We start from the raw sequence: 57,671 nt of genomic DNA on the forward strand, positions 1-57,671 counted from the left end.
GTTAAACTATGTAAATGATAACGGCTAAGGGGCCGTCTGAAAAGACGTTTTATATTCAGACGGCCATAAAAAACGGAACACTGTCAAAAGGTTCCGTTATTATTAAAAGATACTGGGGTTCTAAATAATTTATTTGTAAGGGTTTTCGAGATTTTCAATCAGCCGGCAGAGGTAATTGCGCAATTGGGATTCATTACAGCCCATTAGGAGCGCATCTTCAAACGCATCTTGTGCGGTTTGGTAGAGTTCACTCATATTTTCCTGCATGACTTTGATTTTTTCGGTGCATGAAACGATTTGGCCGTTATCGTCATACCATTTCGGCATTTCGGGCATATTCATATTCACTCCTTATTGCAAAAAACGGGAAGGGTCGTTTTTCTTCACGCGTCGGGCCGTCACATAGCGGGCATTCCAGTATTTGTTGCTCATGCTGGTGATTTCGATACTTTTGCCCGTTCGCGGGGCGTGGATAAAGCGGTTGTTGCCGATATAAAGTCCTACATGTGAGATACGCCCGCCTACCGTGCTGAAAAAAACCATATCGCCCGGCTGTAAATCGCTACGGCTTACGGCTACGCCCATGCGTGCCTGTTCGGCGGAGGTGCGGGGCAGGTTGATTTGCATACTGCGGCGGAAAATGTGCTGCATAAAACCGCTACAGTCAAAACCCGTACTGGCCGAGGTGCCGCCGTAACGGTAGGCTACGCCTAATAACCCCATGGCGCTGCTGATCAGCTGGTCGGCATCGCTGCGGTTGCTACTTTGGGTATCGGTGGAGGCGGCCATTTGGCGGTTAATCAGATTTTCCAAGTCATCGGCATGGGCAGACGGTATGCCCGATATCAGCAGACAAACCACGGTTGAGAGAGTGGCCAAAAAATATTTCCAAAAATTCATGCATCAGTATTCCGTAATTTTCCGGCTGGCAGGAGCCGGCATCTGAAAATTCAGACGGCAGGTTTCGGGTATTTTGAAATATACGGTATTGTAGGCTAAGGTTTTGATATGAAAGCCATACCGATATTGTATATTTCAACAGACGGCAGATTTTCCCGTTGCGCCGTTTGGCGGTCTGCTTTGTGTTATGCTTAGGTTTTTATATTATTAGGCGCAACAATACAGCAAAAACCATGATGATTCCAACATTACTTGCTATGCGAGATTTTGCGCGTATGCGTGAAATTATCACCATACTCTCCAAACGCGGCTTGGGTGAGTTTGTGCAGCGCATCAAACTTTCCCATAAAGCCTTGGATGGAGAAGGCGAGGCTGCACCCGAAAGCCGTTATATGAGTACGCCGCGCCGTTTCCGTTTGGCTTTTGAAGAGCTGGGGCCGACATTTGTCAAACTCGGTCAGGTACTCTCTACCCGGGTAGACATTTTTGATGCCGAGTGGATCGAAGAGTTCGAGCAGCTGCAAAGCAATGTTGCCCCTATCAATAGTGATGATATCCGCGTCTTGGTGGAAAGCTATTTAGAGCGTCCGGTTGGCGAAGTATTCCGCCATATCGAGGCCCATCCGATAGGGAGCGCTTCGATTGCTCAAGTACACCGTGCCGAATTGTTAAATGGTGAAACGGTAGCCGTAAAGCTGAAACGCCCCGATATCGAGCGCACTATTCAGGCCGACTTGCGTATTTTAACTCATTTGGCCGGCCTTATCGAATCGGAAATACCGGAAACGCGCCGCTACCAACCTGTACAGATGGTTCAGTATTTTGCCCGTAGTTTGGCCAAAGAGACTGATTTGTCGGTAGAGCTGCGCTATATGCAGCGGTTTGAAACCACTTTTACAGGGCATCCCTTTATTCATATTCCCAAGGTTTATCAGGAGTATTCCAACCGACATATTTTGGTTCAAGAGTATATCGGCGATACCTTGCTCAAAAGCATGCCGTCTGAAAGTCTATCAGATGGTATGCGCCGCAAACTCGCCAACGGCATTACCGATACGCTGTTTACCATGATTTTGAAACAGGGTTTTTTCCATGCTGATCCGCATCCGGGTAATATTTTTGTCAGTCCTAACGGGCGTATCACCTTGATTGATTTCGGTTTGGTCGGCCATTTGAGCAGTACGCGCCGGCGTGAGATTATCGATTTGATTACGGCATTGACCCGTCGTGACCAGTTCACCATGCAGTATGTGCTGAGTAATTGGGCTGAAGGTGAGCTGCCCGATGAGAACCTGTTGGGGGCGGACGTTCTGGAAATGCTGCTAAACTACGAGCATACCCCGATGCGCGATTTGCGTATCAGCCAAGTGATTAACGACATTACCCAAATTATGCGCCAACACGGACTGACTCTGCCCGGAGATTTGGTAATGCTGTTTAAAACGCTGATTACCCTTGAGGGCGTAGTGAAGCGTTTGGACGGCAGTGCAGAGCTGCTTGAACAGGCCAAACCGATTGTAGCTGAAGTGTTTAAAGAGCGTGTTTCGCCCGAACACATGGCGCGTAAAAGCAAAATGCACCTGCAAACTTTATGGCAGGCGGCAGACGAATTGCCGCAAAACCTATTGCGCTTGAGCCGTCGCATACAAAAAGGACAGTTGGGCGTGAGCATCGAGTTGAAACGCTCCGAGCAAATAATGCATCAAATTGATAAGGCCACCAACCGCCTGACTATGGGTATAGTGACGGCGGCATTGATTATCGGCTCTTCTATTGTGATGAGTATCGATACCGGTTCGAAATTTATCGGTTTTGTAGGTTATTTGCTGGCATTTACCAACAGTCTTTGGATTATTTGGTCGATTTGGCGTTCGGGCAAACATTAGAAAAATAATAATATTTTGCTTGTTTGCAGCGAAACTGATCAAGCCGGCGGGATAAGGGAAGCAACCGCCTGCCGCTTTTATGAATCTTTAATCAAAACCAGTTATACTGGAAAGCTTAATCGAAAATCTTTAGGAGATGGATATGTCTGAAAACAGCCGTCTGTTGTGCCGCGAACTCAGTTTGTTGGCCTTTAACCGCCGCGTATTGGCACAAGCTCAAGATGCGCGGGTACCCCTGCTCGAACGTTTGCGTTTTTTATGTATCGTATCCTCTAATTTGGACGAGTTTTTCGAAGTGCGGATGGCATGGCTCAAGCGGCAGCACAAGCTCAATCCCGCCATGCGTTTGGCCAACGGTAAAACGCCGTCTGAAACCATTGCTGCGGTATCGGCCGAAGCGCACGCTATCATCAGCGAGCAATACGCTTTATTTAACGAAGAATTACAGCCGGCATTAAGCCGCGAAGGCATTCACTTTTACCGCCGCCGCAATTGGACGCCAGAACAGCGCGCTTGGATCGAAGATTATTTCAACCGCGAACTGTTGCCGATTCTTACCCCTATCGGCTTGGATCCGTCACATCCTTTTCCCCGCCCGCTCAACAAATCGCTGAATTTTGCCGTTGAATTAGACGGTAAAGATGCTTTCGGGCGTGCCTCGGGTATGGCGATTGTGCAGGCGCCGCGGATTCTTCCGCGCGTTTTGCAGCTGCCCGAAGAAATCTGTAACGGCGATAACGGCTTTGTATTTTTGTCTTCTATTCTTCATGAATATGTTTACCGCCTGTTCCCCGGCATGACGGTTAAGGGCTGCCACCAGTTCCGCCTGACACGCGACAGTGATTTGACGGTTGACGAAGAGGATTTGAAAAACCTTCGTACCGCCATTCAAAGCGAGTTGCACGACCGCCAATACGGCGATGGCGTGCGGCTTGAAGTCGCTGAAACCTGCCCGGCCCATATTTACGAATTCCTACTCAGTCATTTCAAACTTACTCAGGCCGAGCTTTATCAAGTGAAAGGCCCGGTCAACTTGGTAAGGTTGATGTCGGTTCCGGATATGGTGAACCGGCCGGATTTGAAATTCAGCCCCCGACGTGGCAGCGTGCCGAAGCGTTTACGTAAAGGCGATTCGGTTATTGATGCCGCCGCCCGTGGCGATATTCTGTTTCATCATCCCTATCAGTCGTTTGAACCTGTGGTGCAGTTTATCCGAGATGCTGCCCGTGATCCCGATGTAGTCGCCTTGAAAATGACGATTTACCGCACAGGTACCAATTCCGAATTGGCGCAAGCTTTGATGACTGCCGCTTTGGCAGGCAAACAGGTTACCGTTGTGGTGGAATTGATGGCGCGTTTTGACGAAGCCAATAATGTGAATTGGGCGCAGCAGCTTGAAAATGCGGGTGCTCATGTGGTGTACGGCGTATTCGGTTATAAAGTCCATGCAAAAATGGCTTTGGTGGTGCGGCGGGAAGACGGTGTATTGAAACGTTACGCTCACCTCGGCACGGGTAATTACCATCAGGGTACATCGCGGATTTATACTGATTTCGGTTTGATTACCGCTGATGAAGATATTACTGCCGATGTGAATACGTTGTTTATGGAAATTACCGGACTCGGCCAGCCCAACCGTTTGCACAAACTGTATCAAAGCCCGTTTACTTTACATAAAATGCTGTTGGAGAGAATCGAACAGGAAGCTGCAAATGCTAAAAACGGTTTGCCGGCGCGAGTTATTGCTAAGATGAACTCACTGATTGAACCGAATATTATCGAAGCACTGTATGCGGCCAGTGCGGCAGGGGTGCAAATTGATTTGATTGTACGCGGTATGTGCGCATTGCGTCCGGGCGTAGAAGGATTATCGGAAAATATCCGTGTACGCTCGATTATCGGCCGCCAGCTTGAGCATTCCCGCGTATTCTATTTTTATAACGGTGGGGCGGAAAACACTTATATCTCTAGTGCCGATTGGATGGGCCGCAATTTCTACCGCCGTATCGAAACCTGTACCCCCATAGAAGCTCCAGAGTTGAAAGCACGGGTAATCCGTGAAGGTTTGACTTTGGCGTTGGAGGATAATCAGCAAGCATGGTTGATGCAGCCGGACGGCTCATATATCCGTGCACCTTTCGCTGAAGGGGATGTTGCGGTGAGCTTACAAAATGATTTGTGGGAGGAATACGGGCAGTAGCAGTTTGTAAAACAATTGGTATTTTTACTTTCCAAACAAAAAAGGCTGTCTGAATTTTCAGACGGCCTTTTTTGTGATCTTGATTGGTTGTTGTGTCGTTTTACGCACGGCAGATAGGCTTTGGTTAATCGTACGAAACAGAATTTCAGCTGAAAGTTTTATATGCGCAGGCATTAGTCTTATTGGTGAAATACAAAATATTTCTGATAGGGTGGGGAATATTTTTAAAACTTGAATACGGTATAGGTATGTGTCATCAGCAGATCAAGATATTTTGTCTGAAATTTAGTGTGAGTAAGAGCAGGCTGTCAGTATTTTTCAGTTTTTTTATAAATTAATTGCAAATAGAAACAATTTGCATTAATATATTTTTATTATGAGAAATGAAGTTGTTTTTAATATTTATATTGTTGGGGCAGTTATGTTGATACATGCTGTTTTGGCAATGTTGCTATGGCGTCAGCACAGCCCTGTCCGTATAGCTACGGGGCACAGTATTCAGTTTGTCGATCTCGGCGGCCTTGGAGTACCTGTGGGAGGAGGTGCGATACACAAAGATAAAGGGTCGAGTATTCAAACAAACAAGCCGGTTGAAAAAAGTATAGTGAAGAAAAGTAAGGCTGCCGCAGTACATTCCCCGCAGCCTAAACCGCAAGTGAAAGCTGTAATAACGGATAAACCGGCAACAGATATTTCTCCAACCAAGCAGCCGAAGGCAGTTGAAAAAATAACGGCCAAGCAGACGCATCGGCAGGTTGCCAAAGAAACTTCGGCTGAGTCCGTAACGGCGCGGCAAGAAGCAAATACTGTTTCTTCCGCAATAGTCGAAGGTTCTGCTGTTGTTGGTAATAAAAGCGGTAGTGGAAAGAGTACCGATGGCGAAGGGCATGGTATGGGAAATGGTAGTAAAGCGGGAAGCGGTGAAGGTATGGGAGCAGGATCGAGTGCTGCCAATCCATTAAAGGCAAAAGGTTCGATTCCAACTCCGCCTTATCCTGATCTGGCAAGGGAAAACGGTGAATACGGTACGGTTGTTTTGTCTGTTTTGGTTGCACCTGATGGTAAAGTATCTGATGTGAAGGTTGTGAAAAGCAGCAGATCTAGAATATTGGATAATGCCGCCCGCCGTGCAGCGCAAAAAGGTAGTTTTCAGCCTCGCGGATGGACGCTTTATACGATACCCGTATCTTTTAAGTTGGATTAAGGCTTGGCCGTGCTATATGTCTATGTTTGGTGTTCTACTGCTGTTGATTTACTAGTAGGTAAAACGGATCGGTTTAAGTTAAGTATGAAGGCCGTCTGAAAATGACTGGCGGTCTGCAAAAAATTAACATGGTAATGGAAGTAAACAATGAATTTAGGATTGGTATTTGCATCAGGTGATTTTGTTTTAATCGGTACGTTTTTGATTTTGGTGCTGATGAGTATAGTCAGCTGGTGTGTTTTGATTATTCGTGCAGTTAAGCTTTACCGTGCTAAAAAGGAAAATGCGGCTGTGCGGCAGTTGATTTGGGAAGCAGGTAGTTTGGATGAGGCATTGGCACGCGCGCGTGATCATGCCGGTGCTCCCATTAGTGAGCTGACTGCCGACTCAGTAGAGGCATATCGGAATTACAATCGTTGGCAACTTGCAAATATGGCAGCCGCACTTCCTTTAAATGAATATCTTGTACGCCATATCCGTAACTGTATGAGCCGGATTTTGCGCCGTTTCGACGGCGGGTTGACCGCATTGGCTTCGATTGGTGCTACCGCGCCGTTTGTCGGGCTATTTGGAACGGTATGGGGTATTTACCATGCTTTGATTAATATCAGTGAGAGCGGCCAGATGAGTATTGCTGCGGTAGCCGGGCCGATCGGCGAGGCTTTGGTAGCAACGGCGGCAGGGTTGTTTGTGGCCATTCCGGCTGTGTTGGGATACAACTTCCTTAACCGAGGTAATAAAACCTTGTGGCAGGATATGGATGTATTTGCCCATGATTTACATGTGCAATTGTTAAATGATAAGGATTAAATCATGGCATTCGGTTCGATGAATTCCGGTGATGATTCGCCAATGGCCGATATCAATATGACACCACTGGTTGATGTGATGTTGGTACTGTTAATTGTGTTTATGGTAACTATGCCGGTGCTGACGCATTCTATTCCTTTGCAACTGCCGGAAATATCAAAAAATACAGAGCAGGAGAACCCGCCTAAGGAGCCGCTGCGTTTAACGATTGATGAAAACGGTGCCTATTATTTGGGGGCAGAATCGGATAAAAAGCAGGATTTACAGGCATTGGAAGCCGAATTGAAAAAAGCGCATGCGGTTGATAAAGATACGGTATTGGCTATTGCCGCCGATAAAAAAGTACCGTATGACTTTGTCGCCAAGGCTTTGAATGCTGCGCGAGAGGCTGGTGTTGGTAAAATCGGTTTTGTTGCGGAGCAGGCCACAGAATAAAGAATTGTGATTAATACCGGTCATTTACTTTATGGTTATCGCCTGATGTATTTGAAAAGGCCGTCTGAAGTTTTTCAGACGGCCTTTTATCATTTGAAACGGTAAATGGGTTGGCGCATAGGACTATTGTTTTGTAAGTAGGGAAAAGCCGTCTGAAAAAGGTTTAACGCTGTTTACGGCTTAAATAACGGCAAAGTTAGAACAGTTTTTTGGAATCAAGCAGCAGTGTAACCGGGCCATCGTTGCACAGGTCTACCTGCATATGCGTTTGAAATTTTCCGGTTTCTACTGTTAGCCCGTGTCCGCGTAACATACTGGCAACCGTCTCGTATAAATGGAGGGCGGTTTCAGGACGGGCTGCTGCCGAAAAAGAAGGGCGGCGTCCGTTGCGCGCATCGGCATAAAGTGTAAATTGGGATACCAGCAATACTGAACCGCCGGTTTCTTTAAGCGATAAATTCAGTTTGCCGTTTTCATCTTCAAAAATCCGCAAGCCGACGATTTTATCGGCAATATAGCGGGCATCGGTTTCATTGTCATCGTGGGCGACGCCAAGAAGTACCATAAAGCCGTTTGAGATTTTACCCTTGCTTTGGCGGGCATCGGATTCGATAACATGAACTTCGGCTTGGGTAACTTTTTGGATAACGGCACGCATAATCAATAACCTTCAGAGTAACTGCCAGAGTGGAACAGGCCGTCTGAAATATAGTTTATAGGTTTGGAAACAGATGGCTAGGTATGGCCACACACACGGCAGGCAGGATTTTTTTGGAAAGAGAAACGTTGCCATTCGTTGGCAAGCACATCATAAGTAAGCAGCTCACTATGACTGTCGTGACCTATGCCCATTAGCAGTTTTAGGGCTTCGGCGGCCTGGGTCGTGCCGATAATGCCGACCAAGGGCGAGAAAACGCCGAAAAGCGCGCAAGCGCCGTCATTGGTGTGCTCTCCGTCGAACAGGCAGGCGTAGCAGGGCGTGTCGGGCAAGTCGGGGCGGTAAACCGCGATTTGCCCTTCGAAGCGTACGGCAGCTCCCGACACTAGCGGTGTCCGGGTAAGGATACATGCGCGGTTAACGGCTTGGCGGGTGGTAAAGTTGTCGCAGCAGTCGAGTACGAGGTCGGCTTCTGCAGCCAGTGTGACGAGACGGGACTCATCTAAGCGCTCGCATAGTGCGGTAATACGGGTACGGCTGTTCATGGCGTTCAGACGGCTCTTTAAAGCCAACGCTTTATTGCTGCCGATATCCGATTCGCTAAAAGCTGTTTGGCGTTGCAGATTGGTATCGTCTACGTTGTCGTTATCGGCAATGATAAGACGGCCGACACCGGCTGCAGCCAAATAAGGCAGGGCGGCTGTTCCCAAGCCGCCGCAGCCCACTACTAAAACAGTGGCATCCAGTAATTTTTGCTGGCCTTCAATGCCGATTTCGTCCAGTAGCAGGTGGCGGCTGTAGCGCAGTAAGTCGCGGTCGTCCATATCGGGGAGGATTTAGAATGAGATATTCTCGTAGCTGTTGTCGAAGAGGAAGTGTCCGCTTTTGCCGCCTGTTTTTTCTTCCAGATGGATATTGGTAAAGCTCATGTTTTTATCCACGGCTTTGAGCATATCGTAGATAGTCAGTAAGGCAATGTTGACGCCGGTTAGTGCTTCCATTTCTACCCCTGTTTTGCCATCGGTTTTAGCGGTAACCGTTGCTTTCACCATGCACAGTTCGACATCAACGTTGAAATCCACGCGGACATGGGTGAGGGCGACCGGATGGCATAAAGGGATCAGAAAGCCTGTTTGTTTGCAGCCTTGAATAGCGGCGACACGGGCAATACCCAATACATCGCCTTTTTTTGCACTTCCTTGGGTCAGGTGGGTAATTGCTTCATGGCTCATATGGATACGGCCGCTGGCGCGTGCAGTGCGGGTAGTGATATTTTTTTCGCCCACATCAACCATGTGGGCTTCGCTGTTTTCGTTAAAGTGGGTTAGTTCCATTTTGGTGTTTTCCTGTAATGCGGAAGTTGTGGCGGCCGGCCAAATTTCTTCCGACCGTTGCTGATTATCGGATATCAGGCTGTATTTTGCCATTTCGGTATTTTAAAAGATTTTTTTCCGGTAGGCCATTAATCAGAAGGCGTAGCGGATGAATTTTGCAAATAGTTAAATTATTTCTAAATTAATTATTTTATTAATTTTTGTTTTTAAATAAATTAATGCTATCCGCTTATCGTTTTGTTCTGCCGTTTGGTTATCTGTTGCATAAGCGTGTTAAGGAAATTATTAATATGAAACCTATTTGGAACCAGGTGGGTATTATTTGCCCGGTTTTATGTACGGAATATTCTAAAAAAATATTGCAGTTACACACATCTGCCGCTTCCCAACGGCATTACGGTAGTCATATCCGAGTCGGTTTTACGGTTCACTCACTTTGTAAAGATAGGTTGGAAACGGGCTTTACAGTTCGAATAAGCCTAATCCTCATAATTTTGAGTATAGATGCCCGTTATCGGGCCGTCTGAAAATATTTCTTACAAAACAATTTGGTTAGATAAACATGGGTACATTTTTGTATCGTTTGAAAACGGTACTCGCTTTGGCCGGGTTTGGTATGCCTGTTGTTGCCGCAGCGGCCGACATACAAAGTGAACGCGAGCATTGGGCAGCTTATGCGCGTACGGGCGAAGCCCAATTGGCGGAAGCTGTTTCCGCTTTGCAACGCCTTTATGAGCAGAGCAGTGATGCGCGCGTGCGTGCCGATTTGACAGCACTTTTACTGCGTCAGGGACGCCAGGGGGATGCTTTGGCGGTTTGTCCTTCGTGTACGCCTGCCGATTACCGTACGGACGAGTTGGAAAACTTGGCTAAGGCCGCACGCGACAGCCGTCAGTTTGAAAAGGCTTTGTCGTTATATCAAATACTCCAGCAGCGTGATCCGAAACAGAAAATCGGCTGGTTGGGTGGAGCCCTGACTTCTGTCGAGCTAGGTGATTATACCGCCGCCCAAAATCATATCGCCGCTTACCGCAAACGCTTCGGTAACGATCGCGATATCGGTGCGGCTGAAGATTATTTGAAGTTAGAAACACAATCATTGGCAGAACGTATGGGTGTTTTGCAAAGCCGGCTGAAGCAGTCTCCCGGTGATAAAAACACTGTGGTGGAGCTTTATCGCACTGCGACAGGTTTGCATGCTTATCCAATGTTGGAGCAGTTGCTGACAGATTATCCGCAATTTTTTAATCAAAAAGACCGTATGTGGCTGACTTACACCGAGTCGGTCAGTCATTTGCGTGCATCTAGAGAAGCAATGTCGCATCAAAACTCGTTGCAGGCTTTTCAGGCTTTGGGAGAGGTGGTTGAGCAAAGCGAGCCGGGTAGCGAGCTTTATTTGCGTGCCTTGCGGGATCGTGTAGTAGCGGGTGTGATGATCGGACGTTACCGTCAGGCACAAAAAGATTATCAGAAGCTGGAACGTTGGGGAGAGCAGCCCGATTTCGTACGCGATGCTTATGCCCAAGCATTGTCTGCCGAGGGCAGCCCTCACCGTGCCGCACGGATTTATCAGGAAATAGCAGCGCGGCAAGATGCAGCCGAAGGGCAAGTTACAACTGAAATAGTTGAAAAACAAGTACAAACTTCTGCTGATTTGGGGTTGTACAGCCGGGCGCAAGAAGAGCTGACACGTTTAAACCCCTCCGGCAAAAAGATGGTGCCCGACTTTACTCATACTTCAGAGGTAAAAAATCCTTATTTCGACAAGCAATATTTCTGGCAGGTACGTTTGGAAGCTTGGAACGGCAATATGAAAGCTGCTATCCGCATGATGGATAGATGGCTTGCCGAGCATCCGGCGGATCCGTGGGCCATGATATTGCGCGGTGAATTGGCGCAATGGAACGGCCGTAACGATGAGGCGGAGAAATGGTTCGCTGAAGCTATGCCTTGGATACCCCCGGATAGCCGGGTGTGGGTGCAAACCAACCGCGGCTCGATCCTTATGAATAACGGCAATTGGGCCGGCGTGAAAGAAATGGCTGCCGGCATTGACCGAAACGATCCCGATTATAAAGGTTTTTGGCAGCGTTACGATGAGGCGCGTGCCGCACGTTTGAGTATTTCAGGCGGCGTTAACAAAACGACTTCGCCAAGTGACAGTGGTAATGAGTGGTCGCAAAACGCAACTTTATACTCACCTCGTAGCGAAGGCGGGCATCGCGCATACATTACCCAACAAAGCGGTTTTGTTCCCAATCACGGTAATGAATTGCGTTACGGCAGAATAGGAGCGGGAGGAGAATTCAGCCTTTATCCGTTTACCGTGAATATAGAAAGCGGGCGCGGCACCCAATTGAACGATAAAGCCTATGTTTCGGCCGGAGTGGGTTACCGTCATAACCAGAATTGGTCATTTCATGCCCGTGCGGCTACTAATAGTGCCAATACGCCCACTAAAGCCTGGGAGCAAGGCGTTTATGCCAACGAATACGGCATATCGGCCAACTATACCCATTCCGGCGTAACCCGTGCAGGTTTTGGATTAGGGGTTTTGGCTTTTGACGATGGCAACCGCCGCCGTAGCGGCTATGTATGGTTATCGCAAGATATATGGCAACACAACCGTTGGCGCATAGGCGGTTCTTTATGGGCGGACTTCAGCCGTAATGATGAAATTGCCGGCACTTACTACTACAACCCGAAAAGCAGTAAAACGCTCAGCGGTGATTTGGGCCTGACTTATTCCTTGCCGCTGGACAACAACATCCGCTTTAGCCAAACCCTGGGCGTAGGTGCGGGCCGTTACTGGCAGGCGGGAGAGCTGGCTGAGAATACCTGGATGGTGAAACTCGGCCACGATTGGAGTTTGGGCAAACGCTTAGGGGTGTCTTACGAAGCAGGCCGTAAAAAAACCGTTTATGACGGTGAAGCCGAATATCAGAATTTCGGCAATATCGGCGTTAACTTCCGTTTCGAATAGATTGAAAAGGCCGTCTGAAAAATGAAATTCCGATCTCTTATAGTTGCCGCTGTTTTCGGCTTACTCAACATCTCTGCGCAAGCTTCCGGCCAAATCGCCAAGCAGGCGGGAGAGGTGCGTTACGGGGCATTGTGCTATCACGATGTTGTGGATGAAACGCGCCCGGGCATTGAATATGGCGATGAACAGCGCGAAGGTGATTTGCAGCGTAAATACTATCCGCAAACCATTACCGTACAAAAGCTGGTGTCGCATTTTAACTGGTTGAAAGCCAACGGTTATACACCGGTGAGCTGGCAGCAGGTTATCGATGCGCGCGAAGGCCGCGGCAGTCTCCCGGAAAACCCCGTATTGCTTACTTTTGATGATGGATACGAAAGCTTTTACAGGCTGGTCTACCCATTATTAAAAGCTTATCAATATCCTGCCGTGTTTGCCGTTGTAACCAGTTGGTTGAATAGCCCGGAAGGTAGTCTGATTACTTACGGTAGGCAAAAACTACCGCGCAGCGCATTTGTGAGCTGGCAGCAGATTAAGGAAATGCATGACAGCGGTTTGGTCGAAATTGCTTCGCATACCGACAATATGCATTACAGCTTGACAGGTAACCCGTTCGGATCGCAGTTTGCAGCTATCCAACCAGGCAATTACCGTAACGGCCGCTATGAAACCGAACAGGAATATGCCGATCGCCTGCGTCGCGATTTCCGCCGTTCGGTAGAGTCTATCGCCCGCCATACGGGGGTTAAGCCGCGTGTATTGGTTTGGCCATACGGGCAGTTTAACGAAACAGCTGAGCGGATTGCCCGTGAAGAAGGTTTGGACAGCAACTTTACGTTGATAGACAAAAATCTGAACACCGCCGACCAACGCCGTCAGGGGCGGGAGCTTATTGATCAGGAAAGCCGCTTGGACTTTATCCAAGCATATCTCGAAGGCAAAGTTTTCAAGCCCTCAATACAGCGGGTAGTGCATGTGGATTTGGACTATGTATACGATCCGGACCCCAAGCAGGTTGAGCGTAATTTCGATAAGTTGGTACAGCGTATAGCCGATTACGGCATCAGTACCGTTTACCTACAGGCTTATGCAGATGAAGACGGTAACGGTGTAGCCGAATCCGTGTACTTTCCTAACCGCCATATCAAAATGAAGGCTGATTTGTTCAGCCGCGCAGCTTGGCAGCTGATGACCCGGGCTAATGTGGAGGTTTATGCGTGGATGCCGATGATGGCATTTGATTTGGGTAAAGGCTACGACTATGTATCCAATTACCGTACCGGCCGGCCGGATACCGAACACTATTTGCGCTTGTCACCCTATAGCGAAATAAACCGTAAAAAAGTCGCTGAAATTTATCAGGATTTGGCATTCCATAGCCGTTTTAACGGAATTCTCTTTCATGACGACGGCTTCCTGACAGATTTTGAAAACAGGAAAGGCCGCCAAACGAAAACGTTAAAAGAAGCTTCTCAGAAAACCGACGACCTTATCGAATATTCGAAAGCACTTAAACAATCGGTATTGAAATATACCTTCAACGGTAGCGATATGCTCAAAACCGCCCGCAACATTTACGCCGGCGTGGTAATGAATCCCGAAGCCGAAAAATGGTTTGCACAAAGCCTGCCGAAGTTTGTTGCCGCTTACGACTATACGCCCATTATGGCTATGCCTTATATGGAAAACGAGAAACATATCAACCAGAAAGAAGCGAAGCAGTGGCTAGGCAAACTGGTGAAAAAAGTGCGTGGGACAGGCGTACCCGAAGATAAAACTATTTTTGAGTTGCAAGCGGTTAATTGGCGTACCGGACAGCCCGTCTCTGATAAAGAGTTTGTCGGCTGGATCAAAATGCTGCGTGAAGAGGGCATACGCAATATCGGCTATTACCCGGATGATTTTATTAATAATCAACCAAACCGGCAGGTATTGCATCCTTACTTTTCTATAAAACGATAAAACTTTTCTTTCAGACGGCTTCTGTCGTACAGGCAGAGGTGGTCTGAATATGCGGCGAAATAAATTATGAGTTTGCAATGGTATGAATGGTTGGGCATTTTCGTCATGCTCTACCCAGGCGTAATGGCGGTTTATTGGACTCTCTCGGGAGTCTTGTACTTCATTTTTTTCGAAAACCAAGTGTCGGAGCCGGCTTTCGAATACGGGCAAGAAGAAATGCCCATGGTGAGTGTGTTGATACCGTGTTTTAACGAGGCCGACAATTTGGATCATTCGATTCCCCATTTACTCAAGCTGAACTATCCGAATTACGAGCTGATTTTTATCAACGACGGCAGCAAAGACGAAACGCTATCGATTATCCGTCGATGGGCCGAAATTAATCCCAAGGTAGTTGCGCTCACCCAGGAAAATTCCGGTAAGGCGGCAGCTATGAATCATGGTTTGATGAAGGCTTGCGGCGAATACATAGTGGGCATAGATGGTGATGCGGTACTCGATTACTACGCACTCGATTATATCGTACAAACCTTGGAGGAAAACCCCATGCTGGGTGCGGTTACCGGTAATCCGCGCGTACGTAACCGCAGTACGGTATTAGGTAAGCTTCAAGTGGCCGAGTTCAGCTCGATTATAGGCCTGATCAAACGTTCTCAAAGCATCATGGGTACGTTATTCACCGTTTCCGGAGTCATTGTCGGATTGCGCCGCGATGTGGTCGCAAAAGTGGGCGGATGGAGTACCAATATGGTAACCGACGATATTGATGTCAGTTGGAAAATCCAAACCGCTGGCTACAACATTGCCTACGAACCCAGAGCCTTGTGCTGGGTATTGATGCCGGAAACATTACGTGGCCTTTACAAACAACGGTTGCGCTGGGCGCAAGGCGGCGCCGAAGTGATTTTGAAATATTTCAGCCGGGTGTGGCGGTTACGCAATTTCCGGTTGTGGCCGCTTTATTTGGAATATTTCGTTACCCTGATTTGGGCCTATTCCTTGTTTGCCCTGATGGCGGTGGGTATTTACCAGAGCCTATACAGTGGCAGTTTCAACCTACATCTGCTGGAGGTAAGCAGCCTGATTACTTTGATGCTGTTTGTCATTCAGTTTTCCGTGTCGATGGCGATCGACAACAGATACGAGCGCGGATTAGGCCGTTATTTCCTTAGTTGCATTTGGTATCCGTATGCATTTTGGCTGATTAACAGTATCACATTGGTACACGGCTTTCCGAAAGCGGTGTTCCGCAATAAAAACACATTAGCGGTTTGGGTTAGCCCTGATAGGGGCATACAGTAAGCAGGTAAAAGGGGAAATATTTGCTTTAATAATAGGAGAGAAACATGGCGGATCAAATCTTATGCAAACAAATGGTGATTAATAAAGCGCGTAAACCTTGTATGAAGATTACCTTGAAAAGCTGGCTTCTGATGATGCTGACCTGGGCTTTATGGTTATATGGAATTTACTACTTGGTGGATAAATACCATATTCTGCTTTCCAGACCATTGGTAGGTAGTTGGACACTGCAAGAGGTACTTGAGATGGTGAGTATTGTATTGCTTTTACAATTAAACTTTTTATTTGTGTGGTCGATTATCGTGCAGAAACGGATTCAAAATGTGCATGGCAGGCAGAAAGCGTGATGACCAGACCGAACTAAGCCACAACTGTCTTATGCCTCTATACCGTTGGGAAAGCGGTAGCAGCCGGCCCACGGTTGAAAAAGGAGCTTAAATAGAAAGTTAGGGTGTAAAAAAGCCCGAAGCGTTTGCTTCGGGCTTTTTATTAATTTTTCGAGTCTCTTACGGGAATTTCTTTTTGCTTTTGCAGCATATAGAAAATCCGGACTCTGCGCTGGGCAGCACTCATTATGCGGCCTTTACGTTCAAGGCTTGGGGGCCTTTGGCGCCTGTGCCGGCAGTATAGCTTACGCGTTGGTTTTCCTGGAGGGTACGGAAGCCGTCGGATTCAATGGCTGAAAAATGTACGAACAGATCTGCACCGCCTGCATCAGGGGTAATGAAGCCGAAGCCTTTGCTCTCGTTGAACCATTTTACTGCGCCGAATTGTTGGGTATTCATAAGAATTTCCTTAGTCAAAATATTAAAAACTGCCGAACTGCAAAATTAAGGGTACTGAAGACTAAGGAATGCTTGGGGAAACTGAAACAGAATACCAAAAGAAACGCAAAGAAAACTAAGAACCAGAAACTTCGTACATCGAACAAGTACGCAGTATGGGTGTTATGGCGGAGATAAGCAAGCTTTATTTTTTTTATTACACAAACCGACGTTATGTTAATTTTTGTATGTTTGAGGGGTGTGTACGCGTAGGTTATTTAATGCCGTCTGAAACCATAGTGCGGGGTGCGGATTCCCAGTTTTTCAATTTATAAAAATTTAAAAGCCGCCTATCTTAAGATCAGGCGGCTTGTTTGTGCGTAGGGGCTTTATATCACATCAGCCCTCATCGGCATCGTAATCATTATTTTGTATGGTTTCGCTTTCACCGCCCATAATGATTTTTAATTCTTGGAAGAGTGCGCGGAAATTTTTCGGCGGTTTGTTTTGTTCCTGCTCTTTGCGCGTATTGCGTATCAGCGTACGTAATTTGCCAACGTCGGCATTCGGGTAGTCGGCAATGAATGCCGTAATGGCATTATCATCGGCAATCAGGCGCACGCGTGCTTGTTCGATGCGCTGCATCAGTGCGTTGTGTGCGGCATTATCTCCTCTGAGGCGGGCGAGATAAGCTTCGATAGGGGCGGGATCGATGTCACGCATCAATCGGCCGATATATTGTGTTTGGCGTTTGAGCGCGCCGTTCGAAGTAATTTTTTTATGTGCTAATACAGCTTCGAGCAGTTCCTCGGGAAGATTGATTTTTTTGAGTGTTTCGGCTGATAACTTGGTGAGCTGTACGCCCAAGTCCTGCAGATCGTTCATCTGCTTTTTCATGCGGGTTTTACTGATCCACTCTTGTTCGTTTTGATTGTTCATATTTTGTGCCGGATGCAATAGCCAATAAAGCAGGATTGTATCACAGCCGTGTAAAGCACAATCCGGATGATAGGCACATTTTTGGCAGAGGCCGTCTGAAAACGGTTAAAATACGAGCAAACTATTACTTCGGAAAATCCATGTTTAATCATCATAAAAACGAATTGGCGGCATTGTGCGCACAAGCCCTCGATCTGGCTCATGGCGGCGGAGCCACGGCGGCCGAGGCCGATTTGAGCGAGTCTTTGGGCCAAAGTGTAAACGTGCGTTTGGGGGAAATCGAACAGATTGAGTTTCAACAGGATAAATCTCTCGATATCACCGTTTACGTAGGGCAGCGGAAAGGCCGCGCCAGTACGGCCGATTTCTCGGATAATGCTTTGCGTGATACCGTGCAGGCCGCTTTGGCCATTGCCCGATATACGGCTGAAGACGATTGTGCAGGTTTGGCCGATGCCGGGTTGATGGCTACGGAATTCGGGGAACCTGATGCGTATCATGAATGGGATTTGCCGGCAGATGAGGCGGCGGCTTTGGCTAGGGACTGCGAAGCGGCGGCTTTGGGCTTTGATCCGCGTATTGAAAATTCGGAAGGTGCAGAGATCCATACGGGGCATTACCAGTATGTATACGGCAATAGCCACGGCTTTCTGCATCATGCAAAGGGTACGCGCCACAGTATCTCGTGTAGTGTCGTGGCTACGGATAAAAGCGGTATGCAGCGGGATTATTGGTATGACCTTGCCCGCAGTCGGAATGATTTGGATACGCCGCATAATATAGGCCGGACGGCAGCGGCGCGCACGGTGGCCCGCTTGGGTGGCCGCAGCGTGCCTACTGGCAGCTATTCCGTGGTGTTCGATACTACGGTGGCAGGTAGTTTGTTCGGGCATTTGGTCGGCGGCTTGAGCGGTGGTGCGCTGTATCGTCAAAGCAGTTTTCTGGTTGACAGTTTAGGCCGGCAGATTTTGCCGCAATGGTTTGATTTGCGCGAAGAACCGCATATCCCGCGCGCACTCGGCAGCGCTTGGTACGATGCGGAGGGTGTGGCGACAAAACCCCGTTTTGTAATTGAAAAAGGTGTGGTGCAAGGCTATTTCCTCAGCAGTTACAGCGCCCGCAAGCTCGGAATGCAAACCACAGCCAATGCCGGTGGCGCACATAATCTTTATGCGTCTGCCAGCCATGCTTCCCAAAGCGATTTGTTGAGGGAAATGGGCAGCGGTCTGTTGATTACCGAATTGATGGGGCAGGGCGTGAATATGCTGACCGGTGATTACTCCCGTGGTGCAGCAGGCTACTGGGTAGAAAACGGTGTTATTGCCTATCCGGTACAGGAAATTACCATTGCCGGGCGTTTGCAGGATATGTATCTGAATATCGCCGGCGTGGCCGACGATGCGTTGAAACGGTCGGCCAATAAAATCGGTTCGGTATGGGTAGAGGGGATGACGGTAGCAGGCTCATAAGCCAAACCGGCTGATTCTCAAAGTATTGCCGCGTGGGTGTAGGTGAAGAACGATAGAGTTCCGCTTATTGTTATTGCTTGAAGTTTTAAGTTTGGTTTGATACGGAGATCTTTGTTTCTTGGCAGGAAACCCTGCATCAATGAAAAGAGGGTTTTTCATGCCGTCTGAAAGGTTTATATTGCCGTATCTGTCAAATAGCATGGTGAAAAAGCATTATGAAACTTCCGGCAATTTTTTTCGGTCACGGCAGCCCGATGAACGCACTTCAAGAGAACGCTTATTCGGCTTCGTGGGCACGAGTCGGACAGGGCTTGCGTCGCCATTACGGCGGCGGTATTCGTGCTGTTTTGGCCGTATCAGCCCATTGGTGTACCGAAGGCTTGGCGGTTACCGCATCGGAGCGGCCGCATACGGTGCATGATTTCGGTGGTTTTCCCCGGGCTTTGTTTGATGTGCGTTATCCTGCTCCCGGTAGCCCGGAACTCGCTTCGGAGGTAGCGGTGCTATTGGGAACGGAGCGGGTTCGCGCCGATTTCGGGCAAGGTTTGGATCATGGAGTGTGGAGCGTGCTACGCCATGTTTTTCCCGAAGCCGATGTTCCGGTGGTGCAGTTGGGGTTGGATATGAATCTGGATGCTCGCGGCCATTTCGAACTGGGACAGCGTTTGGCGGTTTTGCGTGAGCGCAGCGTACTGATTATCGCCAGCGGCAATATCGTACATAATCTGCGTATGATGGATTGGCGGGAAAGCGAGACTGCTGATGAGCCATACCCATGGGCCGAATCTGTTCGGAAACAGGTGAACGGCTGGTTGGAAAACCACGATGTTGCCGCGTTGGTTGACGAAAATGCTTATTCGGGCGATTTCGCCCTTGCCGTACCTACCCCCGAGCACTTTTGGCCGTTGCTCTATATCGCGGCAGTTCGGCAAGCCGGTGAGGATTTGGTGTTTTTCAATGATGAAATCATCGGTAAGTCTTTAAGTATGACTTCGGTGCTGATTGGCGGCGGCTTATCCCAATTTGTTTGAGGAATTGGAATATACCGGCAGGCCGTCTGAAAACTTTGCTTTCAGACGGCCTTTGATTTATGCGATAATCCTAGGCGTTTGTTTGATAATTATTTAAGCCGCTATGATGATTCCAACCCGCGCATCCGCCATTTTTTCGTGCGTTGCCCGCCGCAGCGGTTTTATTGTTTGCCAATATTGAAAGCCCGTGCATAAACGGGCTTTTTTTCGGAAAAGCAAAAGGAGTAGCCCGTGCCAAATCCGCTTTACAGACAAAATCTGATTTCTGTCGCCGATTTATCTACCGAACAGCTTGAGCTGCTGTTGCATACTGCCCTCAAGCTCAAGGCCGAACCGCGCAACGATTTGCTGGAAGGCAAATTAATCGGTTCGTGTTTCTTTGAGCCTTCTACGCGTACGCGCCTTTCGTTCGAAACCGCCGTGCAGCGTTTGGGCGGCAAAGTGATCGGATTTGCCGATGGTGCCAATACCAGTGCGAAAAAAGGCGAAACGCTGGCGGATACCGCCCGCATGATTTCCAGCTATACCGATGCGATTATTCAGCGTCATCCCAAAGACGGAGCTGCGCGGGTGTTGGCCGAATTTTCAAGCGTACCCGTGATTAACGCGGGCGACGGAACCAACCAGCATCCGAGCCAAACCCTGCTTGATTTGGTGACCATTTACGAAACCCAAGGTACTCTGAATAGTTTGAAAATCGCCATGTGCGGCGATCTCAAATATGGCCGCACGGTGCATTCTCTGGCACAGGCGCTTAAGCGCTGGGGTTGCGAATTCGCTTTTGTTTCTCCCCCCAGTCTTGCTATGCCGGATTATATTACCGAAGAGTTGGACGAAGCCGGCTGCCGTTATCAGGTGCTGCCCTCGCTGGAAGCGGCGGTGGAATGGGCGGATATTCTTTACATGACCCGCGTGCAGCGCGAACGCTTTGACGAGCAGGAGTTTGCCAAAATCCAAGGCAAGTTCAATCTGGAGGCATCTATGTTAGCTAATGCCAAAGACAATTTCCGTATTCTGCATCCGCTGCCGCGCGTGGACGAAATCCACCCTGATGTCGACGATACGCCCTATGCCTATTATTTTCAGCAGGCAGCCAACGGCGTATACGCACGGCAGGCGATTTTGTCTTTGATTTTGAACGAAGAAGTATAAGGAGCGCGGGATGACTCAAAAACAATACAGCGTTGAAGCGATTCAAAACGGTACCGTTATCGACCATATTCCCGCAGGCAGGGGTTTGGCGATTTTGCGTCAGTTTAAATTGCTGCATTACGGTAGTGCCGTCACCGTCGGCTTTAATCTGCCCAGCAAAACACAGGGTAGCAAAGATATCATCAAGATTTCGGGTGTGCATTTGGATGAAAAAGCCGCCAACCGCTTGGCTTTGTTTGCTCCCGAAGCCACTGTGAATGTGATTGAAGACTTTCAAGTGGTTCGGAAAATGCACTTGAGGCTGCCGGATACCATTAGCGAAGTATTGCGCTGCCCCAATACCAATTGCGCCAGTCACGGCGAACCGGTAAGAAGCCGCTTTTATGTACGCGGCAGCGGCGGTCAAACCAAGCTCAAATGCCATTATTGCGAAAAAACCTTCCCGCGGGATTTCGTTGCCGAAGCTTAGTAATAGGGAGGCGGTACTCTGAGTTGCAGGTTCTGCCAAAAGCATTTTCAAGGGATAACGATGGCAGATAAATTACAGCAAGTGTTTGCGCCGGTTTTATATGTCGTGATTTTCTTTCTCGGATTTCTCACTGCTGCCGTATGGTTTAATCCGAACGGCTATCCGGCCGATTTTGCTACCGTACTTACAGCGGTGGCGGCTTTGGCAATGGTCTTTTTGGGCTATTTGTTTTGCCGTTTTTCACTGATGAGACGTCAAAAGGAAAGCGAACGTTTGGCCTTGTTGCAGCATGAGAATATCCGCCCCGTATTGCAGCCGGCTGCCGATGCGCCGCACTTAATCGATATCGCTATCCAGCCACGGAAAGGGAGCGGCTTATGCCGTTAAACTGAGCATAGAAAGTGAGATTCTTGATTTGGTCGAATTTGATTTAGAGAGTAAATATAGTGAGAGTGTTGATTGTATTTTTGTTTTTTGTCAGAGTGAAAGTTAAATTGATGAATTGGAAATAAAGATTCCAAAAGAAAAAATTATTGCTTTTAAATTAGATGATTAATCAATACCGCAATGTGCTGAAATAATAAATACTATGCTGGAGTTAATTTTAGAGCAAGGAATAATTAATGTGGATTTTGCAGATATTAGTAGTATGTTTTTAGGCAGAAAGTGGATCAAATATTACCGTTTTTCTATTAAAAAAGATTGGATTTTAATTTTCCTAATGATGCTTGGTTAAAGTCCAACAAAGAAATTATTCTAGTTAATTTTTCTTCAGCTAATGATTTAGAATTTCCATATGGATCTGATATAGTTATGGAGTATATTGAAGAGCGTTTAGGGGTGAAACACTAAATATAGGTTTAGGGAGGTCCATAAGCGTGAATAGAGACTTAGGCGAAGAGGTTATTATTAGTATTTTTGCTTATTAAGCTATTTAATATGACCTATTTTAATAAAATTGTGTATATATGTATAGTATTACCTTTACCCAAATGGCGTGTCCTAATAGACGAAATCAAGATGCCTTATTTAATGGCGTTGAAACATATCAATTTAAAAATAAAAAAGTTGAAGATTTTCAATTAAATCAAGATGGTTTTATTTTAGGAGTAATGGATGGTGTTTCAAGCAGCCCACAAGGGTACTTGGCAAGTTATTTCTGGGCAGAGCAATTAAAAACAAGTCAAGAATTATCAAAATCATGGCTAAAAGAGACACACTCACAATTTTGTGATCTCTTTGTTCGGTCAGCTTATGGAGCAAGTACAACATTTGTTGCTTGTCAGGTTTTTTCTTCAGGAAAAACAGTGATTTTAAATGTTGGAGATAGCCGAGCGTATAAAATTACTGAAGCAGGATACTGGCAACAATTAAGTTATGATCATATTTTATTAAACGAATTAGTTGAGTCTGAAAATTGTGAATCGAAAGACTATGCTGGTATGTATTATGGTTTAACAGATTGTTTAATCGCTGATTATGCTGAAAATGATTTTAATATATTTCAAACCGAGACAGTTCTAAAATCAGGGGAAACCTTATTACTGTGTTCTGATGGGTTAACAAATTATATTTCAGCCGAAAAGCGAGAAGCGATTTGGAGGAAGTATTCAACACATACTGAGCGGTTATTTGCATTGAAATGTGAAGTTAAGAGAGAGGCGTTTAGAGATGATTTCTCTGTTGTAACCTGTCAAAAGCTAGATGAATGTTGAAATAATTTTAAGGAGTAAAATGGAGTCTTTAAATCAAGAACTTGCGAAAGAGTACCTTAGAATTTTAAAAGAATTTGAAAGTGAAAATACAGAATTTTTAAAAAATACTGAAAATTATTTCAGTCAAGTTCATTTAGGATTTGTCCCTGATGGATTTAGAAAAGAAAATTTTAATGTCTTGATTCTTGGGCGTGAAACGCGTGGATGGGATGGCTTGGAAGGTGACTATAATGAAAAATACATAGAGAATTCGATGGAAAAATCCAAATCATGGTCGGAGAAAATGTATGCAGAAAAAATATTGAATAAAAAAACTGGGAAAGGTTGTTCTTTTTTTAGATTTTTTAGCAATGTGGCAAAAAATATTGGTAGAGAAAAAGTTCTTTGGGGTAACCTTTATGCTTTCTCATATAAAAAAAGTCATCCGAAAGAGAGTGAGTACTTTAGGGAAATTGAAGAGGTATCAAAAAAACTCTTAGTTGCGCAAATTAAAGTGTTGCAGCCAAAATTAATTATTATTGCGTGTGGGGTAGATAAGGTAACAAGAAAAACTCGTGATGAATGCCTCAATGTTCAGTTTTCTGGACTCGCAGTTGATGGGGCGGATTTGCATAAAAGATATTTAGAAAGTTGTAAGATATTTATAGATGGCTGTGACGAAATAAAAGGCTATCGTATTCAGCATCCTAGTTCAATAAATTATGAAAGTCGAAAAGCAAGAGAATACTTATTAACGGCTTTGAAAAATTTTGCCTAGCTTGCGCATACATATTGATTAAATCTATACGAATCTTTTTAAGCTGAGCTATGGCAGCTTAACTTTAAACAATTCAAAGAGAGTTTGATAACTCTCTTTGAATTGTTTAAAGTGAAAATTTTATATCTAATCTATAACTATTAAAGCATAGCCGGTACTGCTGCTGCCGATGTGTTGAGCGAGAGTGTAAAACCTTTGACGGCTTTTTCAGACGGCCTCGATATGTTGGCGGCAGGGGAAACGTACGGTAGTGTGTTTGCGGCTTTCGATACGTTGGCTTCCCGCTCTGCACCGGCACCTGTTAACGGTATCGTCAAAATAGTCGCACACTACAAAGATGCTTTGGGCTTGGATTGTGCAAGTGAAAGCACATTGGATATTGCCGTTTTGGGCGCGCTTCAAGCGAAACCGGCGAGTATCGGAACTGCTGTTAAACCGCGTAAGAAACTTTTATATTAAAAATTTCAGACGGCCTTTTGAATTGTCGGGCTTTTTGAAACCGGAAATCTGTAACCGATAAGCCAGCCTATGTTGTCTTTGATGGATTTAAAGGTTGGCGGTGTATGTTGCAGAGTGGGTAACAATAACAATAGTTGGCAAATCGGAAAAGCCTGTTACGGCAAAACAAGCCGGTGCGGCAGGATTCTTAACTTTGCATCTAAACATCACTAGGAAGTACCTGAAATGATTTCACTGACCACGCTGATTATCGCCGCTGTTTTTACCATAGTTTTGCTACTGGTGAGTTTGGCATTGCCCAACCCGATTACTTGGCTGATGACCATTGCGATGGGGGCATTACTGTATTTCGTGTTGTGGCCGAAGTATGACGGCCAGCAACAGGCTGCGCAATACGGCGTGAAGATACAAGCCGCGGTACAAGAGGTAAGACATTGGAACCAAAAGCGTAGCGAAACGGTGGTTGACCGCTATGAAATCATTGCCGTTGCACCTAATCCAAACACCGGTAAAATCCAGCAGTTCGTCAGCCCGCCTATGGGGGAAGATCCCGCGCCATATCTGGCCGACAGCGTGCAGGTAACGGTGGATTGGCAAAACCCGAAAGCCTATATTATGGATTTATCCTTTCTGCCTTTTAAAGTTGAATAAGCACTATCAACCAGGGTTACTGAATGCCGTCTGAAAGCTTTTCAGGCGGCATTTGGTTTGAAAAAATGTTGATATAATTACGTGTAAATTTTTTCATCATAAATTAAGCGTGAATATGTCTGAATCTATTAGAAAACATCTTGATTTTCTCCGGTCGGTTTACAAGGCATTGCAAGAGCAGCGGAGAGAAGCACGGAAAACGGAATTGCATGATGCTTACCGATTTAATCCGTTCCACTTTTTCACTACTAATGAAAACGGTTTGTCGGCAGTATTGGCTTTTTTATTGGATCCGAAGGAAAGCCATGGCCAAGGCGATTTGCTGTTGAATGCTTTTTTGAAAAGAATGAAGCTGTATTCGTTTTTAGGCTATGAAAGTGTTGGGGTTTCGTTGGAAAAAACCATAGGAAGCAAGCGGCGGCACGATATTTTTATCGAAGGATTTATCGGTTCGAAGAGTGTTTGGGCTTTATCGATAGAAAATAAATTACGCGATGCGGCAGATCAGCCACAGCAAATACAAGATTATATTGAGGATTTGAAGAGCAAATCTAAAGATCAGTATTGCCTGGTTTATTTGCCTTCTTTGGAGCGCATCCCGTCCGAGCACTCCATTAGTAAAGAAAATTTTGGGTTAGTATCCACGAACGGCCATTTAAAGGTGTTGGATGCGGGCGGCTTGATAGGTTGGCTTCAAGAGGCACCGATAATCGCACCCAAGATACGCCAGTTTGTTGAGTACTTTATACAATTTTTAAAGGAAGATGTAATGGGAGAAACCGTAGATACCAATGAGCTGGTAGAACATATTGTCGGTGATGAGAAAAATCTGGAGTCTGCATTAGAAGTTATTGCGGCGGAGCAGCAAATCCGCAAGTATTTGTGGCAGCGGCTTTGTGAGCAATTGGGTTGTAAGTGCCGTGAGCGTTATCCGTGTTTGGTAGCGGCAGGGTGGAGTATCGGATCGGGATCGGATTTTAAGCCGTATTCAAGATATATGTGGCTTGGGTTTTATCTGAAAAATGATAAGGATGTGGTCGCGGGAGTCGGGATTGAGTTTAGCGGTACTTATTATCATAGTTGTTGTTATGGTGTTTGGATGAAGCAAGCATATCTAAGTGATGAGGTTTTATCACAAAAAATTGAGGAATTAAGAGTTTCTACCAATGGATCAAAAAGCTCGAGTTGGCCTTTTTATGAGTGGCTTAGCGGTGATTTAAAAAACTGGGAACCTTCTACTTGGTTGCGTATTCCATCAGGTCGGTTGGCAGATGAGTTGTTTGAAAAATGGCAGCCTCTTTTGGATATTTTCGAAGAAATCCGTAAACGGCCTGTCAGCCAATAATCATAAATTAGGCAGCACGAAAATCAGAATGCCGTCTGAAAAATTTTCAGACGGCATTTTTTATTGTCCGGGTATGTATAACTTATATATCGGCGGTGGTTTGAGTAGCCATAGCTGCAGGCTGTTTGTGTAAGCGGTACCAACCTGCAAGCCGCCAGAGGCACAGCAGGGCAATGAGTGGTTGGCAGAATGCAGTGATGAGGTAACGGGGATTGTTAAAGGCAATGGTACTGCTGCCGCCTGCGAAATGCAGCAAGGCCCAAAACCATTCCCATAAAGAAGGCAGACTGAATGCCATTACCGCCAATAGGCCTAGGGTGCGGAAAATACCGATAGGCAGAATAGTACCGCGCAATACTGTGCGGTTAAGTTGCAACAGTACCAGCAGACCGAAGCCGATAATGACGATCATCCCGCCGTTGGCTACAACCTGTAAGCCGCTGAAAGCAATATCGGGCGATACGGGCAGGCCGTCTTTGGGCAGTTGGGCTTCCGAAAGATTTAAGCTTTGGAGAATGTTTAGTACGAAGCCGTAAGCCATGTCGGCCAATACGATCCAAACCGGCAGGGAAGTGAATATCCGTTTCATAAAGCAAGCGGGCAGTTATAGTGCAAAGCATTTAGTGTAGCGGTAAAAGGGTTGGTTGGCTATTGTGTTGTGCAGTTGAAATCAACCTTTGGACGAGTTGCGGTAATGCCGGGTTGTATCGGACGAAGCAGGTGGGTTTGTCTGTGGATATGGTTGCAGCCAAGTTGTTTGTTATTTGTAGCGGCGTACCTATGAACGGTAAATAATAATCATATGCTACGTTACCTATATTTGGATGCGCTGCTCTAAAATAGTATCTGCTAACTGGTTGACACAAATAAAATTAAAACGTATGTTTCAATCAAACAGCTGATTTAATTTTTTTGAATGATTTGCGTATGAACTCTAACGGAGACTGCCAAACGATCGGGCGTATCCTAAGCGCTGCAGAGTCCCACTTCGCTTTGCACGGATTTTTTGCATCTTCGCTGCGGCAGATTATGCGGGATGCAAAAGTGAACGTGGCGGCTGCGCATTATCATTTCGGTTCGAAAGAGGCTTTGTTTTTAGCTGTCCTCAACCGCCGTATTGCTCCGTTTTTGGAAGACTTGCTGACTATGCTGCAAGAAGCCGAAGCACAGCAGCAGGTTTTGACTCCCGAAGATTTGATCGACAGTTTTATCGCGGCTTGCTTGAAATTAGTGAATGAGCAGGGCGAGTTGGCAGGAACGGCGGCAAAGTTGGTGTCACGGTTGATGTTGGATGAATACAAGATTTTCCGTGAAGAACTGGCCAAACAGTTTTCGGAAATGGCGGATCGTCTTCATGCTGCTTTCGGACGGGCGTTGCCGCATTTGCCGCCGGAAATGCTGCGTTGGCGTATGCATTTGGCGCTCAGTACGCTCTTTAATGCTTTCGCAGGCAATGATGTCTTGAAGGCCTTGGCTCCGGCCAGCGTAGTAAGTGCGAAAAATGTCCAGCAGGTGGCGCATTATGTACGTCCATTTGTCATTGCAGGCTTGAAAGCGCCTGCCGATAGCTAGGTGGTTCGCTGCCAGTAGTTTTGAAGCGGTGTGATAAGGATTTTCCCGGACAATGTCCGGTAATAAGGAGGAGTAAAAAGATGTTGGCTTTAATTTTGTTATTGGTATTTGTCGGCGCGGCGGCGTATTTCCGCAGTCCGGCCTGGGTGATGGCGCTGGCCTCCATTGCAGGCCTGTTGCTCGGCGGTGCCGCGTGGTGGGCATATATTCCGGTATTGCTCATTGCCGCCTTATGCTGCGTGCCCCCTGTGCGCGATATGATTTTGGAACGGATTTTTACGGTTTATAAGAAAATCACACCGGCTATGTCGGAAACCGAAGCCGAGGCCATCAATGCCGGTACGGTTTGGTGGGACGGCGAGCTGTTTTCGGGCAAACCCGATTTCAAAAAACTGCAAAACTTCAATACTCCCCAGCTGACTGCCGAGGAGCAAGCCTTTATCGACGGCCCGGTGGAAGAGTTATGCAAAATGCTGGATGATTGGAAAATTCTACACGAAACCAAAGATTTGCCGCCTGAAGCTTGGCAGTTCATCAAAGACAGCGGCATGCTCGGCATGATTATCAAAAAACAATACGGCGGTTTGGAATTTTCCAACTATGCCCATGCAAAAGTAGTGATGAAGATTGCTACCCGTGCAGGCAGCGCCGCTGTAACCGTGATGGTACCGAACTCTCTCGGCCCGGGTGAATTGCTCCAACATTATGGTACTCAGGCGCAGAAAGATTATTATTTGCCGCGCTTGGCCAAAGGCTTGGAAATCCCTTGTTTTGCTCTGACCAGTCCGCATGCAGGCTCAGATGCAGGCAGTATTCCTGATTTCGGCATCGTGTGCCGCGGCAACTATACCGATCCGATCACCGGCGAAGCGCATGAAGACGTATTGGGTATCCGTATTTCTTGGGAAAAACGTTGGATTACTTTGGCGCCTGTCGCTACCGTATTGGGTATGGCGTTCAAAATGTACGACCCCGACGGCTTGCTAGGGGATAAAAAAGATATCGGTATTACTTGTGCTCTGATTCCGACCAATCACGAAGGCGTACAAATCGGCCGCCGCCATTTCCCCGGGGGCAGCGCGTTTATGAACGGCCCGACTTGGGGTAAAGATGTCTTTATTCCTTTGGATTGGATTATCGGTGGTGTCGATTATGCCGGTAAAGGCTGGCAGATGCTGGTGGAATGCCTGTCAGTAGGCCGCTGTATTTCGCTGCCTGCCAATTCGGTAGCTGCCGGTAAAGTAGCCAGCTATACCACTTCGCTGTATGCCCGTATCCGTGATCAGTTCGGCTTGCCGATCGGTAAGTTCGAAGGCGTGGACGAAGCATTGTCCCGCATCGGTATGTATACCTACCAAATGGAAGCGGCACAAGATCTGGCGTTAACCGCATTAGACAGCGGCGAGAAGCCAAGCGTGATTTCGGCAATTTTGAAATACCACAATACCGAGCGCATGCGTAAAACTTTGAATGACGCGATGGATGTGCATGGCGGCCGCGCAGTTGTTTTGGGCCCGCGCAACTATCTCGCGTCCGCTTACCAGGCCGTGCCGGTTGCGATTACCGTAGAAGGTGCGAATATCCTGACCCGCAGCATGATTATCTTCGGACAAGGTGCAATCCGTTGCCATCCGTATGTATTGAAAGAAATGCGTGCGGCTATGGATAACGATGCTAAAGGCTTCAAACAGGCTTTCGGCTCACATCTGCATTTTGCCTTTACCAATGCTTTCCGCAGTTTCTGGCTTTCGCTGACCAACGGCGCATTTGTTAAGGCACCGCAGGGCAGCTATCCGGCCACTGCCGCTTACTACCGCCGTATGACGCGCGTGGCGGCCAACTTTGCCTTTGTTGCAGATATGGCCATGTTCAGCTTAGGCGGCAGCTTGAAATTCAAAGAAAAAATCTCGGCACGGCTGGGTGATATGTTGTCAAACCTGTTTATTGCCAGTGCCGTACTGAAACGCTTTGAAAGCCAAGGCGGCCTGAAAGAGGATGAAGCAATCATGCGCTATGCGGCCGAACAGGCTTTGTTTGATGCCCAAACCGCACTTGACGGCTTATTGCGCAACCTGCCTATGCGTCCGTTGGCTTGGTCGTTGCGTGTTCTGACTATGCCTTTAGGTCACAATATCAAGGCGCCGTCGGATAAATTGGCTAGTCAAGTAGCCGGTGAGTTGATGAAAAACGAAGGTATGTTGGCGCGTTTGACTAAGGGTATGTTTGTTCCGGCAAATGAAGAAGAACCTGTCGGCCTTCTGCCTGTTGCCCATGCGGCGGTTTTGGCAGCCGAGCCGGTAGAGAAAAAATTGCGCAACCTTACCCGCGAAGGCCGGTTGCATGCACCTTCCCCGGCTTTGCGTTTGCAGGAAGCTTTGGATAACGGCGTGATTACCCAAGAAGAGTTTGATCTCGTTACCCGAGGCCGGCAGCTCAAACGTAATGTCATCATGGTAGATGATTTCGATATGAAACTCGAAAAACATGATGAGAATTTGTTGAAACGCTACATTTTCTAGGAATCATAAACACAATCTTGCGGCTAGAAAACCTTGCTAATCAAGGCTGTCTGAAAGCAGATTGGTAAAACAAGCCCGGGGCGCAAAGCCCCGGGTCAATAAAATTAAAGTAATGATTCCATAAACGGAGAAATTGTTTTATAACGTTACCTTTGTCGCATTTTGCGCAAAAACTTGTTTGAAAACGTCATAAAACCTCAGGAGAAATCTCATGAAAAGCATGCAAATCCGCCGCATCAAGCAAAGCGTATTAATTATCGGCAGCGCATTATTGGCACAATCGGTATTCGCGTCGGGCTACCATTTCGGTACGCAGTCTGTCAGCAGCCAATCTACTGCCAACTCGTCGGCAGCCGAAGCAGCAGATCCTTCTACCATTTTCTACAACCCGGCTGGTTTGAGCAAACTGGAGGGTACTCAGGCGACCATCAACTTGAATATTGTAGCGCCTAACGTGAAATATAACGATGCCGAAGCAAAGTATCCTGAGGTACAACTGCCCAACGGCGGTACTTATCCGCAAGAGAATGTTTCAGGCCAAACCAGCGGCAAGATTACCGACGATATCGCATTTGCTCCCCATTTGTATGCTTCGCATAAATTAAACGATCAAGTAACACTCGGCTTGGGCGCATATGTACCGTTCGGTTCGGGAACTGAATACGACCACAATTCCGTATTGCGTTACAACCTGAATGAATTGGGTTTGCAAACCTTGGCGATTCAGCCGACTGTTGCTTATAAATTAAACGATCAACATTCTTTTGCCGTTGGTTTGGTGGCACAGCATACGAAGGCAAGTTTGCGCCAATATGCCAACTTCGGCCCCGCAGTAGTAGGTTCGTTGGGGACTACCGCATCACAAATCGGTAGCGGTTTAAGCCAAATTAATAACGGCCTGGCTCAAGTTAATGCCGGTATCAGCCAAGTGGAGGCCGGTATTGCGGCTACCCAGGCTGCCGGTGGAGATGCGACCGCATTACAAACCCAGCTTGCGGGTTTGAAAGCCCAGCAGGCCGGATTATTGCAAAAGCAAACTGTTTTAACGCAACAGCAAGCAGCAGTCGGCAGCGCTTTAAGCAATGCCACGGCAACCAGCCCCGTAGGTAACGGTGCGGCAGACGGCTATGCCGAAGTGAAGGGTGACGATTGGGGTTTCGGTTATAACCTGGCTTGGTTATGGGATATCAACGAGCGCGCCCGCGTAGGTGTGAACTACCGTTCTAAAATCAGCCACACCCTGAAAGGCGATGGTGAATGGCATTTGGTAGGGCAAGCCTTTAATGATCCTGCTTTGGGCAATACGATCCAACAAGGTATCCGCGACCGTGGTTATGCAGCCAAAGAAGATGCTTCGGTAAAAATCACCACGCCTGAATCGCTGTCTGTACACGGTATGTATCAAGTCAATCCGAAGTGGAACGTATTCGGTGACGTAACATGGACGCGCCATTCACGCTTCAATACCGTCAACCTTTACTGGGGTAATGAAAAAACGGTATTGCCGTCAGCAAGCGGCGATACCAATCCCGACAAGGCCGGTATGCAGTCTAACGTTACCAGACTGACACCCAATTGGCGTAACACTTATAAAGTAGCCTTGGGCGCATCATACCAATACAGCGACCCCCTGCAACTGCGTTTCGGTGTGGCTTACGACCAGTCTCCGGTTAAAAATGCCAATTACCGTATGAGCACATTGCCCGATAACGACCGTATTTGGTTATCGCTTGGTGCGAAATACGATATCAGTAAGCAACACAGTATCAATGTGGCTTACAGCCATCTGTTCATTAAAAACGCTAAAGCCAATGTAAACGGCTATTGCGGCGGGGAAAGTGCTGCCTCTACCGGTTGCGTATCCAGCAAAACCAATGGCAGTGCCAGCTTCAAGAGCAGTGCCGATATCTTAGGCCTGCAATACACGTATAAGTTTTAACCCGGTATTTTCAGACGGCCCCGGTTGAAAGCGGGGTCGTTTGGATACCGATCATTTTGAGATAGAGAGGTAACATTATGACCGCAAAAAACTTCGTCATCCGCAAAGCCGCCGTACTCGGCGCCGGCGTGATGGGGGCGCAAATCGCCGCACATTTGGCTAATGCCAAAGTGCCGGTGGTTTTGTTCGACCTGCCGGCTAAAGAAGGTTCCAAAAACGGTATCGTAGAAAAAGCCATTGCAGCTTTGCAAAAACAAAATCCCGCTCCGCTGGCTACTAAAGAAGCAGTAGCTTATATCAGTGCAGCCAACTACGATGACGATTTAGACAAATTAAGCGATTGCGATCTGGTGATTGAAGCGGTTGCGGAACGCCTCGATATCAAAGAAAGCTTATATGGCAAAGTAGCACCGCATTTGGGCGAACATACTATTTTTGCAACCAATACTTCGGGTTTGTCGATTGAAACCCTCAGCAGTAAATTTCCCGCCGAGCTCAAGCACCGCTTCTGCGGCGTACATTTCTTCAACCCGCCGCGTTATATGCACTTGGTAGAGCTGATTCCGACAGCCGCTACCGATCCCCAATACCTCGACAATCTTGAGCGCTTCTTGGTGAGCATATTGGGTAAAGGCGTGGTTCGAGCCAAAGATACCCCTAACTTTATCGGTAACCGCATCGGCGTATTCTCGATGCTGGCTACCATTTACAACACCGAAAAATTCGGTTTGCGTTTCGACGTGGTGGACGACTTGACCGGCAAGCGTTTGGGGCGTGCCAAATCGGCGACTTACCGTACGGCAGACGTAGTAGGCCTGGATACTTTCGCCCATGTTGCCAAAACCATGGAAGATAATTTGCCGCAAGATCCGTGGCACGGTTTTTTCAGCAGCCCCGAATGGCTGAAAAAGCTGATTGCAGACGGCGCATTGGGTGCCAAAACCAAAGCCGGTATTTTCAAAAAAGAAGGCAAACGCATCATGATGTTCAGCCCCGAAACGGGCGAATATGTGGCTTCCAACCAAAAAGCCGACAGCGAAGTAACCGATATTCTGAAAGAAAAAGACTGGGGCAAAAAATTGGCGGCACTGCGCGCCAGTGAGAATCCGCAAGCGCAATTCCTGTGGGGAATTTTCCGCGATTCTTTCCACTACATCGCATACCATGCCGAACAAATCGCTACCACAGCCCGTGATATCGATTTTGCCATCCGCTGGGGTTACGGATGGGAGCAAGGTCCGTTGGAAATCTGGCAGGCGGCAGGCGTACAACAGGTAGCCGCATGGATTCAGGAAGATATCGATGCAGGCAAAACCATGAGCAATGCACCGTTACCGGCATGGCTCAAAGGTGTGGAAGCCTTCCATACCAACGAAGGCAGCCTGAACTTTGCTACCGGCAAATACGATCCGCGTTCTTCTTTGGATGTATACAAACGCCAACACCGCCCTGCGCCTTTATTGGGCGAAAACTTGCCTCCATTGGGCGAAACCGTTTACGAAACAGACGTTATCCGAGCCTACACCCTTGACGGTGAAATCCTGATTGTTGAAAACAACAACAAAATGCGTGCCATCAGCCGTGCGGTTTTGGAAGGTATCAACGAATCTATCCGCATTGCCGAAGAGCGTTTCAAAGCCTTGGTATTGTATGCGCCTGAAGCACCATTCTCTGTGGGTGCCGATTTGAAATCAATGATGCCGGAATTTGCCACGGGTGATTTTGCTGCTATCGAAAGCATGGTGAAACTGTTCCAAGACACCTCTATGAACCTGCGTTACAGCCAGATTCCGGTTGTTGCGGCGGCACAAGGTTTTGCGTTCGGCGGCGGTTGTGAATTTTTAATGCACTGTAACAAAGTAGTGGCCGCATTGGAGAGCTATATCGGTTTGGTGGAAGTAGGCGTCGGTCTGATTCCGGCGGGCGGCGGTACCAAAGACTTCGCCTTGCAAGCCGCACGCGCCAGCCAAGGCGACTTGTTAGCAGCTTTGAAAGACCGTTATATGAATCTTGCGATGGCGAAGGTCGCCACCAGTGCTATCGAAGCTAAAGAAATGGGCTTCCTACGCCCGAGTGATGTGGTGGTGTTCAACAGCTATGAACTCTTGCATGTCGCACTGAACGAAGCGCGTACCATGGCCGACAGCGGCTTCCGCCCTGACGTACCTGCTACTTTCCAAGTAGCCGGCCGTAGCGGCGCAGCTTCGATTAAAGGCCAGCTGTTGAACATGAAAGAGGGCGGCTTTATCAGTGAATACGATATGCATATCGGCAGCCAGATTGCCTGGGTGATGACCGGCGGTGATGTTGATGCCGGTACGGTAGTAGACGAACAATGGATTCTCGACCTTGAGCGTAAAGTGTTTGTCGATCTGCTCAAAAACGAGAAAACGCTGGAGCGTATCGAGAATATGCTCTCTACCGGCAAACCGCTGCGCAACTAAACCGCGCCCATATCCATTCAAATGCATATCGGGTCGTCTGAAGCCTGGATTTTTCAGACGGCCCCAAGCAATAGGAGAACACTGTGAAACAATTAAGAGACGCCTACATTGTAGCCGCTACCCGTACCCCCATCGGCAAAGCCCCCCGCGGCATGTTGAGAACCACCCGTCCCGACGATATGCTGGCACACGTTATCCGTGCCGTCGTTGCCCAAGCTCCGGGTTTGGATCCCCGCGAAATCAATGATGTTGTGGCAGGATGTGCCTTCCCTGAGGCTGAATCAGGCTTAAACTTCGCCCGTATCGGTGCTTTGTTGGCAGGGCTGCCCAACACCGTGGGCGGTATTACTATCAACCGTTATTGCTCTTCGGGCATCAATGCACTGCAAATTGCTGCCGACCGCATCCGTACGGGTGAAGCCGAAGCGGTAATCGCCGCCGGTAGCGAGAGCATGTCGATGATTCCGATGATGGGTAACAAAGTATCACTCAACCCTGAAATTTTCGCTAAAGAAGAAAACTACGGCATTGCCTACGGTATGGGTTTGACTGCCGAGAAAGTTGCCGAGCAGTGGAATGTAAGCCGTGAAGATCAAGACGCCTTCGCTTATGAAAGCCACAAGCGGGCTTTGGCTGCCATTGAAGCCGGTAAGTTTAAAGCCGAAATCACCCCGATTGAAGCCGTTTACCGCAGTGCTGATTTGAATAGCCGCGAAGTAAAAGAAGTACGCCGCTTGTGCGATACTGACGAAGGCCCGCGTGCCGATACTTCGCTTGAAGGTTTGGCCAAGCTGAAACCCGTATTCGCTGCAAAAGGCAGTGTAACCGCCGGTAACTCATCGCAAATGTCGGACGGTGCCGGTGCATTGCTGGTGGTAAGCGAAGAGGTGTTGAAACGCTACAATCTTACCCCGATTGCTCGCTACGAAGGTTTCGCCGTGCGCGGGGTTGCGCCTGAAATTATGGGTATCGGTCCGAAAGAGGCGATTCCTGCTGTGTTGAAGTCATCCGGCGTGGCGTTGAACGACGTAAAATGGATTGAGCTGAACGAAGCGTTTGCCGCCCAATCTCTAGCCGTTATCCGCGATTTGGATTTGAACACTGAAGTGGTGAATCCTAACGGTGGCGCAATCGCCCTCGGCCACCCCTTGGGTGCAACCGGTGCAATTCGTGCTGCCACCGCTATCCACGGTATGCGCCTGCGTGGTGAAAAAGGCTATGCCATGGTAACGATGTGTATCGGTACAGGTATGGGTGCGGCAGGCCTGATTGAGGTTTTGTAAACTAAAAAAGCGCGGTCGGGAAAAAACTGTTTCAGTATCTCGGCTTTTCTGACTGATAGAAAAAGGCCGTCTGAAAAATATCAGATATTTAGGCGGTTTGATTTTCCAGCCGGATTTCGTTATCAACGGAATCCGGCTTTTTATATGCTATAAATACACTATGAACAAATTTTCAGACGGCTTAGATATTAAAATCGGTTTTATCCGATTTAGATGTGGATTTTATGATATGCCGTCTGAAAGCTGATTTTTCAGACGGCACGAGAACGGTATGGCTTCGGGTTGGAGAATTGTACAGTATTCGGTCTGTTCGGTTCGGTAGATTTTTCCGAAGAGTGGTGGTTGTGACTTGTAGAAGGTTGGATACGGGATGTATTTTTCGCTTCATTCAATATGGCGGCAACATCGTCGCCTTGTTACGGGAATAGTTTGCGGGCTATTGTGTTATGTGTTGCTTGGTAGGTTTGAAAATTTACATACGGTGAGCAGGTATGTGTTGGCATTTGATATGGGCATGCTTGTTTATCTAGTGCTGATGGTGAGGCTGATTACGCAAGCAGATTCGCATGCCGCAATGCGGCGGGTACAGCAAGAATACGAAGGCGGCCGTACGATTTTAATATTGGCTATCGCAGCGGCTGGTATTTCGTTATTGGCTATTGCTAAGGAATTGGGGCTTGGCATACATTTGCAAGGGCAAGAGAAATGGCCGCATGTATGGCTGACAATCGTTACGATTATTTTATCGTGGCTTTTCACCCATATGATGTTTGCGATGCATTATGCCCATATGTATTATCGCGATATGGCATTGGGTAAGCCGCCATGTCTGATTTTTCCGGGGCAGGAAGAGCCGGACTATGCCGATTTTGTGTATTTTGCCTATATTATCGGTACATCCGGGCAAACAGCCGATGTTTCTTTTGGCGGTGCCAAAGTACGGCGGGTAGGTACGGTGCATTGTGTGCTGGCTTTTTTCTACAATGCGGCGGTATTGGCGCTGATGATTAATATCGCATCCGGTTTAATCGGGTCTTAATGCCGTAGTTTAACGGTATCCTCAACGTTTGGTATGAGAGGTTTCGATACCGCCTTTGATTTCTCCGTATATCTGGTTGTACGCACCGCCGCCGGCCGTGCAAGCGGAAAGTAACAAAGAGAATAAGATAATGCTTAAAGCTGTTTTCATGATGGGATATAGCCTCATAGTGGAATAAAATATTTTAAGCGAGCTTTATTGAAACTGTTGCTTGTATATTGCAGTTTATCAGGCCGTCTGAAAAGTTTTCAGACGGCATCTTTCATATCGCAGTGTGTGATAAGGGCGTATTTATTGGATATATGGAAAAGCCCGCCTTTGCGGCGGGCAGTTATACCGTCTATTACAGTTTTTCGGCTGAAGTAGACAGATAAGAGGCAACGCCTTCGGGGCTGGCCTGCATGCCTTTGTCACCTTTGTTCCAACCGGCAGGGCAAACTTCACCGTTTTCTTCGAAGAATTGAAGAGCGTCAACCATACGCAGCATTTCGTCTACATTACGGCCTAACGGCAGGTTGTTCACGGTTTGGTGTTGCACAATACCGTCTTTGTCGATTAGAAAAGAACCGCGGAATGCCACGCCGTCGGCACTTTCTACATCATAGGCTTTCATCAGTTCATGTTTTACATCGGCAACCATCGTGAATTTCACAGGGCCGATACCGCCTTCATTGATGGGGGTGTTGCGCCATGCATTGTGGGTAAACTGGCTGTCGATAGAAACCGAAATTACTTCCACATTGCGTTGGCGGAAGGCTTCTACGCGGTGGTCGTGGGCGATGATTTCGGAAGGACACACGAAAGTAAAATCCAGCGGATAGAAAAATACCACTGCATATTTTCCGCGTGTAGCTTCGGCAAAATTGAAATTATCTACGATGCTGCCATCGCCGAGCACAGCAGAGAAAGCTTTTTCGTTGTCGTGGAAAAAAGGGGCGGGTTTGCCAACTAATACGGCCATATGGTACTCCTTGAGTGGTGGGTAATTTGTATTCGGTTTGAATTCAGAATGAATCCGATACTATTTTAGTATCGGATAAGGGCTTTGCCAAATCTATTTTAAGGTGATGATTTTATTTGAAATCATTGTTTTTATGCTCAATGTGCGGGTGGTTTGTGCGGTTGTTGCCGTCTACCGTATATTCGCCTTCGATAATGTCTTCGTCGTCCGGGCGGCGGGGGCGTTGGAAGGGATTCTGTGTATTTGTGAATATTGTACCGTTCATTTGTGCAATCGGTTGTCCCTTAATAGGTAACAATAAAATCAGGGCAATTAGCAGAGAAACGAAACCGGGGCTCATCAACAACACGGCGGCAACAGTATAACGGATAGGCCACAGCAGTTGGTAGAGCGAAACATCGCCGCCGCTGCGTATGGCAGAACCGGCCATTAGTATGCCGGACACGCCGGTATTTCTCAGCATAAAGATACCTGCAAAAAAACTGGCAATCATCAGCAGCAGGGTTAATCCGCCGCCCAGCCAGTCTGCCACCCAAACGATAGACATGATTTCTAAAAAAATCAGCACCAAAAAGCCGATACCGAAAAAGCGCATGAATGTGTTTCCTTAATCAGAAATGATGGTTAACGGCTTTAACATAAGGCCGCTTTTGCCAAGTTGCAAGTTTTATTGTTGTGAAAACGGGTAAAACAACGGTTTGCCAACTTTTTGAGGTAACTAAATACAGCCCGGCTGTTTCAGACGGCTTAATTATCATCATTATAAGATGATACATATTCATATGAAGCGGATAGATGAGGCATGCAGACAGAGTGCTTGAAGAGTATCGGTTAAAGTAAAAAAAAGTTAAAGCTGCTGTTGCTTGTGCTTTTTGTGTGTCGTAAGCAGGTGTCTGTTTGATATTCTACGTTTTATGAAAAATTCTTTGTTATCTGTTTTGAAGAGCGGTTTATCAACCGCTCTTATCATCGTTACTGCGGCTTGCGCCAGTGGTACTTCTTCAGGCCCTGTTCCTGAAGGGTATTATCGGGTTCAATCGGGCGATACGCTTTACCGTATCGGTCAGAGGTTTGGGCAAAGTGTTAATACGCTTAGTGCTTGGAACAATTTACGCAACCCTTCGCAAATCGAAGTGGGGCAGGTTTTACGTGTGCGTGCCAAAGTAGGGGCAGGAGCCGCCCGTACGCTAGAGCCAGTGAACCGCTTGCGTTTGCAATGGCCAGTTGACGGAGGAAGCAGCAATATTCTCAGCCGTTACAATGGTTCGACCAATAAGGGCATCGATATCGGCGGCAGTCTTGGTACACCGGTGAAAGCGGCGGCAGAAGGTAAGGTCCTGTATGCCGGAGAAGGTGTGCGCGGATATGGTAAGTTGATTCTGATTACGCATAACAGCAATACGCTGACGGCGTATGCCCACAACGATAGATTGAATGTGCAAAAAGACCAAACGGTACGCGCCGGACAAATAATTGCGCGTATGGGCAGTAGTGACAGTGATCGGGTGAAACTGCATTTCGAAGTAAGAATTAAGGGCAAGGCGGTTGATCCTATGCCTTATTTAAACCGTTAAAGTTGCAAAGCAGCTATGCTGAGTTGGTTGAAATTTAGAGATGGCCGGGAAGATAACGCCTATCAGGCGGATTTTTCCGGCTCTTAATTATGAGTATTTATATACCCTGCGGAAAAATACGGTTGGAACCGGATTATTTTGTCGGCTATTGAGGTATCGATTACTCTTGCTTAAGCCGGGTTTCGATTGGATTCGGTTGCATGATGGAGATAATAAATGCGTTCTGTGAAGTTTAATTTAGTAATTTTTTACGGTATTTTGACAGCCTTATGGCTATTGACCGGAGACTTGTTTTCGGTAAAACCTGAATTTAGGGCTTGGCGTGAGCTGTTGATGCAGCTTACCGGGATATGGGCGATGGGTGCTATGGCAGGATGTATGTATTTGGCAGTCCGCCCTGTCTGGCCGGAGAAGTATTTCAATGGTTTGGATAAGATGTACCGTTTTCATAAATGGTTGGGTATTACTGCATTAGTCGGCAGTGTGCTGCATTGGATGGTGAAGGAAAGTCCGGGTTGGTTGGTGGGTTTGGGGTTGTTGCAGATGGGGCCGCGTCCCCGGCGCCCCGAAGGAGTGGAAAACCAGATTCTCACCTTGAAAGATTGGCTGGGTTCGCAACGGCATTTGGCTGAAACAGTGGGAGAGTGGGCTTTTTATGCTGCAGTAGTTTTATTGGTGGTGGCTTTAATCAAGAGGATTCCTTACCGTTGGTTTGTCAAATTTCATCAATTGTTGGCGGTTTTGTTTTTGGGATTGGCTTTCCATTTTTTGGTTTTGTTTAAATATGAGAATTGGTCGAAACCGATCGGTTGGCTGATGATTTGCGTAGTAGCCGCAGGGGTGGCGGGTGCCTTATGGGTATTACTCGGGAAAACGGGAAAATCGCGTCAGTATCGTGGTGAAATTGTTTCTATGGATTATGATGCTTCCTGCCAAACTCATACTGTAGGTATTGAGCTGAGGCAGGCTTGGCCCGGACATGAGGCGGGACAGTTTGTATTTGTCAAGGCCAGTGATAAAGAGCCGCCGCATCCTTTTACCTTAAGCAGTGCATGGCGTGACGACAACCGTTTGCAGGTGATGGTGAAAGCTTTAGGCGATTATACCAATCATATAGGCAGGAACTGGCAGCGCGGTACAGCTATGCGTATAGAAGGACCTTACGGCAAATTTGATTTTCAAGACGGTAAGCGACAGCTGTGGGTCAGTGCCGGTATCGGCAGAACACCGTTTTTGGCCCGTTTGGAGCAGATTGAGCCGTACGGGCAAGATGTGGTTTGGTATCACTGTGTTTCGGACAGCAGCGAGCAGTATATCGGCGAAATGGTCAAGGCTGCCGAAATAAAAGGTATTCGTTTGCAGATTGTCGACAGCAAATTAAGAGGCCGATTAAATGGTGAAATATTGCGCGCAGAGGTGGCTGATTGGCGGCAGCGAAGTGTGTGGTTTTGCGGCCCTACGGAATTTGGCAAAACATTGTTTGCTGATTTGCGCCGAAATGGTTTGGAAAAGGGTGATTTTCACCAAGAATTGTTTGAAATGCGTTAACTGCTGCTGTTTCGGGAGCAATAGCGTGTAATGGAGGAGGCCGTCTGAAATTTTTTCAGACGGCCTCTAATGTTGCATGAATCCAAATGGCAATATCTGGGGTATTTTTTGCCATTTACCGTACTGATTAATTATGTGTTGGTAGCCAGAAAGTCCTGTGCAAAACGTTGTAATACGCCGCCGGCTTCGTAAATCGATACCTCTTCGGCAGTATCCAACCGGCTGGTTACGGGTACTTCAAGCGTTTCTCCGTTTTGGCGGTGGACAACCAAAGTCAGCTCGCCACGAGGGGTGCGTTCACCGATAACATCGTAGGTTTCAGTGCCGTCCAGCTCCAGTGTATGGCGGTTGGTGCCTGCTTTGAACTGTAACGGCAGTACGCCCATGCCGATCAGGTTGGTACGGTGGATACGCTCGAAACCTTCGGCCACGATTGCTTCTACACCTGCCAAGCGAACGCCTTTGGCCGCCCAGTCGCGGCTGGAACCTTGGCCGTAATCTGCGCCGGCGATGATAATCAGCGGCTGTTTGCGGTTCATATAGGTTTCGATGGCTTCCCACATCCGCATCACTTCGCCTTCCGGTTCTACGCGGGCGAGCGAGCCTTGCCGTACCGTGCCGTCTGCATTTTTCACCATTTCGTTAAACAGCTTTGGATTGGCAAAAGTTGCGCGCTGGGCGGTGAGGTGGTCGCCGCGGTGGGTGGCGTAGCTGTTGAAATCCTCTTCGGGCAAGCCCATTTTCGCCAGATATTCGCCTGCGGCACTGTCGGGCAGGATGGCATTGGATGGGGAGAGGTGGTCGGTGGTGATGTTGTCGGGCAGAATCGCCAGCGGGCGCATGCCTTTGAGGGTACGTTCACCTGCTAATGCACCCTCCCAATACGGCGGGCGGCGGATATAGGTTGACATCGGGCGCCAGTCGTACAGCGGGCTGGCGGCTTTTTCGGCGGTTCCGGTATCGAACATAGGAATATAAATATCGCGGAACTGCTGCGGTTTGACATATTCGGCCACGATAGCATCGATTTCTTCATCAGAGGGCCAAATATCTTTCAGGCGGATTTCGCGCCCGTTTACCGTACCCAATACATCGTTTTCGATATCGAAACGGATGCTGCCCGCAATCGCATAGGCCACTACCAAAGGCGGTGAGGCGAGGAAGGCTTGTTTGGCGTAGGGGTGGATGCGGCCGTCGAAGTTGCGGTTGCCTGATAAAACGGCGGTGGCATACAAGTCACGGTCGATAATTTCTTGCTGGATTTCCGGATCGAGCGCGCCGGACATACCGTTGCAGGTGGTACAGGCGAAAGCGACGATGCCGAAGCCGAGTTTTTCCAATTCGGGTAGAAGGCCGGCTTCTTTCAGGTAAATTTCCGCCACTTTAGAACCTGGAGCGAATGAAGATTTGACCCACGGTTTGCGGGTTAAGCCCAATTCATTGGCTTTTTTGGCCAACAGCGCGGCGGCCACGACGTTACGCGGATTGCTGGTATTGGTACAAGAGGTAATGGCGGCGATGATGACTGCGCCGTCTGGCATGCTGCCATCTGCCGGTTGCTCATAAGGTGCGGCAATGCCTTTGGCTGCCAAATCGGCGGTAGCGACACGGGCATGCGGATTGGATGGGCCGGCCATATTGCGGGTAACGGCAGATAAATCAAATTTCAATACGCGCGGATAAACGGCGGTTTTTAAAGCATCTGCCCATAAGCCGGTGGTTTTGGCATAGGTTTCCACCAGTTTGACTTGGCTTTCTTCGCGGCCTGTGAGTTTCAGATAATCCAGTGTTTGTTGGTCGATGGCGAACATACCGGCGGTGGCGCCATATTCGGGTGTCATGTTGGCGATAGTGGCGCGGTCACCAATTGATAAGCTGGCTGCTCCCTCGCCGAAAAATTCGACAAACGCGCCTACAACGCGTTCTTTGCGCAGAAATTCGGTCAGTGCCAATACGATATCGGTGGCGGTGATGCCGGGCTGGCGGCGGCCTGTGAGTTCGACGCCGACGATATCGGGTAGGCGCATCATTGAGGCGCGTCCGAGCATGACGGTTTCTGCTTCCAAACCGCCCACGCCTACGGAAATCACCCCCAAAGCATCTACATGCGGGGTATGGCTGTCGGTGCCGACACAGGTATCGGGAAAGGCAATGCCGTTTTTCACTTGAACCACGGGCGACATTTTTTCCAAGTTGATTTGATGCATGATACCGTTGCCTGCGGGAATCACGTCTACATTTTCAAAAGCGGTTTTTGTCCAGTTGATGAAGTGGAAACGGTCTTCGTTGCGCCTCTCTTCAATGGAACGGTTTTTGGAGAATGCTTCGGGATCGTCTCCGCCGCATTCTACGGCCAGCGAATGGTCGACAATCAGTTGAGTTTGCACTACGGGATTAACTTTTGCAGGGTCGCCGCCTTTTTCGGCAATCGCATCACGCAAGCCCGCCAAATCCACCAAAGCCGTTTGCCCTAAGATATCGTGGCACACCACGCGCGCGGGGAACCACGGAAAGTCGATTTCCTGTTTGCGGTCGAGCAGTTGCAGCAGCCATGAATCCAACGTTTCTTGATCAACGTTTTCCGCACGGTTGACTAAGTTTTCAGCCAAAATGCGGCTGGTGTAAGGCAGGGTATCGTATGCGCCCGGGCGGATTGCTTCGCAGGCTGCGCGGGCGTCGTAATATTGCAAATCAGTGCCGGGCAGAGGTTTCAGATAGCGGGTATTGGTTGTCATAGCGGTTCCTTTGCAGTTGTTTTTATCATTTGTTTTCAGACGGCCTCAATTGTTTTAGCCGTCTGAAAAATTTTGTTTATTAAAAATAGGGATGACTTTTTGTTTACAAATACAATTTATTATTTGTTATGTTCATCCGTTTCGGCTGTTATACGGCATGCTTGTAAAAGGCAGTTGATGCCGATAAATCAATAATCTACCGGGAGCAGTAATATGCTTTTTCTCGCTTCAGAGCCGGTTCGGATGGTTTGGCAAACGTTGCTGTCTGCGTACAGCCGTTATGACGGCTATGCGATAAGAATCGTATGGCCATTATCGTCAGCTGGACTCCTTTGGGAATTGAGGCTCCGGCGCGGACGGTGTTGGAGAAAAAATATGCCGGTAAAAAATAATGGTTTTAGGATTGGTAACGGTAATTTCAAAGCAGAGGTGTTTTAGTGGGATCGGGGAATCGCGGATTAAAGTGCCAAAAACGCGGTGGGTCTCACCAGTAGATGCAAACAGGGATAAGTTAGGGTGAAATGCCCCGAGGGTTCCGCAATATCAAAAATACCGTTGCTAATCGTAAAACCTTTATTTCTTAAAATTTTGTATCGTCTTTTGTATTACTAGCTGCAGCGGGATTAAGAAGAGCCGCATGAACAGGCCGGATACGAAAAGGGTTTAAGGAATGTTAAATAGTTTTCCATTTAAATCATTATTTTATTGGAGCTGTTCAGACGGCCTTTTGTGTTGCGAAAGGCCGTCTGAAACTGCTTAGCGTTTGTCTAAGGGAACAAACTTCAAATCATCCGGGCCGGTATAGTTGGCACTTGGGCGGATGATTTTGCCGTCTTCGCGCTGCTCGATAATGTGGGCACTCCAGCCTGTGGTACGCGAAATAACAAACAGCGGGGTAAACATGGCGGTAGGTACGCCCATTTTTTGGTATGAAACGGCACTGAACCAATCGAGGTTGGGGAACATTTTTTTCTCGTTCCACATCAGGGTTTCCAAACGCTCGGCCACATCAAACAGCAACATGTCGCCGCTTTCTTTGCTCAAATCGCGCGCTACTTCTTTAATAACGACGTTGCGCGGATCAGAGATGGTGTAAACGGGATGACCGAATCCGATCACGATTTCTTTGCGGCCGATGCGCTCGCGGATATCCGCTTCGGCTTCGTCGGCACTGCGGTAACGTTTTTGGATGTCGTAGGCAACCTCGTTGGCTCCGCCGTGTTTCGGGCCTTTCAAGGCGCCGATCGCACCTGAAATGGCAGAGTACATATCGGAACCTGTACCCGCAATCACGCGTGAGGTGAAGGTAGAGGCGTTAAACTCGTGTTCCGCATAGAGAATCAGCGAAATATGCATGGCTTTCACATGTTCTTTGCTTGGGCGTTTGCCGTGCAAGAGGTGTAGGAAGTGGCCGCCGATGCTGTCTTCTTTACTGTCGAGGCTGATAACTTTGCCGTTATGCGCGTATTGATACCAATACAGCAGCATGCTGCCTAATGAGGCGATGAGTTTGTCGGCAATGTCTTTCGCTTCGCTGGCTGGGTGACCTTCGCGTTCGGGCGTAGTACAGCCTAAAGCGGATACGCCGGTGCGCATCACGTCCATCGGGTGGGCATTGGCCGGAATGTTTTCCAAAACGCTCAATACATTGCTGGGCAGGTTGCGCAGCGATTGGAGTTTTTTCTTGTAGGCGGCCAGCTCGTGTTTGTTAGGCAGATGGCCGTGAATCAGCAGGTGGGCGACTTCTTCGAATTCGCAATGCTTGGCCAAATCAAGAATGTCGTAGCCGCGGTAGCTCAAATCGTTACCTGTACGGCCTACGGTACACAAAGCAGTGTTACCGGCGGCAACGCCTGACAGGGCGACCGATTTTTTCGGCTTCGGGGTTACGGGGGTTTCGGTAGTGGTAGTCATACGGTTCTCCTTTGCAGACTTTTTATAATTGATATCTCAGACGGCCTTATGGCTCTTGAACGGCTGTTATAAAGGCCGTCTGAAAGGGGTTACCCGCCCGTGCGGCAAGAGAAGCCGCCACACGGAAAGGGTGTGGATCAGGCGTTTTCGCTGAATAGTTTGTCCAGCTTTTGCTCGTAATCGTGATAGCCGAGAAAATCGTACAGCTCCATACGGGTTTGCATGGTGTCGACAACGTTTTGCTGGTGTCCGTCTCGGCGGATAGCCTGATAAACGTCGAGTGCGGCTTTACTGGCGGCACGGAAGGCCGAAAGGGGATAGAGCACCAGCGATACGCCGTTTTCACCTAATTCTTGCTGGCTGTACAGCGGTGTGGCACCGAATTCGGTAATGTTGGCCAATACCGGTACTTGAACGGCATCGGCAAATTGGCGGTACATACCCAGCTCGGTCATCGCTTCGGGGAAAATCATATCAGCGCCGGCTTCTACACATGCTTGGGCGCGTTCGATTGCGGATTGCAAGCCTTCGACTGCCAGTGCATCGGTACGCGCCATAATGACAAAGTTGCTGTCGGTGCGGGCATCAACGGCGGCTTTGATACGGTCAACCATTTCAGATTGGGAAACAATGGCCTTGTTGGGACGGTGGCCGCAGCGTTTTTGTGCTACTTGGTCTTCGATGTGTACGGCTGCAACGCCGGCTTTTTCGAAAGCCTTGATTGTACGGGCGATATTGAATGCGCCGCCCCAACCTGTGTCAATGTCGACCAGAAGCGGCGTATCGACATTATCGGTAATACGGCGGGCATCGGTTAGTACATCTTCCATGCTGGTGATCCCCAAATCGGGAATACCGCATGAGCAAGCCGCTACGCCGCCTCCGGAAAGATACAGGGCTTTGAAGCCGCTTTGGGTGGCAAGGCGTGCGAAATAGGCGTTGATGCAGCCGACAACGGCTAAGGGATGTTCTTCTTGGACGGCTTGGCGGAAACGCGCACCGGCAGATAGGGTAGTCATTTTGGGTTCTCCTAGAGTGTTTTTCTTATTGGGTTGAATTTAGTTTTTTTTGAAAAAAGTGTAAAACTTTAAATTTTGATGGCAGCCATTAGTAAAAATGATGAATCGGCGGCAAAGCATGATGGAATAAGGATGTTAGATTTTTTTATTTTGATTTTGGATGAAAGGTAAAGATAATATATGTTTGATTTGAATGATTTTGAAGAAAGTAAGTTGTTATAAAAGGCATTTTATTTTATTTTTATGTAAATAATGCCGTCTGAAACTTTCGGACGGCATTGGTCGGTATGGCTTATCTGGCGAGTAGCTGATAGCAAGATTAATTAAAAAAAGCATACTGCCAGGGGGGAGTATGCTTTTGGGATGTATCCGATCGGGTTGGTGGATTTTATGGTTGTCCGGTGCAAAATTTCAAACATTCCCGTACTAATGCAGGGCCTCTGTAGATTAAGCCGCTGTAAATTTGTACGGCAGAAGCACCGAGGTTCAATTTTTCACGGGCGTCATGCCCGCTCATGATGCCTCCCACACCGATAACCGGCGTACGGCAGCCCAATTCGGATACCAAGTCTTTTAAAACTTTATTGCTGGCACGGTATACGGGAGAGCCGCTTAAGCCACCTTGTTCATTTGCAAGCGGATGGTTGCCTAAAGATGATTTATCAATAGTGGTATTGGTTGCAATCACACCGTCTATCTCGGTTTGTCGGATAACGTGGGCGATATCGGTAATTTGGGCTTCTTCCAAATCTGGAGCGATCTTAACGGCTAGGGGAACATACCGGCCATGTGCTGCAGATAAATGAGCCTGTTTGTCTTTAAGGGCGGTTAGAAGCGCGCTGAGTTCGTCACCACCTTGTAGGGCACGAAGGTTTTTGGTGTTTGGGGAAGAAATATTAACGGTGATATAGCTGGCATGGGCATAGGCTTTTTCTAAGCAGATCAGGTAGTCTTGCGCAGCCTGCTCAATCGGCGTGGTGGCATTTTTACCGATATTAATGCCCAAAATACCGTTGTAACGGCTGGTTTCGATATTTTTGATCATGATATCGATGCCGTAATTATTAAATCCCATACGGTTGATGATGCCGCCGTGTTCGGGAACGCGGAACAGGCGGGGCTTGGGGTTGCCTTCTTGCGGGCGCGGCGTAACAGTGCCGACTTCGATAAAACCGAAGCCTAGGGCGGCCAGTGCATCAATATATTCGCCGTTTTTATCCAATCCTGCAGCCAATCCGACCGGGTTGGGCAAATCCAAGCCCATTAGGCGGGTAGGATTGGTGTGGCATAAACCTGCATCCGGCATCAGCCACGGATGGGCATGCTTAATTAATTCAAGTGTAAAGTGATGGGCTTTTTCGGCGTCTAAACGAAAGAGTAGCGGGCGGATAATGGATGAATACATGATGATAGGCCGTCTGAAAACAATGGGTGTTACCGATTTTACCTGAAGAGAGGGAGATAAGGGGAATAAAAGGCAGGTATATGCTGTTATCTTTTTGTCATCATGCTGCTATACAATCGCTTTGTTCACCGTATGGTATTTATTCAGGAAAGGATGCATCGGTATGAAAAAATGGATGTTGGCGGTATGTTTCGCCGCTTTTGGCGTACAAGCTATAGCGGCAGAGAAATTAATTATCGCCCATCGCGGCGCAAGCGGATATTTGCCGGAGCATACGCTGGAGAGTAAAGCGTTGGCATTCGGACAAAAGGCGGATTATCTCGAACAAGATTTGGTGATGACCAAAGACAACCATTTGGTTGTGATTCATGACCATTTTTTAGACGGGCTGACCGATGTGGCCGAAAAGTTTCCCGGGCGGGCTCGTGCCGACGGTAAGTTTTATGTGCCGGATTTTACTTTGGCCGAAATACGCAGTTTGCGGATGACGGAAAATTTTAAAACGGAAAACGGCAAACAGATTGCTGTTTATCCTAAACGGTTTCCTTTGTGGCAGGGTAATTTCAGAATCCACACTTTCGAAGAAGAATTGCAGTTTATACGCGGTTTGGAAAAGGCCAGTGGTAAAAAAATCGGCATCTATCCTGAAATCAAGGCACCGTGGCTGCATCATCAGGAGGGTAAGGATATCGCCCGTGCGACTTTGGAATTATTGAAGAAATACGGTTATACCGGAAAGAATGATCCGGTTTACCTACAAACTTTTGATTTTAATGAACTCAAACGCATTAAAACCGATTTGATGCCGAAAATGGGTATGGATATCAAGTTGGTTCAATTGGTTGCTTATACCGATTGGAACGAAACACAGGAGCGTAAAGGTAGCAGTTGGGTAAATTACAGCTATGATTGGATGTTCCGTCCGGGAGCAATGAAGGAGATTGCCCGTTATGCCGATGGTGTAGGACCGGCTTGGTATATGCTTTTAGACGGTAAAAAATCGGTTAAAGGGAAAGTAGTGGCAACTCCGATGGTAGACGATATCAAATCCAACGGTTTGGAGCTTCATCCTTATACCGTTCGCCAAGAAACATTGCCGGAATATGTGGGTGATATTGATGAGATGTATGCGGTTTTATTTGATAAGGCTAAAGCCGATGGTATTTTTACCGATTTTCCGGATACGTTGGCAAATTATTTAAAACGTTAAAATATTGTTTATTTCAAAATAATAAGGCCGTCTGAAAATAATTTTCAGACGGCCTTTGGCTGTATATCAATTATTTTTTCGCATATTTGGCGTAAGCATAATAGCTGTGACCGTTTTGCGCGCTACGGGATAGTCCATTGAAAATCACGCCTTTTACGGAAATGCTGTTTTGGGCAAAGCGTTGCATACTGATTTCCAATTCTCGCGGCGTAGTGCGGTTATGATGGGCAACCAGCATGGTATTGCCGGCAAATTGCCCGATAACGGCAGCATCGGTTACGGCCAAAATCGGCGGTGTATCCACGATTACATAGTCATAGCGTTGTTTGGCCCATTCTAGAACGGCATACAGGCGGTTGCTCATCAAAAGTTCGGACGGATGATCCGGCAGTTTGCCGTGGCTGATAACATCTAGGTTGTCGATTTTAGTGGTTTGCGCGGCCTGCATCGGATTGGTGTCGCCGGCTAATACTTCTGCTAAACCGATTTCTTCGTTTAGACCGAATATACGGTGCAGATAGCCTTTGCGCATATCGGCGTCAATTAGTAGTGTTTTTTTGCCGGATTGCGCCATAACGGTTGCCAAGTTAGCAGAGATGAAGGATTTTCCGACCTCGGGGGTAGCACCGGAGATCATCAATACTTTGTTTTTGGTATTCATCATGGCAAAGTGAATACCGGTACGCAAAGAACGGATGGCTTCTACGGCAATATCTGAGGAATCTTCTGCTGCCAAGAGGAATGAAGAAGGTGTTTTTTTACGGCTCAGACGCTTGCTTTGCGCATCACGTTTTTTCTGGGTTTCAGATAGTGGAATGACAGCGGCCACTTCCAAACCGAGCATCTCGATTTCTTCAGGAGAGGTAACGGTACGGCGGAAGCTGGATCTTAATAAAAACCAAGCCGAAGCGGCTAAACCGGCGGTGAGGGCGCTCATTAAGATAATCATGCCTTTGCGCGGCTTAATGGGTTGTTCGGCAGTAACGGCTTGGTCAACTACACGGACATTACCTTGGGCACTGGCGCGCAGGATGTTCAGCTCTTGTTGTTTGTTCAAAAGCTGCATATAGGTGGCTTGGTTTGTATCAACATCACGCGTTAACCGGATGACTTCTTGTTGGGTATTGGGCAAGACCGCAATTTGGCGGTTGATTTTGTTTTTGGCCTGCTCTAATACCGAAAGTTTGTCGAGTACGGACTTCAGAGCAGGGTGCTCTTTGGTATAGAGCTCTGCCAGACCGGCCTCTTCGGTTTTTAATGTGGTGATTTGTGCCTCGATACTGGCCAAGCTTTCTAATGCGCTTTTGGCTTCGATCGGGATATCTAAAGAGCCGCTTTTCATGCGGTATTCGTTCAGGCGGTTTTCAGCGTCTTGCAGGGCTTCGCGCAAACGAGGCAGCTCTTCACTGATGAAAGCCAAGCCGTTGGCTGCTACTTGCACATCACGGTCTTTATTTTGGCTCACATAGTTGTTAATAATGCTGTTTAGAATATTTTCGATTTGTTTGGGGTCGCTGCCGACATAGCCTAGGTTCAGAATAGGGCTGGTTTTGCCTTTACTGATGACCGAGAAGTTTTGATTTATTTGGTTGATGGTATTGAGGCGTGAAAACTTGGTCAGGGTAAATTGCTGGCCGGCATTAGCCAAAATCTGGTTAATTTGCAACACCAAGCGGTTGTCGACTTTTAAAGGTTGGCCTACGCGGCCCTCGGATACCGAACCATCGGGAAGTTTGATACTGTAATGTTGGTTATCGGCAGCCGTAAGGATGATAGGCTTGTTGTGCCATTCTTCGGATACGGTGAAGGCTTGTATTTTTAATTCAGGATCGGTATCGCTGCTGAGATTGTGTGCCAACTGCCCGAATACAGGGAAGTATTTGGGAGTAACACTTTGATCCAGTTGTAAATCTTCAACGGTTTTGCCGATAACCAGGCGCGATTGGATAAGCTCGATTTCGGCTTCGGAAGGAGAGGGTTCGCTACTAAATAAGCTGTTAATTTCATTCAAAATTTGGTTTTGCTTAGTTTGCAGCTCAAGCATGGCGTCCGCACGGTAGACGGGTGATGCGGAAAAACTATAGAGACCTCCGGCCAGTGCACCTAATAATATTGCCAAGCCGATGGCTTTTTTGTGTTCCAACAGGTGATGCAGCTGTTTGCTTACATCAATTTCATTGTCTTTTTCTGAGGGTGGATAGTTTGAATAGGGTTGGTTCATAATGAGCCTTTAAATAGGATTTATATGTCGTTGGGGCATCACTTACCGAGTGCCTGAATCCGCCTTGAGTTTTTGTGCCCAGCTGGTTGCCGCCTCTTCGATATGCTGATAAACCGATTCAAACATTTCGTCACTTTGGCGAAACGGATCGGGAATACTTTTGCGCGGCAGCCATTGCGCAAACAGCATGGTTTTGCTGCGGGCGGATGGCAGAATATCTGTAACGGCCTCGATATGCGCCGGTTCCATTACCAGTATCAGATCGGCTTTTTCACACAGTGCGGCGGTTAGTTGCTGTGCCGCATGGCCGGCAACGATTACACCGCGTTTTAATGCCGTTTTAATCGCTTGAAAGTCTGCATCTGCACCGACAACCGCACGGATACCTGCAGATTCGATGTGGTGGGTAGGCAGCATTTTTTGTAATACGCGCTCGGCAGTGGGAGAGCGGCATATGTTACCTACGCAAACGATCAAGATATTTTGATACATAAAAGGCCGGCCTTTACTTAAATGTACTGTCCAAATTGTAGAGGTTGGAAACCGAATTGGTCAGCAAAGACATTACGCGGTTCCAGCGGGACAACGGTGCGGCGGTTACGAATACTACGTCATTGGCGCGCAATTTAAATTCGTTGCCTAAGGCATAAGCCGTGGCGTCTTTCAGATTCAACTGATAGATATGGATTGGTTTTTCAACATCATGCGGTGCATTACGCACAACGAAAACACCGGTTGCGTCTGCCAACGCCTGATTCATACCCTTGGCTTCTCCTAAAGCTTGAGTAAGCGATAGGCCGTGACTACCGATCGGTAACGAGGTTTGTTGGTTAACCTCACCCATTACGTATACTTTGCTGTTTTCGGTAGTGGGAACATAAACGATATCACCGTGTTTGAGCAGTTGGTTTTGTGAGAGGTCGCCGTATTGTAGGATTTCCTGAAGCGAAATAGTCCGATCCACACCGTTATGGGTGAGTTTCACGTTTTGTGTATCGGCATTGGCTGCCAAACCTCCGGCCTGGTCAATCGCATCGAGCAGGGTAACCGGAATATTGGTAATCGGAAGCTGGCCGGGTTGTCCGACAGCTCCCGCTATCGATATACGCTGTGAGCGGAATTCGGTAACGTTTACCGAAACCTGCGGGGTTTTGATGTAGCGTTTCAGACGGCCTTCCAGCATATTTTGGATCTCGGGCAGGGTTTTTCCCTGTACATACAATTTCCCTGCCAGAGGGTAAGAAAGATGGCCCGTTTCATCTACCCATGCGCCGCTGCTGACCTGTTTGCTTTGCGGATTCATGCTGCTTGGAACGGGAGAGTTCAAATCGGGGTGATGCCATACCATGATATTCAGTACGTCACCCGGGCCGACACGGTAGCGGTAAGCGGATTTCTGCTGGTTTAATGCTTGATTATGCTGCGCAGTGCGCGGAGGCTGCCGCATACTCTGAATCAGATTAAGGGTAATCGGATAAACGTTTACACGGCTATCAAGCGTATCTTCGCCTCTTGTATCGTTTTCGTTATATACCCAAGTTTTGTTTTTGGTGGGCAGGCTTGAGCCGGGTATCACTGTGCAGCCGCCGGTTGTCAGTGCCAGCAGCGAAAAACCGATAATGGTCAGTCGTTTGAGTTTCACAATAATCCTTTTTATTTAAACATGAGGCCGTCTGAAAAAATGATTCAGGCGGCATGGTTTTGTTGCCATACCAAGTCGCAAATACCGTCTTTAGGGACAAATCCGGTGGGTGCCTCAAGCAGTAATGCGCGCAGATTCTGTTGGTCAGACTGTCTGCAGGCGTTATCCATACGCTCAAGTATGTCGGAAAGCTTCTGCCAAGGCAGCATTATTTCATTGGCGGTCATAATGCGGGGATGAGTGGTTTCTTGTACTTCATCGCCGATTAGCAGCTCTTCGTAAAGCTTTTCACCCGGGCGCAATCCCGTAACTTCTATGGATATATCGCCGTCGGGATTGTTTTCATCTTTAACTTCCAAACCGCTGAGACGGATCATTTGGCGTGCCAAATCAATGATTTTTACCGACTCGCCCATATCCAGAACGAATACATCACCGCCTTGTCCCATCGCACCGGCTTGGATCACTAATTGAGCCGCTTCGGGTATGGTCATGAAATAGCGTGTGATATCGGTATGCGTTAATGTAACCGGTCCGCCTGATGCGATTTGTTTCTCAAATACAGGCACTACCGAACCGGAAGAACCTAATACATTGCCGAAGCGTACCATACAAAAGCGCGTGGTTTGGTTTGGTTCTGCCGCCAAAGCCTGTAATACCAGCTCCGCCATACGTTTGCTGGCACCCATGGTATTGGTGGGGCGTACGGCTTTATCGGTTGAAATCAGCACGAAGGTTTCAACTGAGGCATCAATCGCGGCACGGGCACAGAAAAGTGTTCCGTAAACATTATTGCGGATACCTTCGATGGTGTTGAATTCGACCATGGGAACGTGCTTATAGGCAGCTGCATGGTAAACGGTTTGTACGCCGAAAGTCTTCATAACGCTGTACAAGCGTTTTTCATGCTGAACCGAACCCAAAAGCGGAATGGTTTCTATTTGTAAGCCGAGCTCTTTTTGGAGTTCGGTCAGTTCTTTGTCGATACTGTATAGGGAAAATTCCGACAGCTCGAACAAAATCAGCTTGGCAGGGCTTTGACGGATAATCTGGCGGCATAGTTCCGAACCGATTGAGCCGCCGGCACCGGTTACCATAACAACTTTGCCCCGAATATCTTTAGCCATTAGCTCCGGACGGGGGGCAACGGGGTCACGGCCGAGTAAATCGACGACCGATATTTTTTTTAGGGAGCTGACACTGATTTTCCCGTCTACCAAGTCCCGCATACCCGGAATAGTTAGAACTTCGCAAGGGTAAGGTTCTAGTGAGCGGATAATGGCTTTGCGTTCATCACCGCTCACACTCGGAATGGCCAATAGGATTTTTTTGATCCCATAGCGCTGGATCAGACTGCTGATTTCAGCAGGGCTGTATACCGTTAAATCATAGATAATCGAACGTTGGATTTTTTCGTTGTCGTCTATGAAGGCGATTGCGTTATATTCATGTACCTGTTTGATGGCTTCCAACAGCTGCCGGCCTGATTGACCCGCACCGTAAATCAAGACGGGTATCATTTGCTTATTGCTGCGATTAGTGAGGATGGTTCGCAGCATCAAACGGCTGCCGGCAATCAGTACGACCAGCGTCAGGAAATAAGCAACGGGAAGAGCCAATCTCATGCGTTGTTCAAACATTAAAATGCTGATAAAAAATACAACGGATGAAATGGCACTGCCCATAACGGCGGTAGTCAGTACTTTTGTGCTGACGAAACGCGTTACGGCCCGATAAAGCCCCAGGCGCGAGAAGACAACAATCGTGATGATTGCGGTTACGCCGAAAGAAAGCCAGTTAGCCGTATTGAGCCACTCTTCAGAATAGTTCATCTTCAGACTTTGGATAAACCAGAATGTGGCAAAAAGAACCGCCAAGTCGTGCAGCACAAAAAAAGCTTTTTTTACGTTGCGTGGTAAAGTAAGTAAAGATTCCAAAAGCATAATTGGTATCCGGTTTAGATACAGGCTTGTTGTAATACGGCTTCGATATGGCGGCAGCAGAACGATATTTCTTCATCGCTCAATGTCGGGTGTACTAAAAACATCAGGCTGGTATCACCTAGTTCGACAGCATTTTTCAACCGCTCTTTCGGGCGCCATGGCGTATTGTCGAAAGCTTTTTCCAAATAAACTTCCGAGCAGCTGCCCTGATAGCAGGGTACTTTCAGTGCGGTCAGCTCGTTAACGATGCGGTCACGGTTCCATTCGGGCTTGAGTTTTTCCGGCTTAACGAAAGCGTAGAATTTGTATTGGGCGTGATCGATATAGCCGGGTACTTCCACCAGGCGGATACAACCAAACTGGGATAGGCTTTGCGACAAACGAGCCGCATTTGCTTGGCGTTTGGCGGTCCATTCAGGCATCCGTTTAAGCTGGATGCGGCCAATAACGGCTTGCATTTCCATCATGCGCCAGTTTGTACCGAAACTTTCATGTAACCAGCGGAAACCGGGGGGATGTTGGCGGTTATATACGGCATCAAAGCTTTTGCCATGATCTTTATATGACCACATTTTCGACCATAGCTCTTTGTCGTTTGTCGTCACCATGCCGCCTTCACCGCCGGTCGTCATGATTTTGTCTTGGCAGAACGACCATGCGCCGACATGGCCGATGGAGCCTACGGATTTCCCTTTATATTTGGCACCGTGAGCTTGGGCGCAATCCTCAATTACCCAAAGATTTTTTTCTTCGGCCAGAGCCATAATGTCGTCCATTTCTGCAGGCATGCCGGCAAGATGGACAACGATAATGGCTTTAGTTGCAGGAGTGAGGATGGTGCGGATGGTTTCGGCAGTAATGTTTTGGCTGTTTAAATCTACGTCTGCGAACACCGGATTTGCGCCTGCGGTTACGATCGCAGAGGCAGAGGCCAAAAAAGTACGCGAAGTTACGATAACATCATCGCCGGCACCTATGTTCATGGCCTTGAGGGCTACATCCAAAGCCAAGGTGCCGTTACCTAATGCAATTGCATATTCGGTATCGGCAAAGGTTGCAAATTCTTTTTCAAATTCACGGCATTCGTTGCCTGTCCAATAGTTGACTTTATTTGACAGTAAAACTTTGGATACGGCATCGGCTTCTTCTTGGGTGAAGCTTGGCCAGGGAGACAGGGCGGTATTTAACATATAAATTCCTTTATTTGATTGATATGACGAATCCAATAGTGCGGTTGGTGATTGTCGGAAAAGCTTTCTGGCGGGTATCGGTGTATATTTTTTTCAGAAGGCTTTAATCCGATGGTCAGCCAGCCCATTTGTTTTGGGGTAATAAAGTCTTTTTTAATGTTGTCACCAACGTAGATATAAGTTTTTCCGGGATACTGTTCCATAATGAAGTCAAAACGTTCCGGATTTGGTTTTTCCGAATGCCATGCTTCGGAAATCAAAATATGCTCGAAATGGTGTAGCAATCCCAGTCCGTGAAGTTTTAATCGCTGGCTCAAACTACGGCCGTCTGAAATGATGGCGCTACCGCAAAATCTGTTGAGTAATGCTTTAAGTTCGTTTGCACAAACATACGGCTGTATCTCAGGGTTATGCAGACGGTATACCCAAAGTAGGGAGTTTTTCTCAGCGGCGTTTAAATTGCAAAAACTTGCCAACTTGTTTAACCAGTCGGAGCTATCCGGATCTATTTGGTTCAACAATATCTCTTCGTTATATTCGGGATATAGTCGGGCCAACAGACTACAAACTTTTTTAATTCCGGAAAGCTTGTAGTCAAACTCGGCGTAAAGAGTGTCATCAAGATCCAGAACCAAAACGCTCTCGGCAGGGTTGATCGTTATTGTCATTCTTTCACCAATATTTTTGCATCGTATCGCAGCATAATAAGGTTGGGTTCCCATTTGTCATAAAATGGAATTTCTTTACCGTATAAATACTCTTGAATCAACCAAGACGGATAATTTCCTCCGGCTGCATACGATAGGGGGAAGCCGCCGCCGAATCTCGGATTAATTTCTACGCCGTAGAGGCTGTTGTTTTCAGGGTTATAGAAAAATTGGGCGGTGATACAGCCGCGAGCACCTTTGAGGGTAGCCATGTTTTCGACTAGGAAATCATATAGCCAATTTTTGCGTGTTACACCTTTGCTGACTTCACCTGAGCGCACCTCGATACGCTCGCGCGGAATAGCGCATTTCAATTCGCCGTTTTGGGTGTAATACATATCGACGGTAAATTCACGATAGGTATTTTTGATGTCGATAAGT

General features: G+C 47.7%; 50 protein-coding genes (1 of these 50 only partly in view). 28 read left to right on the top strand and 22 right to left on the bottom strand.

Annotation, left to right across the window (positions count from 1 at the left end; all coding sequences use genetic code 11):
• Window positions 1-129 precede the first annotated feature (129 nt).
• Both LVJ86_RS01255 and LVJ86_RS01260 read right to left on the bottom strand, forming a co-directional pair.
• The gene (locus LVJ86_RS01255) at window positions 130-342 is read right to left on the bottom strand and encodes a hypothetical protein (RefSeq protein WP_047759988.1); all 213 of its coding nucleotides are present in this window, start codon (window positions 340-342) and stop codon (window positions 130-132) included.
• A 9-nt stretch (window positions 343-351) separates the two neighbouring features.
• Complete coding sequence (locus tag LVJ86_RS01260) at window positions 352-900, bottom strand: C40 family peptidase (protein WP_047759987.1); 549 nt, start codon at window positions 898-900, stop codon at window positions 352-354.
• Between the two features lie 233 nt (window positions 901-1,133).
• Here LVJ86_RS01260 and LVJ86_RS01265 point away from each other — a divergent pair, with 233 nt between their 5' ends.
• The 5 genes from LVJ86_RS01265 (at window position 1,134) to LVJ86_RS01285 (ending at window position 7,435) form a co-directional block, all read left to right on the top strand.
• Window positions 1,134-2,786, top strand: coding sequence for an ABC1 kinase family protein (locus LVJ86_RS01265; RefSeq protein WP_047760061.1), 1,653 nt, complete (start codon window positions 1,134-1,136; stop codon window positions 2,784-2,786).
• A 142-nt stretch (window positions 2,787-2,928) separates the two neighbouring features.
• Window positions 2,929-4,986 carry a polyphosphate kinase 1 gene (gene ppk1 / locus LVJ86_RS01270; RefSeq protein WP_047759986.1) on the top strand — a complete coding sequence of 686 codons (2,058 nt, stop codon included), beginning with the start codon at window positions 2,929-2,931 and terminating at the stop codon, window positions 4,984-4,986.
• A 421-nt stretch (window positions 4,987-5,407) separates the two neighbouring features.
• Window positions 5,408-6,190 carry an energy transducer TonB gene (locus LVJ86_RS01275; RefSeq protein WP_161796035.1) on the top strand — a complete coding sequence of 261 codons (783 nt, stop codon included), beginning with the start codon at window positions 5,408-5,410 and terminating at the stop codon, window positions 6,188-6,190.
• A gap of 147 nt (window positions 6,191-6,337) precedes the next feature.
• Entirely contained in the window at window positions 6,338-7,000 is a 663-nt protein-coding gene (locus LVJ86_RS01280; protein WP_047759984.1) for a MotA/TolQ/ExbB proton channel family protein, read from the top strand.
• A 3-nt stretch (window positions 7,001-7,003) separates the two neighbouring features.
• Window positions 7,004-7,435 carry an ExbD/TolR family protein gene (locus LVJ86_RS01285; RefSeq protein ID WP_047759983.1) on the top strand — a complete coding sequence of 144 codons (432 nt, stop codon included), beginning with the start codon at window positions 7,004-7,006 and terminating at the stop codon, window positions 7,433-7,435.
• Between the two features lie 196 nt (window positions 7,436-7,631).
• On the opposite strand, the gene dtd is transcribed toward LVJ86_RS01285, so the two are convergent.
• The 3 genes from dtd to moaC form a co-directional block, all read right to left on the bottom strand.
• A complete protein-coding gene (gene dtd, locus LVJ86_RS01290) occupies window positions 7,632-8,093 on the bottom strand; it encodes a D-aminoacyl-tRNA deacylase (protein WP_047759982.1) in 462 nt (153 codons plus the stop codon).
• A 77-nt stretch (window positions 8,094-8,170) separates the two neighbouring features.
• On the bottom strand, window positions 8,171-8,917 hold the full coding sequence (locus LVJ86_RS01295; protein WP_047759981.1) for a HesA/MoeB/ThiF family protein: 747 nt from the start codon (window positions 8,915-8,917) through the stop codon (window positions 8,171-8,173).
• Window positions 8,918-8,929: 12 nt separating this feature from the next.
• Window positions 8,930-9,427, bottom strand: a complete 498-nt coding sequence (gene moaC / locus LVJ86_RS01300) for a cyclic pyranopterin monophosphate synthase MoaC (RefSeq protein ID WP_047760060.1) — start codon at window positions 9,425-9,427, stop codon at window positions 8,930-8,932.
• Between the two features lie 562 nt (window positions 9,428-9,989).
• On the opposite strand from moaC, the gene pgaA reads away from it, so the two are divergent.
• The 4 genes from pgaA (at window position 9,990) to LVJ86_RS01320 (ending at window position 16,021) form a co-directional block, all read left to right on the top strand.
• Window positions 9,990-12,410 carry a poly-beta-1,6 N-acetyl-D-glucosamine export porin PgaA gene (gene pgaA, locus LVJ86_RS01305; RefSeq protein WP_047759980.1) on the top strand — a complete coding sequence of 807 codons (2,421 nt, stop codon included), beginning with the start codon at window positions 9,990-9,992 and terminating at the stop codon, window positions 12,408-12,410.
• Between the two features lie 21 nt (window positions 12,411-12,431).
• Window positions 12,432-14,372 carry a poly-beta-1,6-N-acetyl-D-glucosamine N-deacetylase PgaB gene (gene pgaB / locus LVJ86_RS01310; protein ID WP_047759979.1) on the top strand — a complete coding sequence of 647 codons (1,941 nt, stop codon included), beginning with the start codon at window positions 12,432-12,434 and terminating at the stop codon, window positions 14,370-14,372.
• A gap of 66 nt (window positions 14,373-14,438) precedes the next feature.
• A complete protein-coding gene (gene pgaC, locus LVJ86_RS01315) occupies window positions 14,439-15,674 on the top strand; it encodes a poly-beta-1,6-N-acetyl-D-glucosamine synthase (RefSeq protein WP_047759978.1) in 1,236 nt (411 codons plus the stop codon).
• A gap of 44 nt (window positions 15,675-15,718) precedes the next feature.
• Complete coding sequence (locus LVJ86_RS01320) at window positions 15,719-16,021, top strand: hypothetical protein (protein ID WP_047759977.1); 303 nt, start codon at window positions 15,719-15,721, stop codon at window positions 16,019-16,021.
• Window positions 16,022-16,246: 225 nt separating this feature from the next.
• Here the strand turns inward: LVJ86_RS01320 and LVJ86_RS01325 are convergent, their stop codons facing one another.
• Entirely contained in the window at window positions 16,247-16,459 is a 213-nt protein-coding gene (locus tag LVJ86_RS01325; RefSeq protein ID WP_047759976.1) for a cold-shock protein, read from the bottom strand.
• Between the two features lie 378 nt (window positions 16,460-16,837).
• Window positions 16,838-17,377, bottom strand: a complete 540-nt coding sequence (gene yjgA / locus LVJ86_RS01330; RefSeq protein WP_047759975.1) for a ribosome biogenesis factor YjgA — start codon at window positions 17,375-17,377, stop codon at window positions 16,838-16,840.
• Window positions 17,378-17,517: 140 nt separating this feature from the next.
• Here yjgA and pmbA point away from each other — a divergent pair, with 140 nt between their 5' ends.
• The 10 genes from pmbA to LVJ86_RS01380 all read left to right on the top strand — a co-directional run bounded on the left by pmbA (window position 17,518) and on the right by LVJ86_RS01380 (window position 26,425).
• Window positions 17,518-18,846, top strand: a complete 1,329-nt coding sequence (gene pmbA, locus LVJ86_RS01335; RefSeq protein WP_047759974.1) for a metalloprotease PmbA — start codon at window positions 17,518-17,520, stop codon at window positions 18,844-18,846.
• 215 nt (window positions 18,847-19,061) lie between these two features.
• On the top strand, window positions 19,062-19,877 hold the full coding sequence (gene ygiD / locus LVJ86_RS01340) for a 4,5-DOPA-extradiol-dioxygenase (RefSeq protein WP_047759973.1): 816 nt from the start codon (window positions 19,062-19,064) through the stop codon (window positions 19,875-19,877).
• A 231-nt stretch (window positions 19,878-20,108) separates the two neighbouring features.
• The gene (pyrB, locus tag LVJ86_RS01345) at window positions 20,109-21,029 is read left to right on the top strand and encodes an aspartate carbamoyltransferase (protein WP_047759972.1); all 921 of its coding nucleotides are present in this window, start codon (window positions 20,109-20,111) and stop codon (window positions 21,027-21,029) included.
• A 10-nt stretch (window positions 21,030-21,039) separates the two neighbouring features.
• Window positions 21,040-21,498: an aspartate carbamoyltransferase regulatory subunit gene (gene pyrI, locus LVJ86_RS01350; RefSeq protein ID WP_047759971.1), complete on the top strand. Its 459-nt coding sequence runs from the start codon at window positions 21,040-21,042 to the stop codon at window positions 21,496-21,498.
• Between the two features lie 60 nt (window positions 21,499-21,558).
• Complete coding sequence (locus tag LVJ86_RS01355; RefSeq protein WP_053008277.1) at window positions 21,559-21,885, top strand: hypothetical protein; 327 nt, start codon at window positions 21,559-21,561, stop codon at window positions 21,883-21,885.
• A gap of 581 nt (window positions 21,886-22,466) precedes the next feature.
• The gene (locus LVJ86_RS01360; RefSeq protein WP_047759970.1) at window positions 22,467-23,213 is read left to right on the top strand and encodes a PP2C family protein-serine/threonine phosphatase; all 747 of its coding nucleotides are present in this window, start codon (window positions 22,467-22,469) and stop codon (window positions 23,211-23,213) included.
• A gap of 19 nt (window positions 23,214-23,232) precedes the next feature.
• The gene (locus LVJ86_RS01365; RefSeq protein ID WP_047759969.1) at window positions 23,233-23,970 is read left to right on the top strand and encodes a hypothetical protein; all 738 of its coding nucleotides are present in this window, start codon (window positions 23,233-23,235) and stop codon (window positions 23,968-23,970) included.
• Window positions 23,971-24,144: 174 nt separating this feature from the next.
• Window positions 24,145-24,429 carry a hypothetical protein gene (locus tag LVJ86_RS01370; protein ID WP_152667019.1) on the top strand — a complete coding sequence of 95 codons (285 nt, stop codon included), beginning with the start codon at window positions 24,145-24,147 and terminating at the stop codon, window positions 24,427-24,429.
• 225 nt (window positions 24,430-24,654) lie between these two features.
• The gene (locus LVJ86_RS01375) at window positions 24,655-25,080 is read left to right on the top strand and encodes a hypothetical protein (RefSeq protein ID WP_047759968.1); all 426 of its coding nucleotides are present in this window, start codon (window positions 24,655-24,657) and stop codon (window positions 25,078-25,080) included.
• 115 nt (window positions 25,081-25,195) lie between these two features.
• Window positions 25,196-26,425 carry a PDDEXK-like family protein gene (locus tag LVJ86_RS01380; protein ID WP_047759967.1) on the top strand — a complete coding sequence of 410 codons (1,230 nt, stop codon included), beginning with the start codon at window positions 25,196-25,198 and terminating at the stop codon, window positions 26,423-26,425.
• Window positions 26,426-26,507: 82 nt separating this feature from the next.
• On the opposite strand, the gene LVJ86_RS01385 is transcribed toward LVJ86_RS01380, so the two are convergent.
• On the bottom strand, window positions 26,508-27,014 hold the full coding sequence (locus tag LVJ86_RS01385; RefSeq protein WP_047759966.1) for a hypothetical protein: 507 nt from the start codon (window positions 27,012-27,014) through the stop codon (window positions 26,508-26,510).
• A gap of 338 nt (window positions 27,015-27,352) precedes the next feature.
• Between LVJ86_RS01385 and LVJ86_RS01390 the strand changes: the two genes are divergently transcribed.
• From LVJ86_RS01390 to LVJ86_RS01415, 6 genes are all read left to right on the top strand, one after another.
• A complete protein-coding gene (locus LVJ86_RS01390; protein ID WP_047759965.1) occupies window positions 27,353-27,997 on the top strand; it encodes a TetR/AcrR family transcriptional regulator in 645 nt (214 codons plus the stop codon).
• An 80-nt stretch (window positions 27,998-28,077) separates the two neighbouring features.
• Window positions 28,078-30,516, top strand: coding sequence for an acyl-CoA dehydrogenase (locus tag LVJ86_RS01395; protein ID WP_047759964.1), 2,439 nt, complete (start codon window positions 28,078-28,080; stop codon window positions 30,514-30,516).
• A gap of 211 nt (window positions 30,517-30,727) precedes the next feature.
• On the top strand, window positions 30,728-32,455 hold the full coding sequence (locus LVJ86_RS01400; protein ID WP_053008275.1) for an OmpP1/FadL family transporter: 1,728 nt from the start codon (window positions 30,728-30,730) through the stop codon (window positions 32,453-32,455).
• Between the two features lie 77 nt (window positions 32,456-32,532).
• Window positions 32,533-34,899, top strand: coding sequence for a 3-hydroxyacyl-CoA dehydrogenase/enoyl-CoA hydratase family protein (locus LVJ86_RS01405; RefSeq protein WP_047759963.1), 2,367 nt, complete (start codon window positions 32,533-32,535; stop codon window positions 34,897-34,899).
• Between the two features lie 83 nt (window positions 34,900-34,982).
• On the top strand, window positions 34,983-36,182 hold the full coding sequence (locus LVJ86_RS01410) for an acetyl-CoA C-acyltransferase (protein WP_047759962.1): 1,200 nt from the start codon (window positions 34,983-34,985) through the stop codon (window positions 36,180-36,182).
• Window positions 36,183-36,552: 370 nt separating this feature from the next.
• Window positions 36,553-37,221 (top strand): DUF1345 domain-containing protein, encoded by a 669-nt coding sequence (locus LVJ86_RS01415; RefSeq protein WP_047759961.1) that lies wholly within the window; start codon window positions 36,553-36,555, stop codon window positions 37,219-37,221.
• Between the two features lie 21 nt (window positions 37,222-37,242).
• Here the strand turns inward: LVJ86_RS01415 and LVJ86_RS11035 are convergent, their stop codons facing one another.
• The 3 genes from LVJ86_RS11035 to LVJ86_RS01425 form a co-directional block, all read right to left on the bottom strand.
• Window positions 37,243-37,371, bottom strand: a complete 129-nt coding sequence (locus tag LVJ86_RS11035; RefSeq protein WP_268776776.1) for a hypothetical protein — start codon at window positions 37,369-37,371, stop codon at window positions 37,243-37,245.
• 193 nt (window positions 37,372-37,564) lie between these two features.
• Entirely contained in the window at window positions 37,565-38,182 is a 618-nt protein-coding gene (locus LVJ86_RS01420; protein ID WP_047759960.1) for a peroxiredoxin, read from the bottom strand.
• 112 nt (window positions 38,183-38,294) lie between these two features.
• Entirely contained in the window at window positions 38,295-38,777 is a 483-nt protein-coding gene (locus tag LVJ86_RS01425; protein ID WP_047759959.1) for an FxsA family protein, read from the bottom strand.
• A gap of 319 nt (window positions 38,778-39,096) precedes the next feature.
• Here LVJ86_RS01425 and LVJ86_RS01430 point away from each other — a divergent pair, with 319 nt between their 5' ends.
• Window positions 39,097-39,756, top strand: coding sequence for a peptidoglycan DD-metalloendopeptidase family protein (locus tag LVJ86_RS01430; protein WP_047759958.1), 660 nt, complete (start codon window positions 39,097-39,099; stop codon window positions 39,754-39,756).
• Window positions 39,757-39,972: 216 nt separating this feature from the next.
• Window positions 39,973-41,304: a ferredoxin reductase family protein gene (locus tag LVJ86_RS01435; RefSeq protein ID WP_047759957.1), complete on the top strand. Its 1,332-nt coding sequence runs from the start codon at window positions 39,973-39,975 to the stop codon at window positions 41,302-41,304.
• A gap of 131 nt (window positions 41,305-41,435) precedes the next feature.
• Here the strand turns inward: LVJ86_RS01435 and acnD are convergent, their stop codons facing one another.
• The 4 genes from acnD to LVJ86_RS01455 all read right to left on the bottom strand — a co-directional run bounded on the left by acnD (window position 41,436) and on the right by LVJ86_RS01455 (window position 48,377).
• On the bottom strand, window positions 41,436-44,039 hold the full coding sequence (acnD, locus tag LVJ86_RS01440) for a Fe/S-dependent 2-methylisocitrate dehydratase AcnD (RefSeq protein WP_047759956.1): 2,604 nt from the start codon (window positions 44,037-44,039) through the stop codon (window positions 41,436-41,438).
• A 756-nt stretch (window positions 44,040-44,795) separates the two neighbouring features.
• The gene (prpC, locus tag LVJ86_RS01445; RefSeq protein WP_047759955.1) at window positions 44,796-45,953 is read right to left on the bottom strand and encodes a bifunctional 2-methylcitrate synthase/citrate synthase; all 1,158 of its coding nucleotides are present in this window, start codon (window positions 45,951-45,953) and stop codon (window positions 44,796-44,798) included.
• Window positions 45,954-46,090: 137 nt separating this feature from the next.
• Window positions 46,091-46,972, bottom strand: a complete 882-nt coding sequence (gene prpB, locus LVJ86_RS01450; protein ID WP_047759954.1) for a methylisocitrate lyase — start codon at window positions 46,970-46,972, stop codon at window positions 46,091-46,093.
• A 388-nt stretch (window positions 46,973-47,360) separates the two neighbouring features.
• Complete coding sequence (locus LVJ86_RS01455) at window positions 47,361-48,377, bottom strand: quinone-dependent dihydroorotate dehydrogenase (protein ID WP_047759953.1); 1,017 nt, start codon at window positions 48,375-48,377, stop codon at window positions 47,361-47,363.
• Between the two features lie 163 nt (window positions 48,378-48,540).
• Between LVJ86_RS01455 and glpQ the strand changes: the two genes are divergently transcribed.
• On the top strand, window positions 48,541-49,587 hold the full coding sequence (glpQ, locus tag LVJ86_RS01460) for a glycerophosphodiester phosphodiesterase (RefSeq protein ID WP_047759952.1): 1,047 nt from the start codon (window positions 48,541-48,543) through the stop codon (window positions 49,585-49,587).
• A 70-nt stretch (window positions 49,588-49,657) separates the two neighbouring features.
• On the opposite strand, the gene LVJ86_RS01465 is transcribed toward glpQ, so the two are convergent.
• The 7 genes in view from LVJ86_RS01465 to LVJ86_RS01495 are tightly spaced (at most 44 nt apart) and all read right to left on the bottom strand, a layout consistent with a single transcriptional unit that may run on beyond the window.
• Window positions 49,658-51,808, bottom strand: coding sequence for a polysaccharide biosynthesis tyrosine autokinase (locus tag LVJ86_RS01465; RefSeq protein ID WP_047759951.1), 2,151 nt, complete (start codon window positions 51,806-51,808; stop codon window positions 49,658-49,660).
• Window positions 51,809-51,850: 42 nt separating this feature from the next.
• Window positions 51,851-52,300 carry a low molecular weight protein-tyrosine-phosphatase gene (locus LVJ86_RS01470; protein WP_047759950.1) on the bottom strand — a complete coding sequence of 150 codons (450 nt, stop codon included), beginning with the start codon at window positions 52,298-52,300 and terminating at the stop codon, window positions 51,851-51,853.
• 13 nt (window positions 52,301-52,313) lie between these two features.
• Complete coding sequence (locus LVJ86_RS01475) at window positions 52,314-53,450, bottom strand: polysaccharide export protein (protein WP_082131221.1); 1,137 nt, start codon at window positions 53,448-53,450, stop codon at window positions 52,314-52,316.
• 44 nt (window positions 53,451-53,494) lie between these two features.
• Complete coding sequence (locus tag LVJ86_RS01480) at window positions 53,495-55,393, bottom strand: nucleoside-diphosphate sugar epimerase/dehydratase (RefSeq protein WP_047759949.1); 1,899 nt, start codon at window positions 55,391-55,393, stop codon at window positions 53,495-53,497.
• A gap of 14 nt (window positions 55,394-55,407) precedes the next feature.
• Entirely contained in the window at window positions 55,408-56,583 is a 1,176-nt protein-coding gene (locus tag LVJ86_RS01485) for a DegT/DnrJ/EryC1/StrS family aminotransferase (protein WP_047759948.1), read from the bottom strand.
• Window positions 56,577-57,251: an HAD family hydrolase gene (locus tag LVJ86_RS01490; protein ID WP_047759947.1), complete on the bottom strand. Its 675-nt coding sequence runs from the start codon at window positions 57,249-57,251 to the stop codon at window positions 56,577-56,579. Before LVJ86_RS01490 ends, LVJ86_RS01485 begins: the two co-directional genes overlap by 7 nt.
• Window positions 57,248-57,671, bottom strand: the 3' end of a protein-coding gene (locus LVJ86_RS01495; protein WP_047760056.1) for an ATP-grasp domain-containing protein. It continues 569 nt past the right edge of the window; the window shows 424 of its 993 coding nt (coding positions 570-993); the start codon falls outside the window, past its right edge — the gene reads right to left on this strand; the stop codon is at window positions 57,248-57,250. The genes LVJ86_RS01490 and LVJ86_RS01495 overlap by 4 nt, the downstream gene beginning before the upstream one ends.

It is taken from the genome of Neisseria arctica, assembly GCF_022870905.1.
In the GTDB taxonomy this organism is placed as follows: Bacteria; Pseudomonadota; Gammaproteobacteria; order Burkholderiales; family Neisseriaceae; genus Neisseria; species Neisseria arctica.

Bases quoted from the DNA above. Each gene is read 5' to 3' on its own strand.
- LVJ86_RS01255 (WP_047759988.1), bottom strand. From the start codon at position 342: ATGAATATGCCCGAAATGCCGAAATGGTATGACGATAACGGCCAAATC.
- LVJ86_RS01260 (WP_047759987.1), bottom strand. From the start codon at position 900: ATGAATTTTTGGAAATATTTTTTGGCCACTCTCTCAACCGTGGTTTGT.
- LVJ86_RS01265 (WP_047760061.1), top strand. From the start codon at position 1,134: ATGATGATTCCAACATTACTTGCTATGCGAGATTTTGCGCGTATGCGT.
- ppk1 (WP_047759986.1), top strand. From the start codon at position 2,929: ATGTCTGAAAACAGCCGTCTGTTGTGCCGCGAACTCAGTTTGTTGGCC.
- LVJ86_RS01275 (WP_161796035.1), top strand. From the start codon at position 5,408: ATGTTGATACATGCTGTTTTGGCAATGTTGCTATGGCGTCAGCACAGC.
- LVJ86_RS01280 (WP_047759984.1), top strand. From the start codon at position 6,338: ATGAATTTAGGATTGGTATTTGCATCAGGTGATTTTGTTTTAATCGGT.
- LVJ86_RS01285 (WP_047759983.1), top strand. From the start codon at position 7,004: ATGGCATTCGGTTCGATGAATTCCGGTGATGATTCGCCAATGGCCGAT.
- dtd (WP_047759982.1), bottom strand. From the start codon at position 8,093: ATGCGTGCCGTTATCCAAAAAGTTACCCAAGCCGAAGTTCATGTTATC.
- LVJ86_RS01295 (WP_047759981.1), bottom strand. From the start codon at position 8,917: ATGGACGACCGCGACTTACTGCGCTACAGCCGCCACCTGCTACTGGAC.
- moaC (WP_047760060.1), bottom strand. From the start codon at position 9,427: ATGGAACTAACCCACTTTAACGAAAACAGCGAAGCCCACATGGTTGAT.
- pgaA (WP_047759980.1), top strand. From the start codon at position 9,990: ATGGGTACATTTTTGTATCGTTTGAAAACGGTACTCGCTTTGGCCGGG.
- pgaB (WP_047759979.1), top strand. From the start codon at position 12,432: ATGAAATTCCGATCTCTTATAGTTGCCGCTGTTTTCGGCTTACTCAAC.
- pgaC (WP_047759978.1), top strand. From the start codon at position 14,439: ATGAGTTTGCAATGGTATGAATGGTTGGGCATTTTCGTCATGCTCTAC.
- LVJ86_RS01320 (WP_047759977.1), top strand. From the start codon at position 15,719: ATGGCGGATCAAATCTTATGCAAACAAATGGTGATTAATAAAGCGCGT.
- LVJ86_RS01325 (WP_047759976.1), bottom strand. From the start codon at position 16,459: ATGAATACCCAACAATTCGGCGCAGTAAAATGGTTCAACGAGAGCAAA.
- yjgA (WP_047759975.1), bottom strand. From the start codon at position 17,377: ATGAACAATCAAAACGAACAAGAGTGGATCAGTAAAACCCGCATGAAA.
- pmbA (WP_047759974.1), top strand. From the start codon at position 17,518: ATGTTTAATCATCATAAAAACGAATTGGCGGCATTGTGCGCACAAGCC.
- ygiD (WP_047759973.1), top strand. From the start codon at position 19,062: ATGAAACTTCCGGCAATTTTTTTCGGTCACGGCAGCCCGATGAACGCA.
- pyrI (WP_047759971.1), top strand. From the start codon at position 21,040: ATGACTCAAAAACAATACAGCGTTGAAGCGATTCAAAACGGTACCGTT.
- LVJ86_RS01355 (WP_053008277.1), top strand. From the start codon at position 21,559: ATGGCAGATAAATTACAGCAAGTGTTTGCGCCGGTTTTATATGTCGTG.
- LVJ86_RS01360 (WP_047759970.1), top strand. From the start codon at position 22,467: ATGTATAGTATTACCTTTACCCAAATGGCGTGTCCTAATAGACGAAAT.
- LVJ86_RS01365 (WP_047759969.1), top strand. From the start codon at position 23,233: ATGGAGTCTTTAAATCAAGAACTTGCGAAAGAGTACCTTAGAATTTTA.
- LVJ86_RS01375 (WP_047759968.1), top strand. From the start codon at position 24,655: ATGATTTCACTGACCACGCTGATTATCGCCGCTGTTTTTACCATAGTT.
- LVJ86_RS01380 (WP_047759967.1), top strand. From the start codon at position 25,196: ATGTCTGAATCTATTAGAAAACATCTTGATTTTCTCCGGTCGGTTTAC.
- LVJ86_RS01385 (WP_047759966.1), bottom strand. From the start codon at position 27,014: ATGAAACGGATATTCACTTCCCTGCCGGTTTGGATCGTATTGGCCGAC.
- LVJ86_RS01390 (WP_047759965.1), top strand. From the start codon at position 27,353: ATGAACTCTAACGGAGACTGCCAAACGATCGGGCGTATCCTAAGCGCT.
- LVJ86_RS01395 (WP_047759964.1), top strand. From the start codon at position 28,078: ATGTTGGCTTTAATTTTGTTATTGGTATTTGTCGGCGCGGCGGCGTAT.
- LVJ86_RS01400 (WP_053008275.1), top strand. From the start codon at position 30,728: ATGAAAAGCATGCAAATCCGCCGCATCAAGCAAAGCGTATTAATTATC.
- LVJ86_RS01405 (WP_047759963.1), top strand. From the start codon at position 32,533: ATGACCGCAAAAAACTTCGTCATCCGCAAAGCCGCCGTACTCGGCGCC.
- LVJ86_RS01415 (WP_047759961.1), top strand. From the start codon at position 36,553: ATGTATTTTTCGCTTCATTCAATATGGCGGCAACATCGTCGCCTTGTT.
- LVJ86_RS11035 (WP_268776776.1), bottom strand. From the start codon at position 37,371: ATGAAAACAGCTTTAAGCATTATCTTATTCTCTTTGTTACTTTCCGCT.
- LVJ86_RS01420 (WP_047759960.1), bottom strand. From the start codon at position 38,182: ATGGCCGTATTAGTTGGCAAACCCGCCCCTTTTTTCCACGACAACGAA.
- LVJ86_RS01425 (WP_047759959.1), bottom strand. From the start codon at position 38,777: ATGCGCTTTTTCGGTATCGGCTTTTTGGTGCTGATTTTTTTAGAAATC.
- LVJ86_RS01430 (WP_047759958.1), top strand. From the start codon at position 39,097: ATGAAAAATTCTTTGTTATCTGTTTTGAAGAGCGGTTTATCAACCGCT.
- LVJ86_RS01435 (WP_047759957.1), top strand. From the start codon at position 39,973: ATGCGTTCTGTGAAGTTTAATTTAGTAATTTTTTACGGTATTTTGACA.
- acnD (WP_047759956.1), bottom strand. From the start codon at position 44,039: ATGACAACCAATACCCGCTATCTGAAACCTCTGCCCGGCACTGATTTG.
- prpC (WP_047759955.1), bottom strand. From the start codon at position 45,953: ATGACTACCACTACCGAAACCCCCGTAACCCCGAAGCCGAAAAAATCG.
- prpB (WP_047759954.1), bottom strand. From the start codon at position 46,972: ATGACTACCCTATCTGCCGGTGCGCGTTTCCGCCAAGCCGTCCAAGAA.
- LVJ86_RS01455 (WP_047759953.1), bottom strand. From the start codon at position 48,377: ATGTATTCATCCATTATCCGCCCGCTACTCTTTCGTTTAGACGCCGAA.
- glpQ (WP_047759952.1), top strand. From the start codon at position 48,541: ATGAAAAAATGGATGTTGGCGGTATGTTTCGCCGCTTTTGGCGTACAA.
- LVJ86_RS01465 (WP_047759951.1), bottom strand. From the start codon at position 51,808: ATGAACCAACCCTATTCAAACTATCCACCCTCAGAAAAAGACAATGAA.
- LVJ86_RS01470 (WP_047759950.1), bottom strand. From the start codon at position 52,300: ATGTATCAAAATATCTTGATCGTTTGCGTAGGTAACATATGCCGCTCT.
- LVJ86_RS01480 (WP_047759949.1), bottom strand. From the start codon at position 55,393: ATGCTTTTGGAATCTTTACTTACTTTACCACGCAACGTAAAAAAAGCT.
- LVJ86_RS01485 (WP_047759948.1), bottom strand. From the start codon at position 56,583: ATGTTAAATACCGCCCTGTCTCCCTGGCCAAGCTTCACCCAAGAAGAA.
- LVJ86_RS01490 (WP_047759947.1), bottom strand. From the start codon at position 57,251: ATGACAATAACGATCAACCCTGCCGAGAGCGTTTTGGTTCTGGATCTT.